The 57671-nt window shown below is 50.5% G+C and carries 49 protein-coding genes (2 of these 49 only partly in view); 30 read left to right on the top strand and 19 right to left on the bottom strand.

Annotated features, from left to right (window positions below; genetic code table 11):
* Both ACAW75_RS04665 and ACAW75_RS04660 read left to right on the top strand, forming a co-directional pair.
* Positions 1-392: the 3' portion of a heparinase II/III domain-containing protein gene (locus tag ACAW75_RS04665; RefSeq protein WP_370727513.1), read on the top strand. It extends 1489 nt beyond the left edge of the window; 392 of the gene's 1881 nt are visible here — the last part of the coding sequence; the start codon falls outside the window, past its left edge; it ends in the stop codon at positions 390-392.
* A gap of 146 nt (positions 393-538) precedes the next feature.
* Complete coding sequence (locus ACAW75_RS04660) at positions 539-1312, top strand: SDR family NAD(P)-dependent oxidoreductase (protein ID WP_370727512.1); 774 nt, start codon at positions 539-541, stop codon at positions 1310-1312.
* A 91-nt stretch (positions 1313-1403) separates the two neighbouring features.
* Here ACAW75_RS04660 and ACAW75_RS04655 read toward each other — a convergent pair whose 3' ends face one another.
* Positions 1404-2384: a DUF1028 domain-containing protein gene (locus ACAW75_RS04655; RefSeq protein WP_370727511.1), complete on the bottom strand. Its 981-nt coding sequence runs from the start codon at positions 2382-2384 to the stop codon at positions 1404-1406.
* 136 nt (positions 2385-2520) lie between these two features.
* Between ACAW75_RS04655 and ACAW75_RS04650 the strand changes: the two genes are divergently transcribed.
* The 8 genes from ACAW75_RS04650 (at position 2521) to ACAW75_RS04615 (ending at position 8609) form a co-directional block, all read left to right on the top strand.
* The gene (locus tag ACAW75_RS04650) at positions 2521-3480 is read left to right on the top strand and encodes a nitrilase family protein (RefSeq protein WP_370727510.1); all 960 of its coding nucleotides are present in this window, start codon (positions 2521-2523) and stop codon (positions 3478-3480) included.
* A gap of 40 nt (positions 3481-3520) precedes the next feature.
* Positions 3521-4378 carry a dienelactone hydrolase family protein gene (locus ACAW75_RS04645; RefSeq protein ID WP_370727509.1) on the top strand — a complete coding sequence of 286 codons (858 nt, stop codon included), beginning with the start codon at positions 3521-3523 and terminating at the stop codon, positions 4376-4378.
* 352 nt (positions 4379-4730) lie between these two features.
* Entirely contained in the window at positions 4731-5258 is a 528-nt protein-coding gene (locus ACAW75_RS04640; protein ID WP_370727508.1) for an RICIN domain-containing protein, read from the top strand.
* Positions 5259-5332: 74 nt separating this feature from the next.
* Complete coding sequence (locus ACAW75_RS04635; RefSeq protein WP_370727507.1) at positions 5333-6334, top strand: family 43 glycosylhydrolase; 1002 nt, start codon at positions 5333-5335, stop codon at positions 6332-6334.
* Positions 6335-6444: 110 nt separating this feature from the next.
* Complete coding sequence (locus ACAW75_RS04630; protein WP_370727506.1) at positions 6445-6849, top strand: MarR family winged helix-turn-helix transcriptional regulator; 405 nt, start codon at positions 6445-6447, stop codon at positions 6847-6849.
* Between the two features lie 20 nt (positions 6850-6869).
* The gene (locus ACAW75_RS04625; RefSeq protein ID WP_370727505.1) at positions 6870-7325 is read left to right on the top strand and encodes a DinB family protein; all 456 of its coding nucleotides are present in this window, start codon (positions 6870-6872) and stop codon (positions 7323-7325) included.
* A gap of 37 nt (positions 7326-7362) precedes the next feature.
* On the top strand, positions 7363-7899 hold the full coding sequence (locus ACAW75_RS04620) for a DUF4442 domain-containing protein (protein ID WP_370727504.1): 537 nt from the start codon (positions 7363-7365) through the stop codon (positions 7897-7899).
* A complete protein-coding gene (locus ACAW75_RS04615) occupies positions 7896-8609 on the top strand; it encodes an alpha/beta hydrolase (protein ID WP_370727503.1) in 714 nt (237 codons plus the stop codon). Before ACAW75_RS04620 ends, ACAW75_RS04615 begins: the two co-directional genes overlap by 4 nt.
* Here the strand turns inward: ACAW75_RS04615 and ACAW75_RS04610 are convergent.
* Positions 8568-9056, bottom strand: a complete 489-nt coding sequence (locus ACAW75_RS04610) for an FKBP-type peptidyl-prolyl cis-trans isomerase (protein ID WP_370727502.1) — start codon at positions 9054-9056, stop codon at positions 8568-8570. The genes ACAW75_RS04615 and ACAW75_RS04610 overlap by 42 nt on opposite strands.
* A gap of 24 nt (positions 9057-9080) precedes the next feature.
* The gene (locus tag ACAW75_RS04605) at positions 9081-9323 is read right to left on the bottom strand and encodes a hypothetical protein (protein WP_370727501.1); all 243 of its coding nucleotides are present in this window, start codon (positions 9321-9323) and stop codon (positions 9081-9083) included.
* A 164-nt stretch (positions 9324-9487) separates the two neighbouring features.
* On the opposite strand from ACAW75_RS04605, the gene ACAW75_RS04600 reads away from it, so the two are divergent.
* On the top strand, positions 9488-11599 hold the full coding sequence (locus ACAW75_RS04600; RefSeq protein ID WP_370727500.1) for a PAS domain-containing sensor histidine kinase: 2112 nt from the start codon (positions 9488-9490) through the stop codon (positions 11597-11599).
* 103 nt (positions 11600-11702) lie between these two features.
* On the opposite strand, the gene ACAW75_RS04595 is transcribed toward ACAW75_RS04600, so the two are convergent.
* From ACAW75_RS04595 to ACAW75_RS04585, 3 genes are all read right to left on the bottom strand, one after another.
* Positions 11703-15008 carry a cellulose binding domain-containing protein gene (locus tag ACAW75_RS04595; RefSeq protein WP_370727499.1) on the bottom strand — a complete coding sequence of 1102 codons (3306 nt, stop codon included), beginning with the start codon at positions 15006-15008 and terminating at the stop codon, positions 11703-11705.
* Positions 15009-15416: 408 nt separating this feature from the next.
* On the bottom strand, positions 15417-16580 hold the full coding sequence (dnaJ, locus tag ACAW75_RS04590) for a molecular chaperone DnaJ (RefSeq protein WP_370727498.1): 1164 nt from the start codon (positions 16578-16580) through the stop codon (positions 15417-15419).
* Positions 16581-16669: 89 nt separating this feature from the next.
* On the bottom strand, positions 16670-17254 hold the full coding sequence (locus tag ACAW75_RS04585) for a nucleotide exchange factor GrpE (protein WP_370727497.1): 585 nt from the start codon (positions 17252-17254) through the stop codon (positions 16670-16672).
* Positions 17255-17689: 435 nt separating this feature from the next.
* Between ACAW75_RS04585 and ACAW75_RS04580 the strand changes: the two genes are divergently transcribed.
* The 5 genes from ACAW75_RS04580 (at position 17690) to ACAW75_RS04560 (ending at position 23169) form a co-directional block, all read left to right on the top strand.
* Positions 17690-18802 (top strand): tyrosine-type recombinase/integrase, encoded by a 1113-nt coding sequence (locus tag ACAW75_RS04580; protein WP_370727496.1) that lies wholly within the window; start codon positions 17690-17692, stop codon positions 18800-18802.
* 12 nt (positions 18803-18814) lie between these two features.
* A complete protein-coding gene (locus ACAW75_RS04575; RefSeq protein ID WP_370727495.1) occupies positions 18815-19909 on the top strand; it encodes a hypothetical protein in 1095 nt (364 codons plus the stop codon).
* 100 nt (positions 19910-20009) lie between these two features.
* Positions 20010-20363 (top strand): helix-turn-helix domain-containing protein, encoded by a 354-nt coding sequence (locus tag ACAW75_RS04570; protein ID WP_370727494.1) that lies wholly within the window; start codon positions 20010-20012, stop codon positions 20361-20363.
* A gap of 167 nt (positions 20364-20530) precedes the next feature.
* Positions 20531-22162 (top strand): YfjI family protein, encoded by a 1632-nt coding sequence (locus ACAW75_RS04565; RefSeq protein WP_370727493.1) that lies wholly within the window; start codon positions 20531-20533, stop codon positions 22160-22162.
* A gap of 92 nt (positions 22163-22254) precedes the next feature.
* Positions 22255-23169 carry a BT4734/BF3469 family protein gene (locus tag ACAW75_RS04560; RefSeq protein ID WP_370727492.1) on the top strand — a complete coding sequence of 305 codons (915 nt, stop codon included), beginning with the start codon at positions 22255-22257 and terminating at the stop codon, positions 23167-23169.
* A gap of 65 nt (positions 23170-23234) precedes the next feature.
* Here ACAW75_RS04560 and ACAW75_RS04555 read toward each other — a convergent pair whose 3' ends face one another.
* Both ACAW75_RS04555 and ACAW75_RS04550 read right to left on the bottom strand, forming a co-directional pair.
* Complete coding sequence (locus ACAW75_RS04555) at positions 23235-24920, bottom strand: caspase family protein (RefSeq protein WP_370727491.1); 1686 nt, start codon at positions 24918-24920, stop codon at positions 23235-23237.
* 61 nt (positions 24921-24981) lie between these two features.
* Complete coding sequence (locus tag ACAW75_RS04550) at positions 24982-28635, bottom strand: type IIG restriction enzyme/methyltransferase (protein ID WP_370727490.1); 3654 nt, start codon at positions 28633-28635, stop codon at positions 24982-24984.
* A gap of 116 nt (positions 28636-28751) precedes the next feature.
* Between ACAW75_RS04550 and ACAW75_RS04545 the strand changes: the two genes are divergently transcribed.
* From ACAW75_RS04545 to ACAW75_RS04535, 3 genes are all read left to right on the top strand, one after another.
* Complete coding sequence (locus ACAW75_RS04545; RefSeq protein ID WP_370727489.1) at positions 28752-29036, top strand: hypothetical protein; 285 nt, start codon at positions 28752-28754, stop codon at positions 29034-29036.
* Between the two features lie 310 nt (positions 29037-29346).
* Positions 29347-29751, top strand: coding sequence for a hypothetical protein (locus ACAW75_RS04540; protein WP_370727488.1), 405 nt, complete (start codon positions 29347-29349; stop codon positions 29749-29751).
* 25 nt (positions 29752-29776) lie between these two features.
* Positions 29777-30763 carry a hypothetical protein gene (locus tag ACAW75_RS04535; protein ID WP_370727487.1) on the top strand — a complete coding sequence of 329 codons (987 nt, stop codon included), beginning with the start codon at positions 29777-29779 and terminating at the stop codon, positions 30761-30763.
* A gap of 66 nt (positions 30764-30829) precedes the next feature.
* Here the strand turns inward: ACAW75_RS04535 and ACAW75_RS04530 are convergent, their stop codons facing one another.
* A complete protein-coding gene (locus ACAW75_RS04530) occupies positions 30830-32110 on the bottom strand; it encodes an AlbA family DNA-binding domain-containing protein (protein WP_370727486.1) in 1281 nt (426 codons plus the stop codon).
* Between the two features lie 935 nt (positions 32111-33045).
* On the opposite strand from ACAW75_RS04530, the gene ACAW75_RS04525 reads away from it, so the two are divergent.
* The 3 genes from ACAW75_RS04525 to ACAW75_RS04515 all read left to right on the top strand — a co-directional run bounded on the left by ACAW75_RS04525 (position 33046) and on the right by ACAW75_RS04515 (position 35411).
* Complete coding sequence (locus tag ACAW75_RS04525) at positions 33046-33378, top strand: helix-turn-helix domain-containing protein (RefSeq protein WP_370727485.1); 333 nt, start codon at positions 33046-33048, stop codon at positions 33376-33378.
* Between the two features lie 95 nt (positions 33379-33473).
* Entirely contained in the window at positions 33474-34331 is an 858-nt protein-coding gene (locus ACAW75_RS04520; protein ID WP_370727484.1) for a hypothetical protein, read from the top strand.
* A gap of 78 nt (positions 34332-34409) precedes the next feature.
* Positions 34410-35411, top strand: a complete 1002-nt coding sequence (locus tag ACAW75_RS04515) for an AlbA family DNA-binding domain-containing protein (protein WP_370727483.1) — start codon at positions 34410-34412, stop codon at positions 35409-35411.
* A 220-nt stretch (positions 35412-35631) separates the two neighbouring features.
* Here the strand turns inward: ACAW75_RS04515 and ACAW75_RS04510 are convergent, their stop codons facing one another.
* Positions 35632-38091: a TonB-dependent receptor domain-containing protein gene (locus ACAW75_RS04510; RefSeq protein WP_370727482.1), complete on the bottom strand. Its 2460-nt coding sequence runs from the start codon at positions 38089-38091 to the stop codon at positions 35632-35634.
* Between the two features lie 387 nt (positions 38092-38478).
* Positions 38479-39357 carry an SMP-30/gluconolactonase/LRE family protein gene (locus ACAW75_RS04505; protein WP_370727481.1) on the bottom strand — a complete coding sequence of 293 codons (879 nt, stop codon included), beginning with the start codon at positions 39355-39357 and terminating at the stop codon, positions 38479-38481.
* A 230-nt stretch (positions 39358-39587) separates the two neighbouring features.
* Between ACAW75_RS04505 and ACAW75_RS04500 the strand changes: the two genes are divergently transcribed.
* From ACAW75_RS04500 to ACAW75_RS04480, 5 genes are all read left to right on the top strand, one after another.
* Positions 39588-39812, top strand: a complete 225-nt coding sequence (locus ACAW75_RS04500; protein ID WP_370727480.1) for a hypothetical protein — start codon at positions 39588-39590, stop codon at positions 39810-39812.
* A 79-nt stretch (positions 39813-39891) separates the two neighbouring features.
* Positions 39892-40788, top strand: a complete 897-nt coding sequence (gene gnd, locus ACAW75_RS04495) for a phosphogluconate dehydrogenase (NAD(+)-dependent, decarboxylating) (RefSeq protein ID WP_370727479.1) — start codon at positions 39892-39894, stop codon at positions 40786-40788.
* Between the two features lie 147 nt (positions 40789-40935).
* Complete coding sequence (locus ACAW75_RS04490) at positions 40936-42288, top strand: OmpA family protein (protein WP_370727478.1); 1353 nt, start codon at positions 40936-40938, stop codon at positions 42286-42288.
* A 73-nt stretch (positions 42289-42361) separates the two neighbouring features.
* The gene (locus ACAW75_RS04485; protein ID WP_370727477.1) at positions 42362-43249 is read left to right on the top strand and encodes a S1 family peptidase; all 888 of its coding nucleotides are present in this window, start codon (positions 42362-42364) and stop codon (positions 43247-43249) included.
* A gap of 59 nt (positions 43250-43308) precedes the next feature.
* Positions 43309-43557: a hypothetical protein gene (locus ACAW75_RS04480; protein WP_370727476.1), complete on the top strand. Its 249-nt coding sequence runs from the start codon at positions 43309-43311 to the stop codon at positions 43555-43557.
* A 122-nt stretch (positions 43558-43679) separates the two neighbouring features.
* Here ACAW75_RS04480 and ACAW75_RS04475 read toward each other — a convergent pair whose 3' ends face one another.
* From ACAW75_RS04475 to ACAW75_RS04465, 3 genes are all read right to left on the bottom strand, one after another.
* The gene (locus tag ACAW75_RS04475) at positions 43680-44951 is read right to left on the bottom strand and encodes an MFS transporter (RefSeq protein WP_370727475.1); all 1272 of its coding nucleotides are present in this window, start codon (positions 44949-44951) and stop codon (positions 43680-43682) included.
* Positions 44952-45127: 176 nt separating this feature from the next.
* Positions 45128-45973 carry a M12 family metallopeptidase gene (locus ACAW75_RS04470; RefSeq protein WP_370727474.1) on the bottom strand — a complete coding sequence of 282 codons (846 nt, stop codon included), beginning with the start codon at positions 45971-45973 and terminating at the stop codon, positions 45128-45130.
* 410 nt (positions 45974-46383) lie between these two features.
* A complete protein-coding gene (locus tag ACAW75_RS04465) occupies positions 46384-46770 on the bottom strand; it encodes a M12 family metallopeptidase (RefSeq protein ID WP_370727616.1) in 387 nt (128 codons plus the stop codon).
* Between the two features lie 252 nt (positions 46771-47022).
* Between ACAW75_RS04465 and ACAW75_RS04460 the strand changes: the two genes are divergently transcribed.
* The 3 genes from ACAW75_RS04460 to ACAW75_RS04450 all read left to right on the top strand — a co-directional run bounded on the left by ACAW75_RS04460 (position 47023) and on the right by ACAW75_RS04450 (position 50008).
* Positions 47023-48720 carry a fatty acid--CoA ligase gene (locus tag ACAW75_RS04460; RefSeq protein ID WP_370727473.1) on the top strand — a complete coding sequence of 566 codons (1698 nt, stop codon included), beginning with the start codon at positions 47023-47025 and terminating at the stop codon, positions 48718-48720.
* A 115-nt stretch (positions 48721-48835) separates the two neighbouring features.
* Positions 48836-49324: a metallophosphoesterase family protein gene (locus ACAW75_RS04455; protein WP_370727472.1), complete on the top strand. Its 489-nt coding sequence runs from the start codon at positions 48836-48838 to the stop codon at positions 49322-49324.
* A 72-nt stretch (positions 49325-49396) separates the two neighbouring features.
* On the top strand, positions 49397-50008 hold the full coding sequence (locus tag ACAW75_RS04450; protein ID WP_370727471.1) for a methyltransferase domain-containing protein: 612 nt from the start codon (positions 49397-49399) through the stop codon (positions 50006-50008).
* Between the two features lie 18 nt (positions 50009-50026).
* Here ACAW75_RS04450 and ACAW75_RS04445 read toward each other — a convergent pair whose 3' ends face one another.
* The 5 genes from ACAW75_RS04445 to ACAW75_RS04425 all read right to left on the bottom strand — a co-directional run.
* Entirely contained in the window at positions 50027-50773 is a 747-nt protein-coding gene (locus ACAW75_RS04445; protein ID WP_370727470.1) for a hypothetical protein, read from the bottom strand.
* 12 nt (positions 50774-50785) lie between these two features.
* Complete coding sequence (locus ACAW75_RS04440; protein WP_370727469.1) at positions 50786-51358, bottom strand: phosphatase PAP2 family protein; 573 nt, start codon at positions 51356-51358, stop codon at positions 50786-50788.
* Positions 51359-51404: 46 nt separating this feature from the next.
* Positions 51405-52277 carry an FHA domain-containing protein gene (locus ACAW75_RS04435; RefSeq protein WP_370727468.1) on the bottom strand — a complete coding sequence of 291 codons (873 nt, stop codon included), beginning with the start codon at positions 52275-52277 and terminating at the stop codon, positions 51405-51407.
* 111 nt (positions 52278-52388) lie between these two features.
* Positions 52389-56363 (bottom strand): FtsW/RodA/SpoVE family cell cycle protein, encoded by a 3975-nt coding sequence (locus ACAW75_RS04430; RefSeq protein ID WP_370727467.1) that lies wholly within the window; start codon positions 56361-56363, stop codon positions 52389-52391.
* 74 nt (positions 56364-56437) lie between these two features.
* Positions 56438-57671, bottom strand: partial view of a serine/threonine-protein kinase gene (locus ACAW75_RS04425; protein WP_370727466.1) — the 3' portion only. Its footprint extends 65 nt past the window's final position; the window shows 1234 of its 1299 coding nt (coding positions 66-1299); its start codon lies off the right edge, out of view — the gene reads right to left on this strand; its stop codon occupies positions 56438-56440.

The following is a 57671-nucleotide window of genomic DNA, read 5'->3' as shown; positions in this document are numbered from 1 at the left end:
TCGCCAAAGCGAATCGGGGCGTTGCCATCGTGAACAAGTCGTACGTGCTGGTGCGCGACGAGCTGGAAACGTTACCGAAAGAAACCACTGTACGCTGGACAATGGCCACACCCGCCACGGTAACCATCACCGGCGACAACCGGGCTGAACTGACAAAGAATGGCAAGAAGCTTACACTACAGGTACAGGCACCGGCTAAGGTGGTCATGAAAACCTGGCCAACGACGCCCTCGCGTAGTTTTGAAAATCCGAACACGGGCACCACGTTAGTTGGCTTTGAGGTCACGTTGCCAGCTGGGTCAACATCAGCGCTTACCGTGCTATTACTTCCCGAAAAAGCGGGCAATTCGGGCTCGTTACCTGTTTTACCGTTAGCGCAATGGCCAAAGTAAGCGGTGTGTCTGTTAATTGCTTCGCGAGCTAGGCTTCGCGCTGTAGGCCCTTCGACCGCAGCGCGGAGCAACAAGCCTTAACGCAGTAAACACACCCTCAAACAGTACTGATCTAAACTCTTTATACAAAATCTCTTTCCTCCACAATGCCCAACGTACTTCACTCATTTTCATTAGCCGGTAAGGTTGCTTTAGTAACAGGTTGCAATCGGGGTATCGGCAAAGCCATGGCCGAGGCGCTGGCCGAAGCAGGAGCCGACATCATTGGCGTGTCTGCCAATTTGCCCGCCGAAGGAAGCGCCGTGGGACAGGCCGTTAACGCACTGGGCCGTCGCTTTTACGCGTACCAGGCTAATTTCGGGCAGCGTGCGTCGCTATACGCCTTTATCGAAAAAGTAAAAGCCGCCCATCCCGTCATCGACATTCTGGTGAACAATGCAGGCACAATACTGCGTCAGCCCGCCGCCGAACATACCGATGCCTACTGGGACGAGGTAATTGAGGTGAACCAGAATGCCCAGTTCATTCTGACGCGCGAAATCGGCAAACGGATGATTGAGCAGGGGAGCGGCAAAGTCATTTTCACAGCGTCTCTTCTGACCTTTCAGGGTGGGATCAACGTACCTGGCTATGCCGCCAGCAAAGGCGCAATCGGTAGCCTGGTGAAAGCATTCGCCAACGAATGGGCAAGTAAAGGCCTCAACGTGAACGCCATTGCACCCGGCTACATTTCGACCGATAATACCGAAGCCCTCCGCGCCGACGCCGACCGGAGTGCATCGATCCTTGGTCGTATTCCGGCAGCCCGTTGGGGTGAGCCCGAGGATTTCAAAGGTCCGGTGGTATTCCTGGCATCAGAAGCCGCCAGCTACGTTCACGGCACCATCCTCACCGTCGACGGTGGCTGGATGGGGCGGTAGGTTTTTAGTTTACCGTTTTCTGTTGCGCTGCAAAGGCTAAATTACCTTCCCAGGCAGCGCAACAGAAAACGGTAAACAGCAAACGGTAAACTTATTTAATCAATTGCGCCAGCTCCGATTCCGAAACCGTCAGTAAACCAACCTTGGGTAATCGGCGGGTGAGTTCGCGCCAGTTCTGGTCCTGTGCGTAAATGCCGCGTAGCATACTGGCGGCTTTGGGGACCTGTTTGGTGTTGGCGAGCGCAATGGCGGTCCAGTATTGCATTTCCAGATTTTTCGGGAAGAGCTTCATGGCTGCACCGTAGGCTTCCATCGCGGCTTTCATATCGTTTTTCTCTGTGGCCAGATCGCCATTGTTCATGAACTCATACGCACGGTGAGTACGTAGCAGACGCCCCATCTCCGTCAGCGGCTGTTCCGCGTCGTCTACCCGCAAGTCTACGAGGTGATTGTCGTTCCAGGGTTCGTCCGTTGCCTTACCCTTCACCACCAGGAGCACTGCCGATTGCCGACCACGAATGTCGCCGCCGGCAGCCTGGGCTGCGTTCAACGCGCTCAATGCCCGTTCGGGAAGGGGCAGAGCACTGTTTTTTTCAAACGCCGTTGCCATCGCATCAGGTACGGTATTGGTAAGCATCATGTTGGCCTGCACCGAAAAGTTCTTGCCTTTTTTATGCCCGGCAAAATCGATGCATTTATTGCCGGTATGTACGGCCACGTTGCCTTTGGCGTCGGCAATGGCTACCTGCCGTACCTCGCGGCCTTCGTCGGTACGGAGTAATTCATCCAGGGCTTCCTGGGCTGTCTTGCCCGATTTGAGCAGTTGAAGGCCTCGAATGCCAAACGATTTATTGGTGAACGACTGGGTCGCCACTACGCCAACGCCTGCCTCGCCCCACGAAACCGACGTACCTACCGAAAACCAGTGGCTTTGAACCCCAACGGCCAGATCGCCCGTCTTTTCGTCGCGGGCAACAATGGAAAAAGTGTGCGCAAACGGATCGCCCTTCAACGTGTGTTGGGCGGTGGCGAATAAAGGCAGGCTGATGAAGAGAAAAAAGAATTTACGCATCGTTCTGGTTGATTGCTTTGGTCAAAAATAAGCGAAACAGACTGGTAAACCGGCTTTTTTGTCCCCCTGCACGGTAACCTGCTCTTGTTTCTCTCTTTTGCGTTCGAGTGCTAAACCGCCTACGTTAGACCAGCTTATGCAGAACCTGAAAATTGCGACTGCCCAGTTTGAAAATGCCAGTGGCGATAAGGCCGCGAATCTGGCCATCATCAGGCAACTGGCGGGAGAGGCCGCCCGGCAGGGAGCGGAGGTCGTTGCCTTTCACGAATGCTCCATCACGGGTTATACCTTTGCCCGGCACCTGTCGAAAGAGCAGATGCTGGCGGTGGCCGAGTTTATCCCGGAGGGGGAAAGTATCGAATCGCTTCGGCAGATCGCCCGGGAGCATAATATTGTCGTACTGGCTGGCCTGTTTGAAAAAGACCAGGACGATCAGCTCTTTAAAGCCTACGTCTGCGTTGATAAGAATGGGCTGGTGGCCAAGTACCGCAAGCTGCATCCGTTCATCAATCCGCATATTCTACCTGGCAACGAATACGTCATCTTCGAGCTGTTTGGCTGGACATGCGGCATTCTTATCTGCTACGACAACAATATCGTGGAGAACGTACGGGCCACGGCCTTGCTCGGTGCCGACATTATTTTTATGCCACACGTGACCATGATGACGCCCTCTACCCGGCCCGGCGCTGGCTTTGCCGATCCAGCCTTGTGGGCAAACCGGGAGGCCGATCCAACCTCCCTCCGGCTGGAGTTCGACGGGCTGAAAGGACGTACCTGGCTCATGAAATGGTTGCCCGCCCGCGCCTATGACAATGGTATCTACGTGGTTTTCTCGAATCCAATCGGCATGGACGAAGACCAGCTCAAAAATGGGTGCTCCATGATTCTGGATCCGTTCGGGGATATTCTGGCCGAGTGCCGCCAGTTGGGTAATGAGGTCGTAACGGCCACCTGTACGCCCGAAAAACTACAGCAGGCGGGTGGTTATCGCTACCGCAAGGCCCGCCGCCCCGATCTGTATGCCGACGTGCTGGGACAATCCCATCAATCAGAGCAAAAAGTAGTCTGGCTTACCAACGACGAAACTGCGTAATCGATCTTTCCAATCAACACTAACTAGCTAAAAACCAAGCATGGATCAGCGCATTATTAACCTGTTCGACGAATACACGCACAAGCCACTCAAACGCGACGATTTCCTGAAGCGACTGGCCAAATTAACGGGGAGCATGGCTGCTGCCATGAGCGTTTTGCCACTACTGGAAGTCAACTATGCACACGCCGCCACCGTAGCCCATACCGACGACCGGATCAAAACAGAGTCGATCACCTACCCGGGCGACGGCACAACCATGAAAGGCTATCTGGCTCGTCCGGCGGCGGCTGGAAAATACCCTGCCGTGGTGGTGATTCACGAAAACCGGGGGCTGAACCCGCACATCGAAGACATTACCCGGCGGATGGCGCTGGCCGGCTTCGTGGCCATGGCCCCCGATGCGCTGTCAGCGGCTGGCGGTACGCCAACCGACGAAACTCAGATGCGCGACTTGTTCGGCAAGCTCGATGCAACGGTGACGCGTAACAACTTCGTGAAAGGAGTCGAGTACATGAAGAATCGCCCCGATAGCACCGGCAAGGTGGGCTGTGTTGGCTTCTGTTGGGGCGGTGCTATGGCCAACCAACTAGCCATCCATTCGCCGGACCTGAAGGCGGCCGTGCCGTTCTATGGCCGCCAGCCCGAAGCCGCCGACGTACCCAAGATCAAGGCGGCCGTGCAACTCCATTACGGTGGCCTCGACGAGCGCATCAATGCCGGTATTCCGGCTTACGAAGCCGCCTTGAAAGCGGCCAAGGTGCCCTACGAATTGTATGTATACGAAGGAGCACAGCACGCCTTCAACAACGATACGGCCCCAACCCGCTACAACGAAGCCGCTGCTAAACTGGCCTGGGAACGCACCACAAAATTCCTGAAAGAAAAACTGGTGTAGCTTTTCGACTGGATGAACAGGATTTCAGGATTTATTCTGCGCTGGTCCTTTTGTGCGGGTAAAGTAGCCATCCTGAAAATTCTGTTCATCGTGCCGGAGAAACTCTCCTAACTACGCCTGCGTACTTGCCTGAAAAGGAGTGCCGGGCTGCTGTAGGAATAGTTAGCTCCAAAACCGGATTTGTCAACTTGAATCCTGTCACTTCTATGAACTGACAGGGCTTTCTCATAAAACAAAATCCTTCTAGCATTGCTTCGCGCTGGTTTATGGCTGACGCATGGCCCGCCGCTGCGGTCGACGGGCCATGCGTCAGCTATTTTCACCTATTTCCCTGCTAGACACTTTCCCTGTTATGAAAAAGCACTTGCTCGTTGGTCTTTGGTTGATTTATGCACTGCTAAATCAAACGGTTTTGTTTGCTCAGTCACTTAAAGGGACATATGCCATTAAAAATGTGCAGACGGGCATGTTGCTCCGGGTAGAAGACGCCAACCGGAAAGACGGGACGCCCCTTGTGCTCTACAACCCGGTAAACTGGAAGTGCATGACCTGGGATTTTCAGCCGACATCCGTTGGCGATGGCAATGGCAGCTATAAACTGAAAAACCTTTTTACCCGCAAAACACTTCAACCCGTCGAGGCTGATCCGAAAGCAGGTGTGGCCCTGGAACAGCGACCACTATCAACTACGGCACCCAATCAGGAGTGGGAGTTTATTTCCGTTGCGGCCAATACGTACCTGATCCGGCTGAAGGGCTCGCAACTCTATATCACGCCGGCCAACGAAAAAGGATCGACCAATTCGCGGGTCATCCTGATGGGTAAACAGACTGGCCAGCTTCAACACTGGACCATCTACGAACAGCATCCAACCTCGTGAACAGCCTTCATGCTTCATCAGGCTCAGCATAAGGCTAGATCTTGTACGTATGTCGATTTAGTAAGTAGTTGATTATGAGAAAACTAGTTGAGGGTCTTATCGTTGCTTTAGTGTTGGTTGGTGCATTGATCAAGCCAGCTCAGGCTCAGTCTACAAAGCCGACAATGATGTTTGGTGATACAGATCACCGGCCGGGAGGCTACGCTAAAGATCCGCACGTGGTCTGGTTCAAAAACCGATACCTCCTTTATTATTCCGTGCCGGTGAGCAAAGATTCGTCTGGAGCCGATCGTTGGGGGATTGGCATTGCTGAAAGCCGGGACTTAACAACCTGGCAGAAAATCGCCGAAATAGCCCCCGCTGCCGACTACGAACGGAAAGGATTATGCGCGCCGGGCGCTCTGGTCCGGGATGAAAAGGTACATCTGTTCTACCAGACCTACGGCAACGGCCGCAACGACGCGATCTGCCATGCCGTGTCGAGCGACGGTGTTCATTTCGACCGTAATCCGACTAACCCGATTGTCAAGCCCGCCCTCAGCGACTGGTCGTGTGGGCGGGCCATTGACGCAGAGGTGATTCAGTTCAGGGATCGCTACTTTCTGTATTTCGCCACGCGTGACCCTGCCTTCAAAATTCAGCAGCTAGGCGTTGCCGTGGCGCCCGCAACGACCAATTTTGACCGTAAAGACTGGACGTTGCTGTCGACAGATGGGCCAATCCTGAAGCCGGAATTGCCCTGGGAAGGCGAGTGCATTGAAGGCGCATCGGTGATTCAACGCGGAAATGAACTGGTCATGTTTTATGCCGGTGCCTACAACAACTGGCCGCAGCAGATCGGCGTGGCCCGCAGTAACGATGGCCTGCATTGGGAACGTACCCAGACCGAGCCTTTTCTGCACAACGGGGCCCCCGGAAGCTGGAACAGCAGCGAGTCGGGTCATCCGCATATTTTTACGGCCCCCACCGGTAAGACGTACCTGTTTTATCAGGGCAACAACGATAAAGGCAAAACCTGGTTTCTGTCGAATCGGGAGGTCAAGTGGAAAAAGAGTAACCCCGAGCTGATCAACTGACCAGCGGATCGGTTGCTGGCAGGTGACACAGAGAAGCCACGGTAGACGAGCGTGGCTTTTTTATTGTGCTGGAGAGTTGCATATGCAACTTTGGTACTTATTTTTGCCACATGACAGATATAAACGCTTGTGTGGCAGGGCAGGTACGTCGGCTGGCGCGGGTAGTCACCAACCTCTACAATGATGCCTTTGTGGGGGAGGGGGTCACGTTTGCGCAGGCTAGCCTGCTCATGTATATGTTTGCGCAGCCCGGTGTGCGGCAAACCGTTTTGTCGCAGCAACTCCAGATCGAAAAGTCGGCGCTGAGTCGGGATCTACAGTTGCTTCAGCGCAACGGCTGGCTGACCGATAACATTCGACAGGGCCTGTACCTTACTGAAGATGGTCGCCTGCTGGCAAAACGCTGTCACAAGATCTGGAAAGCGTTGAACACCCAGGTACGTGAGCAGCTCGGTCCCGAAGCACTTACCGGCCTATCTGCGCTGTCGGAAGCTATTCGTCAATTACCTCACTAAACTTACCAACTCTTTTTTCGATGACTATTCAGGAAGTTTTAGCCCGTCAGTGGAGCGTCAATCAGCTCACGATCATGGGGCCGATCAACAAAATGACCGACGAAACGGCTCGGTTTCGTCTAACGCCCGACACGGCGTCGGCGGCATTTATCACCCTTCACACCGGCGAAGCGATACACCGGTTCGCCAAATTATTATTCAACCATGACACTGACCTGGAAACCCAGGCAACGGGTGGCATGTCTGACGATGGCCGGGTACTTGATCTGTCAATGGTGAGGCAGGTGCTCAACAGTGGATTTGCGCTCATTGCCGAACGCATCAAGCAAACGTCAGATGAGCAGTGGACAGAGATCGTGACCACACCCTTTGGCGAGATTCCACGGATGGGCGTTCTGCAGTTCCTGATGCACCATAACTCGTATCACTGCGGGCAGATTTCGCAGGCAATCAAAAAAGGAAAGCGCTACGCGTAACCGGCTGTTTTACTTCCTACTCAACGTTTCTACCCGTATGAAACCGACAGTGCTGCAAACTACCCGGACCGAATCGGGCAAAAGCTGGCGATTCAGAACGTTTATGAACTGGTATCCGATGTATTTCGGCACCGGCGGAAAAATCCTGTTCTGGTCGGGCGACTGGCGGGAAGTACACATACGCCTCCGCCGGAACATCTGGACCTACAATTATGTCGGGACAATTTTTGGCGGGAGTCTGTTCTCCGCATCCGACCCGTTTTACATGCTGATGCTGTATCATGTACTTGGGCGCGATTTTGTGGTGTGGGATAAAGCGGCCAGTATCCGCTTTCGAAAGCCGGGCCGCACCACGCTCTACGCCAGGTACGTGCTGACGGATGAACTGATCGACGGCATCCGGGCCGATGTAGCCGCCAATGGACAAACGGAACGCGTATTGCCACTCGAATGGGTTGATACGGACGGGGTCGTGTACGCCCAGCTTGAACGAACGCTTTACGTGGCAGACAAAGCCCATTACGAACACAAAAAACAGGATCGCCAGTCGTCGCGGTTCGATCGGAAGGCATGATCACAGAACACCACGTAACGGTTCAACGGACCGCCCGCTACTACACACTGGGCGGGTCTGCCGAAGCGGCGCACCGGCCAGGTACGTTGCCGGCGACGATCCGCCGGATCTGGTTTGTGCTCCACGGGTATGGCCAGCTGGCGCAGTATTTTATCCGTCGGTTCGATGTGGTGGCCGATGACGAAACCCTGATCGTTGCGCCTGAGGGGCTGTCGAGGTTTTATACTGACCAACAGTACGGAAAAGTGGGTGCGTCCTGGCTTACCCGCGAAGACCGCGACAACGAAGTGATCGATTACGTGGCTTACCTTGATCAGGTACTGGCTGAGGTTCTGGGAGACCGGACGCTTGACGATCTAGACGTTACACTGATGGGCTTCTCGCAGGGAGCGTCAACAGCCTGCCGGTGGGTCGACAAAAGCAGACAACTACGTGCTGACCGGCTACTGCTTTGGGCGGGCTATTTCCCCAACGGACTCAGTGATGTGCTGAGTCCCGAAACGATCATCGACCTCCCGGTTTCTTACGTGTATGGTGAGCAGGACGAGTACATCAGCCAGTTGAGCGACATCGATTTGTACCTGAACCGCCTCAAGACCGATGTGCCTCAGTTGGAACTGGTTCCTTTCGAAGGGAAGCACGTAGTAGATCGGCAGGTGTTGGTAAAGCTAATCGACCGTCAGCAGATCGATTTGGAAGATCAGGATTGACTTGGCCGGAATACCCGACTGCTCCTGCTCGCCGTAAGCCAGACTTGGGGGAAGATACAGGGTGATGCGTCCACCGGGGGCAATCAGCGGAATGCCTTCCTGCCAACCCAGAATCAATTGGTTCAGACCAAAGCGCACGTCGTCGCCGCTATCGAAGGAAGTTCCATTGGTTAATTTCCCAGCGTAATTGACCGATACGCGCGAACAAACGGTAGGTTTAGTGCCTTTGCCCGGATTCTGAATCGAATAATAAAAACCCCGTTCATCGGCCACAGCCTCAATCTTGTTGGCATCGATATAGGCTTTCAGGTCGGCTTGCTCAGCCTTGGGCGCGGTGGTAGTAACGGGTGTGGCCTCGCAGGGCGTCTGATCGCCAGGCTGGCAGGCCGTTAGGAGCGAAACGATGGCCAGGCAATAGATCGTTGTTGACTTCAGGTAGTCTATCATAGCGGCAAGTTAGCCGTAAAATGACTAGCGGCCATTGACCACCGTCTGATCAGTGCCACGCGTCAATCGACTAAAGGCGTCTCGCCGCCCCTTCACATCCGCCTCATCGAACCGCCGAAAGGTGACCCAGTCGACATACGCGTAATTGGTCTCCGTATCCAGAAAACCGCCTGATTCCAGTTGCCTGGTGTCCAGTTCAGGTACGTAGACCACCGTCAGTGTTACCGATACACGCGGCTGAGGGTAGAAAGTCCAGGTGAGTTTCATGCTATTCCGTATCGGATCAATAAGATTGACTGAGTTGACTCAGGTTAATGACCACCATCAGGCCGGCATAGTTCATTCCTGATTGCCACTACCTGAAAACCAGTGTCGACTTTTTCACGGCTGTCTTCTTATTTTGCACGATCATATTCTATTTAATCAGCCACATGATTGGTCCTGATAAGCCGACGCCAGCTAATACAGTACCGCAGCAACCCGATCCTGGCTTTGCACTACAGGCGGCAGGGCTCGGAATATGGGAGTTGGATCCCACCACAAGACTGATAAACTGGGACGATCAGTGCCGCCGTTTTTATGGCTTCCCGACTGGTGGGCCAATCCACTACGCGCAAACGCTGACGGCCATTCATGCCGATGACGTTAGCCGGGTCAATCAGGCTGTTGAGTGGGCCATGAACCCGCAGTCTGAAGGTCTACTGGACATCACCTACCGACTGGTTGATTTTGCCGACGGCAGGCAGCGCCGGGTACGGTCAACCGGACGGTGCTTTTTTTCGGACAAACATCAAGGGCTGCGCTTTGCGGGTGTATTGCAGGAGGTTACCCCAACCACATTGGATTGCCAGCAACGGGAGCTGGCAGAGAACGCGCTCAATTTTCGGTCACTTATTGAGGAAGCCCCCGTTTCTACCTGTCTGTTTGTGGGTCGCGAGCTTCGGATCGAGGTGGTGAATGAGGTCATGCTTGGGTACTGGGGGCGAGACAAGAGCGTGGTTGGCAAAACGCTGATCGAGGCTTTGCCTGAACTAAAAGGGCAGCCTCATCTTCAGATTCTGGATGAAGTGTTCACGACGGGAAAAACCTATTCGGCCCGTAACGTGAAGGCCGAGCTGTTTGTTGATGGCCAACTGCGAACGTATTACTTCGACCTGATTCATAAACCTATCCGGAATGCGAATGGCGAGGTGTACGCCATCATGGATATGTCGACGGATGTGACACAGCAAGTGATAGCGCAGCAGCAACTGGAGGAAAGCGAAGCGAAGTTTCGTACCCTGATCGAAGAGGCGCCAGTGGCCACTTGTCTGTTTGTGGGCCGCGAAATGCGGATTGAGATTGCCAATGATAAAATGCTTGGTTTCTGGGGGAAAGACCATACTGCGCTGGGCCTGCCCCTGGCAGAGGGTGTTCCTGAGTTGAGGGGCCAATCCTTTCTGACTATACTCGACACCGTATTTACGACAGGCGAGGCCTACGAGGCACGGGATGCCCGCGCCGAGCTAAAAGTAGGTGGTGTGCTGGGTACGTTCTATTTCGACTTCACCTACAAACCTTTACGTAACGCCGCCGGTGAGGTATACGCCATCATGGATATGGCTGTTGATGTAACAGAGCAGGTACTTGCCCGCCAGAAACTGGAAGAGAGTGAGGCGCGCTATCGTTCGTTGTCTGTTCAGCTGGAACAGCAGGTGCATCAGCGCACTGAAGAACTGGCGGCTATGAACGAGGAGTTGATGGCTTCCAATGAAGAACTGCTCGCCAACTATGATGAGATGGCGGCCACCAATGATCAACTAAATGAACTGAACCACCTGCTCAGCCGCTCGAACGAGAATCTGCAACAGTTTGCCTACGTGGCCAGTCACGATCTGCAGGAGCCACTTCGTAAGATCCAGTCATTCGGCGCCTTATTGCACGATCAGTTTGCCGACACCCTGGGCGGTGGCATCGATTACCTGGATCGGATGCAGGGAGCCGCTGGCCGAATGTCGACCCTGATTCAGGATCTACTGACTTTCTCCCGCATTGCTACCCATCAGGAAACCAAAGCACTCGTCGATCTCAATCAGGTAGTGACCCTGGTGCTCGGCGATCTGGAAATGATTATTGCCGAGACAGGCGCTAGTGTGTCTGTCGATACACTACCAACCGTGTTGGGCGATCAGTCGCAGTTAGGACAGCTCTTTCAGAATTTGATTAACAATGCCCTTAAATTCCGGCGACCTGACGTACCGCCTCAGGTTTCAATAAAGGCCGACGTGTTGCGCAATTCACAGCTTCCGGCAACAGCCAGACCTAACCGACAGGCCAAATCTTATTACCGGATTGACGTGGCAGACAACGGAATTGGGTTTGAACAGAAATATGTAGACCGAATTTTTCAGGTTTTCCAGCGGCTGCACGGAAAGAGTAAATATGCGGGCACGGGTATTGGCCTGGCCATCTGCGAGAAAGTAGTGGCCAATCATGGGGGAACGATCACCGCTACCAGCCAGCCAGATGCTGGCGCTACGTTTAGTATCTACCTGCCAGCGTAGTTAGTCCTTGCCGGAGCAGTTTGTCGGTATTCATCAGAAGCCAAAGGGCCCACTCCCAATTGAGCGGGCCCTTTGGCGTATAAAAGGTACTACTGAGTACAGGCTATTCGGCTTTAAGTACCCTCACCGTCCGGCTCTGAGTGGGGGTGCTTACCTGCAGCATAAGAACACCAACACCCTGGTTCCCTACCGATAGGTCATGCTGTTCCACGTCTTGCGGACTAGCCACCAGCTTCCGGGCAACAACCTGACCCTGAGCCGTGACAAGCTGAACTTGCAAAGGTTCAGCGCGGGCTCCCGTGACCTGAAAGGAGACGACATCGTTCCGTACCGGATTGCCCATCAGCGTTACCGCCAGCTCCGTACCGGGCTCAGCCGAGGCTATACGGGCCGAGGCCGTGCTTGCTGGCTCAGTGCCCCACGCACGCTCACCGGCTACGTAAACCACTACGCGGTTATTCTGGCTGCGGTCGGCGGGTTGCTCCTGGTAAGAATAGTCGTTTGTCTGGTTGAAACGACCACCCTGGGGTTTGCTGATGCGGTAGCGAATGGTTCCGGTGCTGCTTTGCGGGGCTAGCTGACCACTTTGGTTAAAGCTGATCTCCACGTACCGATCTGCGTTGGTGGCGGCGGGAGACAACGTGTAGAGCTGCGCGCGCACATTGCCCTCATCTACTTCCACCTGCAGGTTTTCCGGGCCATCGGCGGTGAAGTAATACCGCACCTTCAGATCGCTGTAGTTAACCGCTGTGTTTCCCTCGTTACGTACCTCCAGGTACGTGTTGATCTGCGTGGCCGACGGGCCATTCTTGCTTTCTGTCAGTGCGCGCAGGGTCCGGCCCGAAGCAGTCGGTGGCGGGCTGCTTGTGCCTGGTTCCTGACCCGCAATCAACACGCCGTTATAATAAGCTGTGATACGTGAATTGGCGATTAGCTGGTTGCGCACAGTGGCATACGAGTAATCATCCAGTTCGTTGAGGGAACCGTAGTCGCCTTTGGCGAAATACGCCTGAATCGACCCTGAGTTGGCTCCCGGTGCCAGATTTCCTGCTCCCGACGTAAAGCTGAACTCTACGTACCCCTGAGCACCCTGTTGCGCAGGTGAAAGGGGTACGTAACGAAGCCGCACATTCTGATTGCCTAGCTGCGCGTAGTTGATAAACAGGTTGCTTAGCGTGGCGGCATTTTCAACCGTCACGTAGTAGCGTAAGGTCAGGGCTGAATAAGGCAGAGACAGGCTGCTGTTGTTTTGAATCTGCAAGACGGGTTGGATGGCATTATTGTCGGCGTAGTTATCCACGTCCCGATGCAGTATTGTCAGCAACGGCGAAACGGGTGGCTGGATCGTCAGCAAAAATGTAGTAGACCCTGACAGGCCGCCTGGATCGGTCGCTGTTACTGTAATGGAAAAAGGAGAGCCAATGGCTGTCAACGGCGTGCCGCTGATGGTAGCCGGTGCAGTGAATGACAATCCCGCTGGCAGGCCAGTAACCGATAGCGTCAGTGAAGTAGGGGTTTGCAGGTCGGTGAACGTGTTGGTCGGAATGACGTAAGAAAAAGCTTCGCCTACCCGCCCAGACTGTGCCGGAATGGCGTTGGCAACCGTTGGAGCGGTGTTACTCGCCTCCAGGGCTCTGTCTGCCTGAATAAACCCATAACCGGTTCCTGTATCGAAACCGGTATCGAAACCCGTTGTCGCCGGGTCGTCCATATCCAGTGCCGTTTGCTCCAGCAGGGTCAGGATTCGGTCTGGCGACAATTGGTTTCTGTTAAACTGCTGCAACAGTGCGGCAACGGCGGCGGCATGCGGAGCGGCGGCCGACGTACCAAAGAAGTTAGGAAAACCATCGCCTTCGACGTCACTGCCGAAGAACGTTGTGTTACCGCCATCCACTGAGGTGATCTCTGGTTTCTGACGGATCACCGTAGCAATGCGTTGCCCGGCGGTGTTGAACAGGATAGGAGTTCCACCAGCCGACGAGAAGCCTTCGAGTACGGCAGTCGTCAGCGATGGGTTGAACACTGGTGTCCGGCGGTAATCAGCTGCACCGGTAGCAATAGCACCAGCGGCATTGGCGTGGCCCACACAGGTAGAACTCCGGGTAGGGTATTCAAAGGTGATGCCCAGCCCGTTGGTGAAAGCTACCCACTTAACCAGCGTTGGAGCAGGGCCAGCATAATGGGCTATGATCAAATCATACGTTATAGCCGCGTTCGTAGTATTGGTTAACGTAACCAGCTCAAGGGGATCGCCACCCAGGTTATTCGTATAGCCGATGATATTTGACTGGAACGTGGTGCCTCGATAAACCAGAAGGTCCATGTCTGTTTGGGCACCAGCGCCGCCGCTAACCGAAGCGAACGGATTGTCCCACTGGAAACCCATTCGAATTGAGCTCCGGGCCGGTACGGTCACCGAATGACGAATGTCGCCGCCGCCAAAATTATGCGCCCCAATGTACGGGTCATTCGCGAATGGGCCGGCAAAGGGAGTAAGTTCCGAATACGCACTTTGGTAGGAGTTCCGGGCATTGTTACCTGCCGATGAGAAATACGTTACGTTCCGGGTCGACTTCACTTCATCGACCGCCTGGGCAATAATGCCGTCCTGGAAGAAAGGCTCCGCGAAGTAGATCACGTCGTCGACGATCACATTACAGCCTGCTGCTGCCAGATCCCGGATGCCTTTGGCAAACCCGGCCTGCCCTCTGTTTGCCGTATTAAAAGCAACGGCCGCGTCTGGGGCTACGTCGTGAACCAATTCAACCATCGCCCGCCCTTCGTCGGTTGCCGACGCAACGAGATAATCGTCGATCACCTGTACATTGGGTAAATCGCCGGAAGCTACCCCGGCAGCTGCGCCTCCTTTGGCGTTATACGAGTCCGAGATGACACCGATTTTAGTGCCGCTCCCCGTCACACTATTTACCTGCCGGGCCACATCGGCTTTCATCGCCCGGTCACCCTGCGACGTTACGTTCCCAATGTTGTGAATGGGCTCGTAAGAAGGACGGGCAAACCGAAGCGCACTCAGGTTTTTCAGCTCATCGATTTTGTCGATGGGTAGCAGTCCCGACACGATCCGCTTTTCGAAAATCCCTTCGGTTAAGCCCAGCGACTGTAGTTGAGCCAGTAACGTGGAGGCATCCTGCCCATCAACGACTACCGCCTCAATAGCAACCCTGTTATCCTCGACTCTGAGAAACTGATTCTGCTTGCCAAGCCCCTTTGTTTTCGACGATGAGTTAGACGAGGTGCCTGTGATTTCCTGCTGGATCCGCAGCAGATCAACCGTAATTTTCGCTTCGGACGCCTGCACTTTGTCCGATTTCTGCGCGTATGTTGCCGTAGTCAGTAGCAATAGTAAGCCAACTAACCAGCTATGCGCTAGTCTGGTAGAATGTTTCATTCGCATTTATGAGTTGAAAAAGTGAAAATAAATTTTCCAGAGACTGGAAGTGACAAGGCCTATCTGGTAGCTGGTGGTGCTCTCAGTAGGTAATAATCGGCGGTAAAAGGCATAATACTACTCATGATGGTATGATCAAGCCTTAATATTACTCTTACTCTGCCAACAAGCAAGAGTATTCAACTGATTATTAGTAGACGGTAGGACAGCAGGCCCTCCCGGAACAAAACAGGCTAGTATCCCTTGTCCAGGGCGAGTGCATGGCGTAGTCACCGCCAAACGTTGTCTTCGCCTTTTTGCGGGTCAGTTTTAATTGAAACAGCAGGGTACCAAACAGAAAAAGCCCCAAATGAGGGGCTTTCTCCAGACTTTATATCGCGGGATGGTGTTGCTTAAAATGCCTAAGACTTATCCGTGGAAGAAATCTTTCATCTTCTCGAAGAAGCCTTTATCGCTCTTATTCGGCTTGGGGTGGAAATTTGGCGATAAGCGAAGCTTTTCCAGGATGCCCCGTTCTTCAGCACTGAGTACCTTGGGCGTCCAGACATTGACATGAATCAGCTGGTCGCCCCGGCCATAGCCGTTCAGGTCTTTGATTCCTTTTCCTTTTAGTCGAAGGATTTTACCACTTTGTGTGCCGGCTTCGAGCGAGATGCGGGCCCGACCGTCAATGGTGGGCACTTCAACGCTGGTTCCCAGCGCGGCATCGACGAAATTGACGTACAGATCAAACACCACGTTGGTACCATCGCGTTTCAGATCGTCGTCTTCTTCCTCTTCGACTACGATCAGCAGATCGCCGGCAACGCCACCACGCGGGGGTACGTTGCCTTTGCCACCCACCGATAGCTGAATACCTTCAGCAACACCGGCTGGTATTTTGATTGGGATGACATCCTCCTGCAACACCCGACCTTCGCCATGACAGACGTCGCAGCGGTCTGTTACGATTTTACCCTCGCCATTGCAGGTACCACAGGTAGCCGTTGAGACCATCTGCCCCAGCATCGTGTTCACCACTTTGCGGGTCTGGCCCGTTCCCTGGCAGGTCTGGCAGGTTTGAACGGCAGTGCCATTTTTTGAGCCATTGCCGCCGCAGGTCTGGCAGGCTACATGGCGCTTCACTTTAATTTTTTTCTCGACGCCATTGGCGATCTCCTGCAGATCGAGCTTCAGCTTGATGCGCAAATCAGAGCCACGACGAACGCGCTGTCGTTGCTGACCACCGCTACGCCCTCCACCGAAAAACGATCCAAACGGAGATTCGTCGCCGAAAATATCGCCGAACTGGCTAAAGATATCGTCCATCGATGGACCGCCGCCACCGTACCCACCGGCTGCTCCGCCCAAACCAGCATGACCAAACTGATCGTACCGCGCCCGTTTGTTGTCGTCGCTCAGTACGTCGTATGCTTCCGCTGCTTCCTTGAATTTCTCTTCGGCGGTGGGGTCGTCGGGGTTTTTATCCGGGTGATGCTTGATCGCCATCTTGCGGTACGCCTTTTTAATATCGTCCGCCGAGGCTTTCTTGTCAACCCCCAATATTTCGTAATAATCGCGTTTCGTTGCCATCTGAATTAATGCGTGAATGAGCGAATAAGTGAAAGAGCAATTAGGCTGGGCTCGCTCATGCACTCATTCGCTCATTCACGCATTCTTTTTTATGCTCCTACAATCACTTTAGCGTAGCGGATTACCTTGTCGTTCAGCAGGTAGCCTTTTTCAATTTCGTCGATCACCTTCCCTTTCAGGTCTGCGGTAGGGGCGGGGAACTGCGTGACGGATTCGTGCAGATCGGCATTGAACGACTCACCTTTGCTGGCCATCGGCTTCAGCCCTTTCCCCTCCAGTATTTTTGTGAGCTTGCTATAAATCAGATTGATGCCTTCCTGGGCTGCTGCTACGTCGGTAGTGGAGTCCAGCGCCTGAATGGCCCGCTCGAAATCATCAACGACCGGCAACAGAGTGACCATTAATCCCTCGCTGGCGGTTGATATCAGGTCTAATTTCTCTTTGGCCGTGCGCCGCCGGAAGTTTTCAAAATCGGCATACAGGCGCAGGTATTTATCTTTCATCACGGCCAGTTCAGAGCCAATGGGTTCGGTTGCGACATCAGCATTATCGCCATCTGCCGTACCTCCATTTATCACGTCAGCCTCCGCGACCTCACGGTCTTCGGCCGAAATGGGTTCGGTTGAGTTGTCAGGTTGTGGCACAGACTCGTCCACTATGTCTTTATTTTCCATACAAACAGGTCGTATTTCATGCTAAATCGGGTTGCAAAGGTAGTTGCAAATCAACTGCCAAATCCACACAGGCTGACAAGATGACACACAGAGCCGCGAGCTGATCGGGCCTGGGTACGTTCCTGCCAAGCGTCGGCGTTGTGCAGGAACGTACCCAGGCTATTGTGAACAATAAAAAAGCCAGTCCTCATAGCGGGACTGGCTTTTTGGTTTACTTAACCTAAACTGAACTTACAAAACAACCCATGTCTAAAGACGGTTATATTTTAAAGATCATTGACTATCAGTTGTTTAGCTTATATGGTTTACCTGTTTAGTTTGGGTTCTTATGGGTTATTTTGGTCTTTTTTGTTCCTTATTTGTATCTTTGCGTAAGGAACAAAAACAAGAAAAAACTGCCTGTGCTGCTTGTATAGGCCGATTTTATCAACGTGTATGAAGGTTACTATACGTGAAAAGGCACTCGCAGACGGGCGTAAAAGTTTGTATCTTGATTTTTACCCACCAATACCGCACCCCCAGACCGGTAAAGACACTCGTAGAGAATACCTGAATCTATACGTTTTCGACAAACCCCGAACCCCTTTAGATCGCACACATAATAAGGAGACGTTAGAACTGGCAGAGAACACCAGAGCCAAACGGCAAATAGACGCGCAAAATGGACAGTATGGGTTCCTTGTGAAACGACCGGTGAAAACCGACTTCGTGGAGTACTTCACAGAGCAGGTAGAAGCCTATAGCGGGCGAAGCAAAGGCGCAAAGTGGGGATACCGCAAAACAGCCAGACTACTTACCGACTACTGCAACAATAAACCTCTACGCCCTAAAGAGGTGACCCGACAATTTTGTGAGGGGTTTCGTGGCCATCTGGAGACTCTACCGGAAATCTCTCATAATACAGCCGCGCTCTATTTTACCTATTTCAAAACTATACTTAAACGTGCCGTAGTTGATGGGTTTCTTGATGCGGAACCACAAGTGAAGCCAATAAAAGAGCAGGATGCACACCGGGAGTTCCTCACTATGGAAGAGTTGATAAGGTTGTCAGAGACTGGCACCCAGCGTCCTGATCTGAAGCAGGGGGCATTGTTTTCGGCCCTTACCGGCTTACGCTTTTCGGATGTAGCCGCGCTAACCTGGCAACAGATACACAAGACCGCCGAGGGATATTCTATCCGGTTAAGGATTCAAAAAACGCAACGGAGCGAAACTATACCCATAAGTGATGAGGCGAGAGCCCTACTAGGCGAAGAAGGAGTAGCGGCCGACAGGATATTTCCAAGACTTAACTATACCGTATACCTGAACAACCTGCTCAAGATGTGGGTGAAGGAGGCTGGTATTGATCGTAAGATCACGTTCCACTGTTTCCGGCATACGTTCGCCACGCTACAACTATTAGCCGGTACAGATATATACACCGTCTCAAAGCTACTTTCTCACAAGAACTTGAGCACTACACAGATTTATGCCAAGGTAGTTGATCAGACAAAACGGGATGCCGTTAACCGGCTTTCGTTAGCCGTTAAAGTAAATAATGGCTAGACAGAATAGTATATGAATGGTAACGAAGATTTCCAAAAGTTCTTTTATTCTAAGATCGAAAGTTCGGTTGCACAGTGTATTCTCGGTCTGTTACCTCCTATCGTGTTTCAAGATGAGGAAGTGAACGTAAATGGTTTAAGGTGGACTGTTTTTAACAGGTTAAATAATCACTTCAAGCGAATTGTCAAAGTCGCTGATGATTTTAACTCAATGGCTGGAGATTATAAAGCAGTTTTCAAAATTAGGGGGTATAGGAAAGCGGAGAATGATAATGTTCCAATACGATGGGGTGATGTTAGTCACTATTTACATGAAATAAAAAGGGACATAAAAAAGCTCACTGAAGCAGATCTGCGTTTAGAGATTCGGGATAACATTTTACAATTATCACTAGAAAATAGAATAACTTATTTGAATGAGTGGATTGGATTGATTGATCGGGTATATTTTTATAGTAAAGGAGCGTTTGAAAATCAATTGAAAAATATAGAGAAGCTATCAGGTACATTCATAGATGAGGAGACTTTCAAACATTTTTATGTAGCATTACTATTCGTCCTTGCTCCATACGATGACATTGCTAGAATAATTATTGAGCTTTTAAGTAAAGATGTTGCTTATAAGAAGTACCCCGATTTGATGACTATTAGGTGGGAGCCAAGTTATGAGTCCGGTTCATTTGATGATTATATCGAATATCTGAAGCATTCAGATTACCAGCCTCTACCGTCTCCGACTGAGAAAGACCTCTTACCCCCACCGGTGTCTAACCTGCCTGTCTTATTCATCGTGCCTGAAGTACGGCAAACTTTATACGATGCTCTTAAACCGTATGTTAATGAAGAGGAACGCCCCGCTCTCTTGGCTCTATTAGTTGATAGCGAGACTCCTGCTACTCTGATAAATTATCACTGCAAGCAGAACAGCTTTGCTTATGTATTTCACGTATTGTACAAGGATAATAAGATAACTAATCTACCAAAAGATATAGCTAATTGGATTTGTGCCAATTTTAGCCCGGCTAATTATGACACCATTTACGATATAGTTAGAGGAAAAAGCGGAACAGCACCTACGAAAAGTAAGCGAATCCCGATTAACCCATAAAAAACAATACCCTTTCTGTACCCCTATCACACCCTGTGGGCTTGATAGGGGTATATTTTTGTTATGTCCTTGCCATCGGCTTTGATAAACCAGCCGATATATGATAGTCGATTTTAACAAGATTGCAGATGAGGTGAGCGAGACGCGCCAACTTGTGCAATCGTTACTTGACCGGCTTAACCAGCCGATAGCCGACCCCGCCCCGGTTGAAGAAACACCTCTCAATGTTCAGCAAGCTGCTGAGTTGCTGGACGTGACACCTGCCACTGTGTATGACCTTGTACACAAACGGCGTATCCCAAGCCACCGCCCTGGCAAGCGGCTATATTTCCTTCGCTCTGAGTTAATGCAATGGATTAAGAACGGACGCCGTAACACAGCGGATGAACTTGTTGCTACCGCTACCCGTCGCCCAACCCGTCAACAAAGTAAGGGAGGGCGTAATGCATTGTAAGAACTCAATCGTATGCACAACGCTCCTGATCTACTAGCTTCTATAGCTCTGTTTTGTCTATTCATGGCCACCAACACGTGGCTTTGCTGCCGAAAGAATCGCCGTTAAACTGCATCCACACAAAAGGGTCGATGCCCCCGCACCGACCCTTTGCATGCCTTCCAGTTATGGAAACTAATCAAGGTAAAGATACGCCTAAACCAACTGAGGATAAATCCTACCGTCCGCCTCTGTTCGATCTAGCTGATGAGACATTAGCCGCAACTGCTGATTATAGGTTCGATGCCGACGTAGCGGAATCCCCTGAACCCAAATGGAATAAACCTCAACCAATAGAAAAGCATTTAATCCCCGTTTCGCCACTCGAGCCGGATATGATACCTAAACCATTACGCCCCTGGCTGTGTGATGTTGCTCAGCGAATGAAATGCCCATTAGATTTTGTAGCGGCAACCGCGGTAGTGATGATATCCTCCTTGATTGGCACAAGGTTAACCATAAAGCCAAAGACTCGCGATGATTGGACCGTAGTACCTAACCTTTGGGGAGCTGTTATTGGTGAGCCGTCTACTATGAAAACTCCCTCAATCAGTGAAGTGCTAAAGCCCCTTAGCCGTTTGGTTGCTGTAGCACGTGCTGACTTTGAGGAAGCTTTAGCCCAGTATGAGCGGACATTAGTTGAGTACGAGGCACAGAAGAAAGCGTATGCTGCACAGGCACAGGACCGGCACAAGGGGAAGAAAATAGACAATCCAACTCCTTACCCAGAAGCTCCAACAAAGCCCAAAGAACGGCGATATATGGTCAATGATACGACTGTTGAAAAACTAGCCGACCTGTTGAATGAAAACCCCGTCGGACTTTTACAATTGAGAGACGAATTAACTGGCCTGTTAGCTAGCTGGGACCGAGCAGGGCATGAACAGGATAGAGCGTTTCATCTGGAAGCCTGGAATGGCAGTGGGTCAATGACTATTGATCGGATTGGGCGCGGTACAACCCATGTAAACGTTATATGCGAATCACTTTTTGGAGGCATCCAGCCTGCTAAGCTTTTACCCTATTTGCACGCGGCTACTGGGTATGAAAACGATGGATTTGTCCAACGTTTACAGATTGCCGTTTTTCCTGACCGCGCTCAATGGGAGTACGTCGATGACTACCCCGACAAAGCAGCTCGAGACAAAGCGTATAATCTTGTTCAACAGATCGCTGACGCTGATTTTAAGGCAATTGGCTTTGATACCAGTGAATTTGAGAAATTCCCCTTCACCCGGTTTGACATCACTGCCCAGGATCTTTTCAAGCAATGGCTTACCGATTGGGAAACCAATGTGCTACCAAACGAAAGGGGCCTGTTACAGGAACACTTCACTAAATACCGCTCGTTGATGCCTGCTCTTGCTCTCATCTTTCATGTAATCAACTGCGTTGCCAATCCAGCAGTAACCTCGTCAAATATTGAAAAGCAGCTTGTGACAATAGAGGCCGCACAAATGGCTGTAAAATGGTGTGACTATTTAATGAGCCATGCCCGGCGTATATACGGACTTCTGATTACGGCTAATATTGAATCAGCGAAGGAGCTTATCTACCACCTGAAAAAAGGAGATCTGAAAGACGGGTTCAAAGCCAGAGACGTATACCGCAAACAATGGATGTACCTGACAACAAGTGAGCAGGCTGAAGCAGCACTAAGCCAGTTGGTAACTCATCACTATATAGTGGAAGTTCAGTCACCACAGACAGCGAACGGCCGCCCCCCTGCTCCCTATTACCTCATCAACCCAAAAATCTAATTCAAAGCGTAAGGTGAGGTACTGACTAAACTGACAAAAGGGGTTTGGTCAGTTTAGTCAGTACCTCACCTTACGCTTGAAGGTAAAGCAGTATGGACAACCAGCAGCACCGCCCAACCCTATTAGATGTACCGATCAGCTTCTTTGAGTTCGATTATCAACGGGGCAACTTTGCCAACGTACCCAGCCAGCAAACAACCTTAAGACGGGTTGCCAGAACGAAGTACTATCAGACCAATATCGAGAGAATACGGGCCGAAATAGATAAAGCCGCGCAAGAGCAACTCAAGAAGCAATTACCGGCAATTAGCCCGGTAGCGCTGATGTACCACCGTCGACGGGACACCAGCTTTGCCCAAAAGATTAAACAGCAGTGGCCGCTATTGATGGGCGACATTGACCGGAAAGAAAACCCCGGCGTTGATATGGCCGAACTCAAAACACATCTTGCCCGCCTGTCTTATGTTCTGCTTTGCGGGTATTCAGTACGTGGTGGAATATGGTTTGTGGTTCGACTACCAGACCACCAAACCCCCGACACTTTAGCGGCTCATTTCCGATACATACAAAAGCTGTTCAGCAAAGTTTTTGGCATCTATTTGGATAAGACAAAAGGTGGTAACCCCACCGACTTACGGTTTGTCTCTTATGATGCTAACCCATACATCAACGAAGTAGCTACAGTAATGAAGGGAACATGCACCCCGCCGCCACCAAAGCCCCTCCCGGTTGAATGTAGCCAATTCAATGGCCAGGATGAGGAACAACTACTAACCCGGCTTGTTCGCTTTGCTGAGGCCACAACAGAGGGCAACCGGCATGACATTCTATTGAAAGCTGCAATAGTGGCTGGTGGGTACGTGGCCGCCCAACGGATAGAAGAGCAAAACGCCGTGTATGCTTTAGAGACCGTAGCAAGCAATTGGCCTAACTACACCAAATCGCAAAAGACTATCCGGGATGGTATCAGATATGGTCTAGCGAAGCCGCTGTCTGTATACAGATGAGAAGACTTATCACACTGCACATATAAGACGAATTACTAAAGTTTAAAAACGAAATAACTCAATAATCAACTATATCTGTTCTTTACAACAAAGCTGTTCATAATTAAATCGAAGTATTTATTATAATATAATCTATCCATTTTCATTGAGGCAATATTTACTTGGAAGTTAACAGTGGTAATATAATTAGAGTACACTGCTAAATATACTCTACAATAGTATTTGATAGTGGTATCTAATTGATTAAACGTTCCATCGAAATCTGCCACAGCACCAAAACAGCCGTCTATGACTACACGTTTAAAATTCACATTTTCTGGACTTTGTGCACTAAAAGAACTAATAACGTTTTCTTCTTCTAGTATAGCATCAGCAACCTCTTCTGCTTGAGTTGATTCAACTGAGTCTATATCTATGTCATAGATGTCGGAAATCAACTGGACAGTCGAGGTCGATATTATATTTTTAAAGTAATTTTTTGCTAGCCATAATACATTTGGACGTTTTCCGTCTCTGATTGTCCAGCTTCTTGGATACTCTATAATAAAATTTAATCCCTTAGATTTTTTCCAATTGCTTGAGCCTATGCTTTGTTTGAAGTTTTTTATATATTCCATAATTGGATTGTCTGCAATTTCGGGAATATTGTTGATAAAAGCTGCGCAATATGGTTGAGGCATAATTCCTTGTGCTCTCAAATTTAAATCACCTATAACACTTAACGTTTCATCGAAACTAATGTCTAAGCCATCTATTTGTTTTTTTATGCCTTCTTCTAACTCAATGTTAAATTGTTCCCACGCTTCATTTGGTACTATTTTCTTCATATTTTCAATGATTCTATTTACAGAAACTAAGAAAGAGTTTTTCCATTTTGCCTCTGCTATAATAAGATCAAATCTTAGTATGGGAAATTTATCTGATAACGTCTTGATCGAGTAACTTTGACTTAAATAGTAGCTATATGTATCTGCCAATTGAAAAAATTCATCTTCACTAATATTGTCTTCAGCAATTTTAGTTTTGGTAAAAACCATCTGTCCGAGTTGATGGCCTATTCCATCAATATGACCCCCTACAGGTTGTTGAGTAGTATTGGTACCTGTTAACTTTGTGACGTAATTAATTATTTCAAAAACAGACATGAATTCAGAGTCATTCTCATTAAAAAGCTTCAATAATGCTTTTGAAAAAGGGCTACCGTCTCCCTGTTTACCGTCAGATACAGTTTCTTCTTTCCCAGAGGCTAAGTACCATCTTGATTTATCAATATCCAACTTGGCATAATGATTTCCTACACTAGATGCCGCTCTAGTTTGCGAAAGAAAAGTGCCAGAAAAGCATGAATCAGAAATAAGAAAAATGTGCTTTGCATTAATATCTTCTAATTTATCTTTAATAGTAGAGTTTGATATATAGTCACTTTCAGAATTTGACGCATCATTTGGAACCCAGTAACCTTTCTTAGTACTAGGATTCATCGAACCATGCCCAGCATAATAAATAACTAGATTATCTTCTGCACTGATTATATGGCTCAAATGACTCAATTTTTCTATTATCTCTCTCCGCGTGGCAGCAGAATCAAGTATTGGATCAAAAGCCAGTTCAAAGCTATAATGCTCTGTGAGAACTTTTACTAAATTTAAACTATCATTAACAGAATTGGGTAAGTCAGAATACATATCATTTTGATACTTACTAATTCCAATTACAAGCAAATAGTTGATTCTCTTCTTTGGGCGCTGCATTTTATTGATATTTAAAAGTGTTTATGAAGCTTTATAAAAAGAACTTTAAAAGCAACACATATTACCGCCCCTCTACAATCGCTATCTCTTCATCCGTCAACCCATAAAGCCCATAAACCAGTTGGTCTATCTCTGATTCTAACACCGACGTGTCAGCGGTTGGATTGGTAGCTTTGACTGTCAGAATTTGATTAATAAGATTTACAAACGGTTGTTGCTCGTTCTGACTAGTAACTTTTATTGGCAGTTGACGAAACTCTTCAACTCTAATTTTAGGGAACAAGTCGTCAAATTCATTTTTTTCTAAACGGAAAGACCAAGCTAGTAGTTTGGACGAAACAACTGCCAAGACGTACTTAACATTTAAAGATGAGTTGCGAGGCTTTGCGATATATAAACTACGGTCAATAATAATATCTTCATCAATATAAGCGGCAACCAATCTCTTCTTTCCGAGGATTTCCCTAATTATAAGTCTCTCTCCGGTGAAATAGCGTTCTTCACGAGGTCTGGATAGCCAAGAGCCATAGCTTATGTAATTATTAAAGTCTTGCTGATAGTTAAACTCTTTTACGTGTTTACCGCGAATCTCTGGTTTGTATGTATCATCTTTCTTATACGAAGCATGATAAAGCCTTTTATTGATAATATCTTTTGTTTGTATTGACGAAATTTCGTAAGGTTTGACCCCCGGAGATGTGTCATAATAATCTTCGAGTTTCTTAGACTGATTTCGTATCTTTTGCAATAGCTGTTTACTAGCATTATTAGCTTCTACATCAAATACATACCCTTCGTTGTCAGAAAACCTTGATTGTGGCATTTGATTTCTATCGACTATTATATTAGAATCAAAGTTCCAGATTTGAACATTCCCACTATAGGTACTTTTAATAGCTATCAGGATTGATGTATCTACCTGTGCTTCTTCAAAAGCCTTAGCTATGTTTGGATTTATTGATAGTATATTAAGATTGTCTAAGATGAATTTCCTACAACTTGACATCATAAGATTTTTGAGCCATGAATTTGGGGTTATGAGTCCAATTAGTGCATTTTGAGAAACTAACGTTACAGACTTCTCAATGAACAATACATATAAATCTAACTGATATTGGGATGTAAAGTAGTGGCGTTTATAATACTGCTTTTCACTCTTGTTAAGAGCAAATGAACCTGTTACATACGGTGGATTGCCAATAATTGCATTGAAGCCAATAAAGTCGCCTTTGTCGTCCAATACTTCAGGAAACTCAAACCGCCATTCAAACGAACCACGATACAGGGCGTTATCTTCTATGTCTGCAATCTCAGTTTCGATCTGTTCAATGTACTTGTCGAGCCGTTTCTTTTCGACTTCTACTAACTTAGGGTCTTTGATAGCATTGCCGAATACATCAATATTATTGTTGAGCAATACCCGTTGACCTCTTAGCGTGGCTAGCTTCTTACGGCGTGGGTCCCGGTTGTACACCGTTTCACGAAACTGGCTTTTGATCTCGTTTATGAATCGCAACAGATCAGCTTTAGCGTCTTTACTCTTTGCCTCTTTGTAGGCCGCTACCGCGTCTTTGTAGGTACGTAGCGAAAACTTCTGTTTTTTGAACACGTCGCTCAGATCTTCAGTGAGGCTAAACTTGCTCAGTAGGCTATTACCCTGCTTGATGTTGATGTCAATATTAGGCAGCGTTTCCAGTTCGGCAAAGCCTGATTCGTCCGTATAGTAGGCGTTCTTCAGCAACTCAATCCACAGCCGCAACCGGCAAATCTTTACAGAGTTGGGGTTAATGTCAACGCCAAACAGGCAGTTTTCAATAATGGTCTGTTTTTCGTGAAACAGCGTCTTTTGCACCCGTTGGCGTTCAGCTGTTGGTTTGTCCGTTGCTCCCAACACGTACTGAAACGGTACTTCGTCTTCATCCTGAACAATCAGTTCATCGTTCAGGATGCTTACCGTATAGTCTTTTATCCGTTTGCCGCTTTGGTCTACTAATACGCCCAAATCAGACTTCACGGCAATCAGTTCGTTCAGGGCTGATACCAGAAAATGACCGGACCCAACGGCTGGGTCACAGATACGTATTTCGTTAATGAGGCCGTTTGCTTCAGCCCGGTCAAAGTCTTTGTTTTCCAAAGCTGCAAAGTCGGCACAGTCCCAGCCTTTGGCCTCATTGAACTTTTGCACCACCGCCTTACGAATGGTTTCGCGGCACATATATTCGGTAATGAACCCCGGCGTATAGAATGACCCGTCTTTATATCCATTGATCTTCTCGAAGATCAGACCCAGAACAGAGGCGTTAATCAGCGTCCGGTTCTTTTCCTGTATGACCTCTCGGCTCTCGGAAGCAAAGTCATACGCCTCTAAGAAAGCAAACAGATAAGCCAGCGTAGGTAAGGCTTTGGCGGTTCGATAGGACGGGTTATCGTTTAGCACACTTTGGCGCAACAGCGGTAAGGTTTGGCCGTTGTCTAGCTGATTGATACCCAAAGTATCATTTTCTAAGTCAGTAACTTCAAACAGCGAACTGTTCAGGTAAGGAACCCGCCCAAATTTAGCCTGAATAGTGGCTTGGCGCTCGGATGGTTTGCGGGCCAACACCCGAAAGAACAGTTTATTCAGTTCGTCAAAGTCTGGTATCGTTTCCCGGTTTAGAAAGGCATAACCTTTATTGCCGTTGTGATAGGTCACTAACTGCGATTCCAGCAGCTTCAGGAACAACACCCGGTTAACCCACGTAATGCACAACTCCAACGCAACACTGAACAGTTGTTCATCAACGCTTGCCCCGTATTGGCCCCGGTCGTGTAGTTGGTAAAACTTGCCGGATGAATCCAGTTCAGCCAGGGCATTTTCTAGTAGTGACCCCTCATCCCGCTTACCCGCTTCTTTGCGCCGTATCACTTTCTTACCACCATCTTTGACCTCTTCCAAGCCGATCAGGTGTAGGAGTTCCCCGTAAAATTTAGGGTTCAACCGGTTACTGTCTGTAGCCGTTGGCAGCTTCAGCAGGTGAGTTGGGGAGAGTACCTTGTAAAGCGGTAGCAGGGCTTTATCATTGGCCGGGTCACTATCGGTAACAATGGTCTGAAAGTCCCGTAGATCGAAATGAGTAAAGGGTATTTCCTCATCAAGAGCCGCCAGGAAGGGTTTAGCAATCTCATTATAAAACAGGTCATTGTTGGTGCTGACTTTCCGACCACCTGCCCAGTCTCTGTAGTCTTTGGCTAACTGAGCGTCCCGAAAGAATATCCGATCAATAACCACTGCATCAAAGATGAACCACTCATATACGTTAGTCACTACGCAGTACCGAATATCGTTATTATGCGCGTCTATGCGTTCTCTGAAGTAGTAGAGTAGCAGTTCGTGAAAGGCTTTACCATTGAGGTTTTGGCTGGTAATCATTTCGCCCTTATTGGCGGGTCTTTTCACTTCAACCAGCACCCCGGCCGGTGTAGTCGCATCTTTCCCGGTATGAATGACAAAATCAGTTTTGCCTTTGGGTGCAACGATGTGAGTGTCTTTGTAATAGACCTCTTTTAGAAAGTCCATCAAATGCCCTTTTACGTTTTCCTCACTCTCCTTTTCATTGATAAGGCCCAACAGTTTTACAAAACTGACTTTGAAACGGTCAATGTGTTCACGGTTGCCTGATTGTAGCCGGTACGCTTTTTCAAGGGATTCAGTAGGGGTAAGGGACTTAAGCAGCATTTTTTGTATCTTTAAGTGAGGCGAATGTAGCGTAGGGCCAATAGACAAACAAGCCTACTTGCTAGCCACATGAGGGGAATTAATCAGGTTTTTCTAAACTCGTCTACTTTAGATAAATGGCACACGGAAAGAAAACGGGGGGGCGCAAAGCGGGAACTCCCAACAAAGTAACCGCCGATCTAAAAAGCCGTATCAACGCCCTAATCGAAGAGCAGTTTGATGCAATCACCGGTGATCTTGAGCACCTGGAGCCTAAAGACCGAATTGCGGCTTACCTCAAGTTTTTAGAGTACGTATTACCTAAGCAGAGGGAACAGAAGACAGATGTTAATGCTCGTCTGGACACGTTGAACGAAGACCAGCTTAACTCACTTATTGATAAAGTTTTAGCCAACGCCTAACCGTAGGAACCATGCCCTTTGTTATACTTGAGCCACAGGACCCCCGCTATAAGAAGCTAATCAGTGTAGCCCTCAAAAACCGGGATAGAGCGGTCTTAGCTGCCCTACGGGGAAACACAACCAAAACCATTCACTTTATCACTAACTGGTTCTACTACTGTTTAATGCAGAGTGAGCACGAGCCGCCCGACGTAGTAGAAATCTTTAGTCCGCAAACACGGTTAGATTGCGTTAATGTCCTTGATGAGGACGTAGAACTACAAGTCGTCCCTGAGGGCATCTACGACTTTCTGTTAAAATAATCTGATACATGGCCAGAGCAGTACAAAAGATAATCTTGTCGGTAGAGGTGCAACGTAGGCTCTTAATGGCTATACGTTCCGGCAAGATTGACTTAGTTGCTTTTCCTGAGATGAAGCCAGATCGGGATGAATCGATAGAAATACATATTGATGAATCTTCTTTCACCCAAGATGAGATTGAATACTTTCTTAATCTCTGTGTTAAAATGAAATCCTTTCCTCAAACGGCAACAGTGCTGCCGACCAGAGAAACTAAGATAGCATTATTGAAAGCCTGTAGTGCTGGAGTTTTGAACCTAGCAAGTGTGCCTCAGCTAAACGAAGCATACCAGAATAGCGCGGCTGATATTTCAGCTTTAAGTGAAGAAGACTGCAATCTATTAGTTAGAGTAGCACGAGCTCAGAGAAGCTAGAAGCCATCTTTTTAAAATACAAGTAATGACAGAAAAAGAGTTTAATTCATTTACCGAGGAAAAGTTGCTGGAAGGATGTCGAGCTTGTTTTACCAATGCGAAAGTTCACTTTGACTGTGCACAGCGAATAGCCGAATCAGACCACTACGGTATGGCCTCTTCTCATTTGATTTTGTCGGTGGAAGAAGCGATCAAAGGTTTTGTGTTCTGGGCAAAGATTTTTAATCTAACTATGCCTGAAAAAGTGGACCGTTACTTTTCTCAGCATGAACCACGACATACAGCAGCTCGTGAGCTTTATGGAATCTTCCGTGACTTAATGGAAGCTCAACAAGAGATGAAAGCTGTAGTTGCACGCCTTGGCACCTCAATGGTTCAAAAGCATATAATAGCAGGTACGACTTTAGATGAAGCCTTTGTTAAGTCAACGCTTATCAAAGACTTAGCCCAAGAAATTACACTTGAAATAGGAAGAATGCTTCTTGAGAAGCAAGCGAATGTTAATATCGAACAAGAACGTATTGACAGGAAATGGTGGAAAGCAGCTAATAACCTTAAAAATAGGGGCTTCTATGTTGATTATGATGTAAACAAGGGTTGGATTTTACCAGAGAATATAGCAGAAGGTGAATATATTGACAGTTTGCAACGAGTTAGCAATATTTTAGGCTCTCTTGAACGACTTGGTGAATTAAATATGGAATCGATCAATCAACTTAAAATGTACATTGCTATGAGTAAACCGACACCCATCGAATTATACGAGGTGTCCCCCAATGGTACCAAAATCGATATTATTTATCTGACTAAAGTGCCTCTGCCAGATGGTAGTGGTTTTGAGTATTTAGTTGAATTTAAGGAGATGGAATTTTTAGAGAAAATGGAAATTGGCCGTGTTGGACTGATTGACGGTAAGTTATGGCTTTTTGATGTTACCGCTCAAATTACGTACAAAGGAATGCTGCTTTTAGCAAACTGGATTGAGGCGAATTTGGAAGAGGATGAAGAGTAGTTGAAGGCTTAATATGTAAGATCATCCACTCTGTAAGAGGCTCTTGACCATAATATTACTTAGTATCTAAGTTCTGTCGATTACTTTGATTACCATTTTATGTTCAATCGGCCTTCGTAAGTTCTTTCCGTATATAGTTAAGAATATGCTTATTTCTTTTCCAATTAAAGTTGGAAATATGGCTAGACGTAGCGGCTTCTCGAAGACCTCATGTGGTCGTAAGTGTGGTAAATTTCCTATATGCTGATTATAGGTATAAAGCCCTGCATTCTTTTCTCGTAATTTAAAAGTTAATTTATCCCACTCTTTGACAGGATTTAAGACGCTGTAGTTGAATTGTTTTACGTATAATGCCTCAGCTATGCCGAAACTATCTGCTTCGGTTATATCTATTTTTACTAAGGTGTCTTCTAAATATTTCGTTCCTTCATTGTGGATAGTAAAATTTATTCTCTGTGATCTATTGTTAAAAATTTCAACAAGATCTTCATCCGCGTAAGTTTCAGTGATATTTTTTAGGTTCTCTTTAAGTGTATCTGTGGATCTCTGTTGATAGCTAGTAAACCCATGAAGCAAATCAGTTGTAGATATGTGCGGATTATCTATATCTCCAAAACCTTTACGGTAATCATTCATCCAAGATAAATCAATACCGCCTAATTTAGGCTGAGGTGTATTTTTGAGCCTTTCTTCATCTTCAGCTCTCTTTTGTTTTAATTGTTCACGTTCTTTAATTATACCTTGAATTATTTTTGTATTCTCTTGAGAAGGTAAAACAAGGTCAAAAATTGGAACTAATTCTATTGTGCTTTTGCCATTAGTTCCGGAGAAATATGCTTTAATCTGATGGTTAAATTGAGAGCTATCTAAACGTTGTTCAAAAATCACGTCAATATCTCTACGCATAAGTGGTAATGTTGTAGTCCCCTTACGTATAAAACTTTCTCCTTTTTTTCGAATTTTGTCGCCATTCCCAAAATCCTTCTTCATCATATAAGGCTTGTCATTGGTTGGCTCAATCTTGAATATACCAACGAGTTGGTCTCCCTTAAAGCGGTACGGGAGATAATCTATTTGTAGATCAGGCTCAATATTATCTGCAACTAGCTTTTGATAGGTGGCTGAGTCTACAAATTCACCCTCAGGAATTGGTAGTACTGTGAAAGTATTATCTGGTTTCTTTTTAACACCAGTTATTATAAGTCGCTCCTGGTCACTATTGGCGTTAGCCATGGCCAGTACGTCTTTCAGAAGCTCATGAAACTGTTCTTTTTTGTACTGAATTGCTTTGAAATCGAGCCGGGTGTTCTCTGACTCGAACTCAATTAGGTCTTCTACACTGTTCATGAGAGAATTGTAGAGTTAAATGATTTATCAACATTATGACTAATTTATCATTCTTAATAATTATGTGATCTAGTGTGAAGCGCTGTGTTATGCTATGTTTTGCTCCTTATTTATACCTTGATTTCTTATGAATCACAATTGATACACGTAATCTGTTGATTGCCAGTACATAAAAAGCCAGTCCTCATCATGGGGCTGACTTTTTGGTTTATTAGGTAAAAATAATTAAATCTACTAGCTGGTGAACAATCACGAAAAAGCCGCCCGATTACTCAGGCGGCTTCTTTTGATTGGTGTGATAGGGCGGCTATTAGCCAGCCCAACGTCCTTCTTAGTGGTTTGGAATCTCTTCTATAAAGCAAATGAATAAACAGGCATACGTATTACCACAAGTAGGACGCCACACACAAGCCATTCAACACAGTATTACTTTCCATTTTCTCGATCAGTTTAAAGGTTGGAACTATTTTGTCTTTCATCAAGTCAAGCAGCACTTTCTTACCCAGGTCTACGATAAAAAACGTAAATGGGCCTGAACAAACGGAATTAACACAGTCACTATCCCATAAGAAACCAATTGCCAATTTCTTTGAGCGATTTACGCTCACGGCAAATAAACAACTGTCCTTTTCATTTTGGTTCCCACAGCCGTTTCAGGCTTGTATACATGCGGCCTGTCTCCTGCACCACGGTATTGTTCAGGCTAGTACTCTAATAGTATTCGTACAGATTGTATCCAGTCATGGATACTTCATATAAAGCCATTGAACAGATAAGTAATTCTAAGAAAAGGTAGTGTATTATAAGGGATGACCAAACAGTAAGTACGGTTTGTGGGGACCTGTGCACGTTGCTTGATTAGAGCTTAGGCAAATACTTACACTTGGCATAGTGCAAATCAGGCATTAATCTTACGCTTATAGCACTAACAAAGCTTGTTTATACGCCATGTCCCCACAGAGCACTACACCCTCACAGTCGCTCGAAAAGCCAGGAAGATGACTCAGACTGAATTAGCTAGACGAGTTGGACTGCAAAGCTCATACATATCTCAAATTGAGAGTAATGACAAAGTACCAACCTTGCAGACGCTGGAAGCGATATGTTATGTACTTGATATTCCCTCAGGTGTAATCCTGTTGAAAGCAAAGATCCAAGAGAACGTTAGCGAAGAAGATCAGGACGCATTCGGCACGCTGATTAAAGCCCTTGACACGCTTTACTTTAAGCCTCAACAAAAGACCAAAGCTGATCTAGAAGCCGCATAATTAGTGCGGAACCTGATTTGATCGAATACAACGAAGCCCCTCGCGGTAAATTAAGGGGCTTCGTTGTATCTTACCACGCCCTAACTGCCACCTATATGCGATTAATTTATCTGTTGTTGCTTACCATCTCATTAGTCGTACCTACCACTGCGCAGACGTCGAAACGGCCATCCGTAGACTCTATTAAACTGCGTATATATCAACTTGAAAAAATATACCAGCACCGGACTGACTCGCTTCAACGTGAACTGGTCTACTTCCGTGCTAAGGAAGATTACTTTGCGAATGCCGTTTCAGACCAGGCCAATTTCTTTCTAGCTGTTTTCGGTAGTACGTTGACAATACTTGGAATTTTAGCTGTATTTGTCAATTTGGGCTACTTCCGTATACAGTTTAAAGCTCTCAAAACGGATTATACCGAACAGGTGAACGAAACCATCAGGCGATTAGAAGAAAGTAACAGTCTAAGTGTTGAGCGATTAGAGGAGTTGCAAAAAAGGGCAGCTAATGAGAGTGCAGAAATCAGAGTACATTCTGCTTCGACTCTACAACAACTATCCTTAATATTGACTACGTTGGGTAATCAGGCAGCTGCTGATAACCGCCTCTATAGTTCATTAACTCTATATGCTCTGGGAGCCTTGACACTCATAAAAGCTCATGAAGTTGACCCAACTTTTTCTACTTTGGAGGAGACCCAAGAGCGCGTTGAGAAGGCGCTTTCATTGCTCATGAGCCTAATGGAGATGTTAGAAGAGTCACCTGTTGATACCACAACACTCAACGGAAAAGTTGCCTTCGCCTCGTTTACTGCGTTTTTTGACAATAACATCTTTAAAGACTTAATACTGAGTCTTAATAGTCAAGCTGTAAATGAGTCACTGTATGAACTAACACGAACAATTAATACTCATATTTCCACCGAACTTGAGAAACAAGCCCAATCTGCATAAACACGGCCTAAAGCACTAAGCTAATCAGTTAATCAATGAGCCGTTTTTATATACTTTCGACTGAATTAAACCAGCGTTATGGCATCCAATTATTGTGAAACCCATTTAGGTAAATCAATTTATAAGATTAGCAATCAAGAAATCACTGATTTCTTCTTAGCCGAAGAACGCAATGAGATGCTTACTCTTGAATTCAAATCATATGTTCAACATGATAATAACCACAACATTAGATCCAAAGAACAGGCAATTCTCAAAACGATTTGCGCTTTTCTAAATTCTAATGGTGGATTGTTGATTTGGGGCGCTCCTGCAGAAAAAACTAATGCAAGCGGACAGAAAGTATGCATAGGCCCTCTTTCATTAGTTGAGAAACGATACAGCCGAGATGAGTTTGTTAATAAGATCTCAACCAGAATCGATCCTTTAGCGGTTGGAGTTCTTTTCGAATCTTTTGAGATAGAGCCAGGCAAATTTGTTTACATCTTCGATGTGCCTGAGAGTCCAGGCAAGCCCCATCAAGTAGAAGGTTGCTATTACGTTCGCCTTGATGGGCAGACCCGTACAGCGCCCAATTATTTTGTAGAAGCACTTTTCAAGCAAATAAAAAGACCAGCACTAGATTGTGAGTTGATTTGTGACAAGTCTTTCCCAAGTACCAAAGCTCCAGCTGGTGATGCATATCGTCATCAGGATACTCTGCGGATTGACTTTCTGGGAACCGTAAAGAACCTAAGTGACGGAACCGCTGAACAACAACTCTATTGTCTTCTAGAAACTGACTGTGGAGAACTGATTGGTAGGGATGGTATAATTGTGGGCTCAACTTACTTTGCTGAGGACGTTCGCGGCATTCTACCCATGAAATTGGATTTCACGTTTGTGCAACAACTGATAGTACCAGCTCACAGAATACAAGCACAACCCGTCATAACTTTAACTCTAACTGTTGGTGGTTTGCTGTCGAAACCAGTAAGAAAGAAGTTTACTTTTTCAATTCACGTTACTGAGTTGGACAAATATGAAAGGCCTGACAAAATCGAAGTGTCCCTACTTACAGCAACCATTGATACCCTATAAGCTTTGGGCCAAGGCTGTGCTACGAGTACGTCAAGCGTAGCATCGAGGTAGACTGTTTACGTTGAGTTTTGCTCCTTATTTGTATCTTACAATATCCTTGTTTTATTTATATTTGGTTAATCTATTGATTATCAATGTATAAAAAAGCCAGTCCTCATAGCGGGACTGGCTTTTTGGTTTACTTAACCTAAACTAATCAAAAAAATCTTCAGCCATGCGCTTAACTACCCGACTGCATACGGTTTTTGAGGTCGTCGGCACCGGTGTTGCGCTGGCGGGCGGCTTTCACGTTCTGGTTGCCAAAACGGTAGGTAAACGACGCCCGGACCACACGGCTTTGCCAGAACGATTTCACCGAGAAATCGATATCCTGGAATTTGGCTACGCCAATAAATCGGTTTGTCCAGAAGAGGTCATTCAGGTTGAGGCTAAACCGACCTTTCTTTTCCCAAACCTGTTTCTGTATACCGATGGAGAGGGCCCCCTGCGGCTGGAATTTATAAAAACCGTATACCCCCGCGCCATTGTAAAAGCCGCTTACTTCGACCGATAGCGTTTTGCTAACCGTCAGGTTCTGGCTGCTATACATGTTCCAGGACGTTTGCTGGAGTGTAACCAGCTGATCGTTGTAGAACGTTTTGTAGTTGTTATAGAAGGCCGACAGGTTGGTCTGCATCTGCCACCACTTGGTCACTTTCACGGGGAAGCTGATCGTCAGGTTTATGTTGTCCTGATGATCGATGTTCTCGCTGGTGACGTATGTTTTGTTTTCGGCCGGCAGCTGGTGCGGTACTTCGCTGATAATGGCGTCGCTGATGCGGCTGTAGGCCAGTGTGGTGATGAAAGCCTGTTTGAAGGTGTGCGTCAGCTGGAAGGAATGCGTAAACTGCGGCTTCAGGTTCGGATTGCCCTGCTGGTACGTATACGGATCCAGGAAGAAAATGAACGGGTTCAGCGTCTGATAGTTGGGGCGGTCGATGCGGCGGCTGTAATTCAGCGAGATGGCGTTGTTGGTATCTAATTGCTGAGTCAGAAATACACTGGGAAACAGATTGGTATAGGTACGTTCCCTGACATCATTCAGCGTGACCGAATTGCCGACCGAATGCGTATGCTCAAGGCGAAGGCCCGTCTGCAACTGCGTTTTCTTGCTCAATTTGGTGCTATAGTTGACGTAAGCAGCCGAGATGTTTTCCGTGTATATGAACCGGTTGGAGCGGGTAGGGTCAACTAACCAGTTATCCGATTTGGTTTCAAAGGTCAGGTCGTTGTCTGACTGAACCCGGCTGCTTTTTAGGCCCGCTTCTACTTTTCCATGTTTGAGCGGATGGGCATAATCTATTTTTCCAACCAGGATCTGGATGGCCGATGGCATGGCGTTGCGCACTGAATCGGGGCGGCCGCTGAGCGTTCCGTCGGGGGTGAAATACTGCGTACCGAGCACATTGCGCGACCGGCCATTGTAGGTGACGTAATCAATATCAGCGCTCAATTCCCGGCCTTTATCGTCAAACTGGTGTTTGGCGTTCAGGTTGTAGTTACCGTTGTTCAGTCTGTTGCCCACCATACCGACGGTGGTGAAGCGGCGGGTCACGGCAAACTGCTCGTTCAAAATATTGGTGTTGCTCTCTGAACTGGGCTGCTCCCAGGATTCGGCAAAACCGCTGAAGAGTGCGCCTACCGTGGTTTTCTTCGACACCGACCAATCGACCCCTGCCTTGAAATTGTGGTTTTGACTGCTGCTGAACCGGCTGGTGTGCTGATCGAAGTACGTGACATTACCCTGGTAGGGAATCCGGCGGTAGATGTCGTTCCGGTTGAAATTATTGTACTGACCGAAACTATAGGTGCCGAATAAATTGATTTTCCCTTCCCGGTGGTTCAGGTTGAGTGAGGTCGATGCGCGCCCCCGTCCGTTGGGTTGTAGCGTCTGCCCGGCGCCAACCGTGAAGGTGCCGTTGGTGCCAAAATTCTTGTTCTTTTTGAAACGGATATTGATGATGCCCGAGTTGCCCGCCGCATCATATTTGGCGGATGGATTGGTAATCACTTCCAGCTTTTCCACATTATCGCTGGGGGTGTTGCGCAACAGGTTCATCAGCTCCTGGGTGGATAAGTACGAACGTTTACCGTCTATTTCCACGATCACGCCACTTTTACCCCGCACCTTGATTTCCTCATTTTGCTGATCGACCGTCACACCGGGAGCTTTCTCGAGAACTTCGAGCAGGGTGTTACCCGCCGCCACGGCACTGTTTTCCACGTTCACCACCATCCGATCGACCTGCTGCTCGATGAATGGGCGTTTGGCGACAACGGTTACTTCGGCCAGTTTACGTTGTTGTTCAGCCAGTTTCAAGGCTGGCAGTTTTATGGTGGTGTGCTCGGCATCTACAGCGAATGGCTCACTATAGGTTTTAGCGTAGCCGACCTGCTGAGCGGATAGTCGATACTGACCGGCGACAATATGCTCGAACAGGTACGTTCCTTCTGCGTCGGCAATGGCGCCTTTTACCAATGTTGAATCGCTCGCCTTGACAAGCAGCATAGTAGAGAAAGGAAGCGGCTTGTCGGTCTGATCGATGCACTGGCCGGTAATAGTAGCCTTAACAGCCTGCTGAGCCTGGCTGTTGGTAGTTGCGAACCAGTAGAAAACGGAGAGTAAAATGAGTAGTCGCATACAGAAGGTGGCGTGTGGCCGTTAATGATGTTGTAAAACAAAGGTACTATGCACTACATAGTACCTGATCTTACACGAACGGTGTGTTGCCCTGTTCAATGGCTTAAGATGAGAGCCAACCGATAGCTACAGTCAATCAGAACGGGATTACTCAATAGATGAGGAAGGGGGTCTGATCGTTGCATGGAAGCACCAGAAAAATTTAATCGGCTGTTGGCGAGTGGTACTGGTAGGGGTATCGGCCATAAAAAACCCGCTCAGGAGTAGCCGAACGGGTTTAGTCAGGAAATCGGGCGAGTAGGGTCAGCTAGTCTGGTCGCTACCAATTAGCGGGACGTACCCAAACAGGTTGTCGGACCATAGACGAGGTTGACAGACACAGCGGGGTTATTCGACGCGGTAGGCGACTACCGTATTTCTGGAGAAGGTTGGTACCAGCAGCAAGTTGCCCTGTTTAATATAAGTTATATCGGCCGAGTTTATCTTATCGCCACGGGTATCGAGCAGGCTTTGTTTTTCGCCGTTTTTAGGAATATAGAATAGCTGACCGTTCCAGTCTGAAACGAAATAGCCCGCTTTGCCATCGGTCACGATGCCATCCGTATTGCCCATGCCGTCGGCCAGTGTGGTCATTGCCCTGGTGGCCAGGTCTAAACGACGTAAGGCGCCGGTCTTCGTACTACCCAGCAGGAGAGACGATTTTCCCTCGGCGAGCACACCGTTTGGCCTGTTGAGCTGTTCTCCCGCCATGAAGATTTCCCAGTTGCCATCCTTCAGCCGATACAATTTATCGAAGCGGTTATCGGTAACGTACACCGTGCCATCGTTGGCGACAGTCACGTCGTTTAAAAACGAATTTTTGGGATCAACGGCGTCGTACGTTTTTTCAACCTGTCCGGTGGCCGTATTGATTTCGACCAGCCTGTACACGTCCGTCACATACAGTTTGTCCCGATACAGCCCCATGCCCTTGGGGGCATTCAGGCCGGTAGCCCAGTGGAGGTTGGTAATTTTGCCGTCGGTAGTCATTTGGCTGATGAAGCCGTTGCCATCGAGGGCATCGGGTTTGCCATCAATATTGGTCACGTATACGATGTTGGCCGCCCGATCATAAAGCACCGATTCGGGCACCCGGAGCGTGGAGTCTGATTCCCAGATTTTTACCAGCTTTTTTGGCTTGGGTTTTGCTGCAACGTTCTGGCCGAGCCCAGCCAGCAGACTGGTGGTCAGCAGCAGGCAGGCAAAGATGCCGGATAGAGTAGACATAGCGAATTGGTTTTAAGAACAAAAAAAGTACAGTTTCCGGCCACCGCCAACTGCACAGCCAGAATTCCATCCATTGGTGATCCATTCCGACCCGTCCACTAACTGCGCCTCACCACCCACGGGTACCCGTATTGGCTAAGCCCAGATTAAAATTGACTGGCAGGCATTTTTTAATAAACCTTCTCACTATGACCCGGTTAAAGACCTGCTACCTTCTAAATCAAACGCCCATGTTTACCCAACAAAACCAATCGAGTGTGGCCTCTTCGCTGAAGGCAAGTATTCAGGACCTGGCCCGGCTGAATCAGGTGTATAATCCTTCTGATGAACTGCTCTGGGCTTTTTTCAACGCCCGTGTACTACTCGATCAGCCGATTGAAGTAGATGATTTTGTGGTACAAACCATGCTGGCCGGCGAGCCTTACGGACAGATTCCGACGGTTGCCGTGGGATAAATGCCGGGCTATGCGTAACATTACGCGGCTTTCCGGGGCTTTTCCGGCATTTAGTTTCATTCCACTCTCCGTCTGTTTTATGCAAATTGGATTTGTTGGCCTTGGTAAAATGGGCTTTAATATGGTGCTGAACTTACTGCGCCATAAGCACGAAGTAATTGGTTACGACATCAACGAAGCGTTGGTGAATGACATAAAGGGAGAGGGCGCCCAGGGCGTTTTAACCCTGCCCGATCTCTGTAAGGCGCTCGAGGGGCGGCGTGTGCTCTGGCTAATGATTCCGGCCGGTCCGCTGATTGACCGGGTTATTGACCAGCTGTTGCCCCTGATCAGCGAAGGCGATATCATTATTGATGGCGGTAATTCACATTATCAGGACACACTCCGGCGCTACGGGATGCTGAAAGAAAAAGGCATTAACTACGTCGACTGTGGTACAAGTGGTGGTATGGATGGCGCCTTGAACGGGGCGTGTACGATGGTTGGTGGCGACCCGGAAGTGGTGGCGTACATCGATCAGGTATTTAAAGATATGTCGGTTGAAGACGGTTATCTTTATACCGGTCCGGCGGGGAGTGGCCACTTCACCAAAATGGTTCATAATGGCATCGAGTATGGTATGATGCAGTCGATTGCTGAAGGATTTGAAGTGCTGGAAAAGAGCCCGTTCCCCTACGATTTCAAAGCCGTGGCTAAGATGTGGAACAATGGTTCAGTCATTCGGAGCTGGCTCATGGAGCTGACCGAAAACGCGTTCACGAAAGACGCCAGGTTAGACGGTATCCTGGGCCGGATGCACTCATCGGGTGAAGGAAAGTGGACGCTCGAAACAGCACTGGATATGGGTGTTCCAACGCCCGTCATTGCCCTGTCGGTACTCATGCGCTACCGGTCGCTACAGGAAGATACCTTCTCCGGTAAAGTTGTGGCCGCCCTGCGTAACGAATTTGGTGGCCACGCAGTAGATAAGAAGTAAGACTCGAGTTTCAGGTGTCAAGTTTCAGGTGTCAAGTTTCAGGTATGCCGCCGCGGTTGCCGTCTGAATCTTGACACCTGAAACTCGAAACGTATAACTATTTCCGATAGCACCGGTTGATAGCCTATTCACTCTTCGTAATGAACTATGGCTGTCAATCTGCTAGCTTACCTCTCCGACCAGTTCACGCCCTCGGTCATTGACCAGCTGGGCCAGCGAATTGGCGAAACCCCCGCCCATACCGGCATTGCTGTCAAGGCGATCATTCCAACCCTGCTCGGCGGCCTGGCGCAACGTACCCACAACCTCGCCGATGCCGACGAAATTGTCGATTTCCTTCGGCATACCACCTACACAAAAACAGCAACTCCACTCGATATCGCCCAGGTGAGCGATACCGATGCCGAACTACACGATGCCGTTTCGTCGGGAAGCACTTTTGTTGAGCGGATACTGCCTACGCAGGTTGAGCGGGTAGCCCGCGAAATAGCCCATCACAGCCAGATCAACAGAACATCGGCGCTGAGCCTGATGGACCTGGTAGCGGCCACGCTCGAAGGTGTTCTTGGGCGGCAGTCGCTCGAAAACGGGATGACTGGCTTGAACCTTAGTACATTGATAGGCGGGCAGATCGCCGATATTCGGGCGGGAATGCCTGCCGGTCTGGCGAGTTTGGCGACCTCACTTGGCTTTGATAAACTAGGGGTGCCCGATACCGGCGAAGCGCAGAGCGTGACCACATTCATGAGCACACCCGTTAACCCGGATATTCCAAAAAGTCCGCTGGTTGAACGGGAACGTGAGAATATCAACTGGTTGCGCTGGGCCATGATTGCCGTGGGTGCCCTGATCCTGTTCCTGATCATTCAGAAATGTCGACAACCACAAACGGGGGCAGACGGTGTTTATACCGATACCACGGCCAGAACAGAGCCCGACAGTCGTGAGGACACTTCAGTGGTGACGCGGGCTAATGTGGCCGAATCAAACGGTACGCCGGCAGGTACGTTGCCGGGCGGACCTGCCGGCGCGGCGGCGGCCGCTGCCGAAGAAAAACGGCAGATGGACCTTCCTGGCGGACGCCGGATCAACGTGGCGGCGAATACATTCAACGCCAATCTGGCGCAGTTTCTGGCGGGTAAAGCCAGACCGTTACCGCGTACATTTACCTTTGAAAACCTGACGTTTGACACCAATTCGACCAGGATCACCACCCAGTCGCGGCCCAATCTGACTGATCTGATCGAGATCATGAACGCGTATCCGTCCCTTCAGATCAACATTCAGGGCCATACGGATAATACCGGCGATGCTATTGCCAACAAAAAGCTATCGCTCGATCGGGCCGATGCTGTTCGTTCGGTGCTCACATCGGCCGGCGTTGCCGCCAGTCGCGTCACGACGCAGGGCTTCGGAGCCGAAAAACCGATAGCTACGAACGACACAGAAGCAGGTCGTCAGCAAAACCGGCGAATTGACGTTGTTGTGACGAAGATTTAATTGCCTGTTCCGTGTATCAACGCAGACGCTCGCGTTGATACACGGATTATTTTTGCGACTTAGACTACTACCTATGTTCGCAGACGCGATTGACATCGTCGATCCATTTACCCGCCCCATTCATTCCATTATTCGTCTCTACGGCCACAACGAAGTTATTCCGGGTTCGGCCACCCTCTTTTTTGTCAACAACGAGGCTTGCGCCATTACCTGTAAGCACGTGGCGGAGCTGATCGTCCAGTCTGACTCGATCTTTGGTCAGTTCAATGCATTCCGGGCCGAGCTGCGGCAGTTTCAGCGCGATAAGAACTATGCGCATCTGCTTCAGAAGCTGGAGACGAAGTATGGCTTCAAGGGCGAGACTGTGATCCGGGTACGTAACATGTTCATGAACTGCGTCGATAAGTTCACCGAACTAAAGGTCGATCTGCACCCCACACAGGATCTGGCGATCATCCGGTTCAAAGGGTATGACCGTATTCTGTACAGTAGCCATGCTACCTTCCTGCGCGATAGTAGCCGTGCCCGGCCCGGACGGTCACTTTGCCGGTTGGGGTATCCATTCCCGGAGTTTACTAACTACCATTACAATCCCCAACAGGATGATATAGAGTGGATTACTGAAGGAAGGGATACTACGCCTAAATTTCCCATCGACGGAATTATTACCCGGTTGCTGTCAGATAATGGCACCAACGTGACAGGTATCGAGCTCAGTACACCGGGGCTCCGTGGGCAAAGTGGAGGCCCTCTCTTCGATGTAAACGGGCTCGTTTATGGCATGCAGGCTGAAACGCGACACCTTCATTTAGGCTTCGACATTGAAGGGCGCGACGTGATGGTGAACGGCCGTAAGGCGCGGGTGTCTAACTATCCATTCCTGAACGTAGGAGCCTGTATCCATGTCGACGTGATCAAACGGTTCCTGAGCGAGCATAATGTGGCGTATACAGAAGCCTGAGATAGGGGGGCTTACTAACCAGCGGCTGCAGCACTACCTGTATTGGGTGTGCCGCTCTGGTGCTCACCCTGCTGTTTTACCGCTTCGTTGCTACGGCTACTAGCCTGCTTTTCACCCACCTGCCGGTTGCACAGGCAATCCCCAATTCGTCAGGTACGTATACGTCTGTCGCCATCTACAATCCCGGCCAGGCCGGGTACAGCACCAGCAGTGGCTCGCCGTATGTTCCGGAAAAAGGAGTTGCACAAGGCCTGGTTACGGTAGCCGGAGGAGGCCGGTCAAAAAAGAAGCTACCCCATGAGCCATGATCATGGCAAGCAGCGCTTCGTGGGGCGGGAGCAGTACTACCTGGTTAAAGCTCAAAACAGGGGCTGATGTGAAGCAGATGCTGATGACCTGCAACCAGAGCTAGACAGGTACGTTGCCTGATTTAACTAAGCCTTACCTTGAAGAGATCTTTAGAGCGGGTGTAGATATAGCTCACCACCAGCACCGTAACGGCGCCGCCCGCCAATACCGACCGAACGGTGCCCAGTATACGGGCAGCAACGCCCGATTCGAACGCGCCAATTTCGTTTGATGAACTAACGAAAATGCCATTCACCGCTGCCACCCGTCCGCGCAGATGGTCGGGCGGAAAAATCTGCATGATTGTTTGTCGGATAATCACGCTGACACTGTCAAAAGCCCCGGTCAGCGCCAGCATGACCAGCGAAAGGTAAAAGTTGGTCGACAGGGCAAAGATGATCGTGGCCACGCCAAACCCGGCAACGGCCAGCAGCATATTACGCCAGGCGTTGTGCGTGGGCGGATACTTGGCCATGGTCAGCATGGTTACCACCGCGCCAATAGATGGGGCTGCCCGCAAGGCTCCCAGCCCTTCGGCACCGACCTTCAGAATATCTTCAGCGAAGATGGGCAGAATAGCCACTACGCCACCAAACAGAACCGAAAACAGATCCAGCGAGATGGCATACAACACGATGCGATTGGAAAACACAAAGGCAAACCCTTCGCGCAGGCTGCTCCAGAACCCCACGTCGGTCACCGAATGCGTGGGGACAACGGGATGCCTACTGATGAGCGACAGGAAGATAAAACAGAGTACATACAGGAAAATAGCCGCCAGTAACGTGTTCTCAAAACCGATAGCTGCATAGAGAAGCCCCGCAACGCCTGGTCCCACGATGGCCCCGGCCTGCCAGAACGAACTACTCCAGGTAGATGAATTCGCGTATAGTTCGCGAGGAACCAGAAAAGGTTTCAGCGATGAACTGGCGGGCGAATAGAATCCACGGGCGGTACCGATCAACATGAGCACGCCATAAATCACGGCTAAACGAACGGTCTGCGAAAACTGACTGACTACCGCTGGGCGAAAGGCCGCATACAGGATGACCGATCCCAGCATAATGACGATCAGACTAACCTGAAGAATACGCTTCTTGTCACGTCGGTCGGCCAGATGGCCACCAAAAAGCGAGAGCAGGATGAACGGAATGGCCTCGGCTAAACCGACCAGGCCCAGCGCCAGTGGATCGCGGGTGATTTTGTAGAGTTCATAGCCCAGAATCACTTCCTGAATCAACAGCGTCACCGTGATGAAAAATGAATTCAGGATATAGTAAAGAAAATCGGGAATACGCAGCGAAGCATAGGGGTCGTGCGCGGGGGCAGAAGAAACAGGGTCAGTCGACGACATACAGTAGGGCGTACCACTCCGGAGTGGTACAAAGCAAACGGCCCACAGTATCAGGCCTACAGGTTAAAACCCAAAGTAACGCGTCAGGTTCATTCCTGGTTGCGCAACGTTGACTTTTAGCGGTAAACCAACTACTGTGGACCGGTTAACTACCTAAACGTATCTAAACGAGTCGCCTACGGATACATCGTCTGAACAGTGGCGATGTCCAGCGGGGAGAGGGCCGTGCGGTTGACATCGAAGGTGGAGCCGTCCTTCTTCACCAGCGTGGGCTGGCCGTTGACCGAGAAGCTCCAGGAGTGATACAGCATCACCGAGTTGAAGTCGAAGCCCCCGGGCTGGTCGAAGCCGTCTTTGTTTTGCTGGCCGTAGGTCTGGAAATCCGTCTCGTAGCCGGGCTGAATATTCTGGGTCAGCACCGTGACGGCATTGTCGCGGTCGGCCCGGCTCTGCTCGTGGTAGAGTCCCACCGTATGCCCAATTTCGTGGATAGTGTTTCCCGTTGTGCACCAGTCGGCCAGGGTTACAAACTGCTGGCCACCGATTCGACCGATGTACGATGAGCAGCCCCCGCCGGGTTTGAAGGTGACATAACTGAGTTGAGAAGTGCGTTGGATAAAGCGAATGGCAGTGTTAGCCTCCCAATGGGCCATAGCATCGGTGACGCGCTGTGGATTTGGCAGTGTAGGATCGATGGTGTAATAAACAATTTTGCTGGGCCAGCGCAGGCTCTTGAGGGTGCGCCCCGCTCCCTGCGTGGCATGGTCGGCATCGCCTAATTCATCGGCTGGCAGCATGATGTCGCCCTGCATAAAGGCTTGCCCATTGATGACATGGTAGGAGATGGGCTGTCCCCGGAAAGTAGCTGCCTGAATAGTGCCCGGCTGGTTGGGGAAGGCCACTTCCAGGGGGTGGGCAACAGCCGTAGGAGCAGGCTGGTTGAGTGGCTGGTCGGTTGAGCAACCAATGAGACAAAGAACGGCTAGCGCAGCGCCAGCATGAGTGAGTGAAATGTTGTTCATGGATGTTTGGATAAATGCAGTTGGAAACAAGTGTTATTGCTCAAATTTTAGACCAGAGTTTGGCACGGGTGCCTGTTGACAAACAGATGATATAGCTATTCTGCGCGTATTTATTTACGCGCAAATCGTTTTTTATGCCAATAATAGCACTAACTGAGGCCAAGTAAGAATACTTAATTTGTCTAATATATAGATATAGTAGATATATGCTTTTATGGGTCACTATTTTAACTTAGTGTTTGCTTGAATCAGACTATTGTAACTTTAAAGAGGTGTGTGTTTTAGTCCTCCCGGGTAGAGCTGCTTACCTGAGTTCAGACAGCATCAGGCGCCCCAATTTATTGCCAGCATACGGGCATCCCTCAACGCGAAAAATAACTATATTTTACATCAACTATCTGTTAGTCAGCTTATTGACTTAATCGGTAGGAACGGCTCGATCGTCGCTGAGAAACGTATGTAGCAATCCTTGCGTACCCTTTCAGCGGCGGTCTTGACGACATCGTCTGAACGGTGGCGATGTCCAGCGGGGAGAGGGCCGTGCGGTTGACATCGAAGGTGGAGCCGTCCTTCTTCACCAGCGTGGGCTGGCCGTTGACCGAGAAGCTCCAGGAGTGATACAGCATCACCGAGTTGAAGTCGAAGCCCCCGGGCTGGTCGAAGCCGTCTTTGTTTTGCTGGCCGTAGGTCTGGAAATCCGTCTCGTAGCCGGGCTGAATATTCTGGGTCAGCACCGTGACGGCGTTGTCGCGGTCGGCCCGGCTCTGCTCGTGATAGAGTCCCACCGTATGCCCAATTTCGTGGATAGTATTCCACGCTGTGGACGTGCCTGGTCACGGTACAAACCACTTGCCAACGCGCGGGCCACTCGATAAGATACATGGGTTGACGCCGGCGATCCTGGCTTTTATTAATCAGGCGGTCGATATTGGAATTGTGTTACTTAATCGTTATTAAGTGATAGGGCGTTTGTGATTAGAAAAATCGGTTACTTTCGCCATACATACAGGAACAAGCCTTGTGCTTATTCTCTCTAAACCTTTCACTATATGTCTGTTCGTCTGATTCCCAGGGTATCTACGGCCCATGAGCCTCCGATGCTGATCAAAAACCTGCTGCGACAATCCAATCGCTATGAACCAGATCGGGAGATTGTATACCGTAATCTGTTCAGAATGACTTATCGGACATTCAATGAGCGAGTGCAACGATTAGCCAATGTGTTAACTCAATTAGGGGTTGACGCCGGCGATACAGTAGCTGTGATGGATTGGGACAGCCATCGCTACCTCGAAGCCTTTTTTGCCGTTCCCTGTCTTGGGGCGGTACTCCACACCATCAATGTGCGGCTGTCGCCTTTTCAGATCCTCTACACCATGAACCATGCGGCCGATAAGGTAGTGCTGGTCCATGAAGACTTTCTACCGCTCCTCGACGGTATCCGTTCGCAGCTGACCACCGTTGATACCATCGTTGTCATCAGCGATTCGGTATATGATGCCCGTACGAAAGAGGTAAACCTGACGGGGTATACGGCACCGGCCAATACTACCGGTGAGTATGAGGCCTTGCTGGCGGCGGCATCCGCTACATTCGATTTTCCTGACTTCGACGAGAACGCGCTGGCTACGACCTTTTATACAACCGGAACAACGGGCCACCCCAAGGGCGTATATTTCTCACACCGGCAATTGTTCATGCATACCATGGGGCTTTGTACCTACGTCTGCGGCTATCAGGCGGTGTCGTTCCAGTCGAACACAGATGTATATATGCCTATCACCCCCATGTTTCACGTTCACGCATGGGGTTTTCCGTATCTGGCCACGATGTTGTCGGCGCGGCAGGTTTACCCGGGTAAATATGAACCGGAGCTGCTGTTGAAGCTGATTCTGACAGAAGGGGTGACCTTTTCGCATTGCGTACCGACTATCCTGAACATGCTGGTGAGCAGCCCGGCTGCCAGTCAATTCCGCGAGCAGTTGAGCCGCTGGAAGGTGATCATTGGTGGTTCCGCGCTGACCAGGGGGCTGGCGTCTGCTGCCATGAAAATGGGCATTCGGGTCTATCAGGGGTATGGCATGTCAGAAACGGCGCCAATTATGTCGGTAACGTACCTGAATGATACCGAACGGACCTTGTCCATCGACGAGCAGGTTCCCCTCCTGACGCAGGCTGGGCGTATTGCCCCCTTCATTGAGATGCGGCTGATGGATGAGCTGGGCAATTTTATGCCCCACGATGGCGAAGCGGTTGGGGAAGTGGTGGCGCGTGGCCCCTGGCTGACCCAGGGCTACTGGCAGGAGCCAGAACGCGGCAACGAGCTATGGCGGTACGGCTGGCTACACACCGGCGACGTAGCGAGCATTACCCCCGATAATTGGGTACACATTGCCGACCGGACTAAAGATGTGATCAAAACGGGTGGGGAGTGGGTGTCTTCGCTTGACATTGAGGATTTACTGTCGCAGCTGGAAGGCGTTGCCGAAGTGGCCGTCATCGGCTTGCCTGACGAAAAATGGGGGGAACGCCCTCATGCGATCATTGTCCCTAAACCTGACTATCGGGATAAGCTGCAACCCGAGGCGATCAAAGCCGCCCTGCAGGCACGCGTCGACCGGGGCGAACTGAACAAGTGGTACGTACCCGACCGTATCCTGTTCGTGACCGACATACCGAAAACCAGCGTTGGTAAACTGGACAAAAAACGGATGCGCTCAGACATGAAGGAGGCGATATTGAAATAAAGAAAGTGGGTTTGCTGTTTTTCCTTTACTGGCTTCTGCTGTTCTGCCAATTTGCGTGCCATTGCTGGGGGGAGGAACAGAGGACAGTAAAGGAAAAACGACAGACTACGTTTCTATGACCCGAATTGGACTCATATCCGACACCCACAGCTACCTTGACCCGGCGGTGTTTACTCATTTCGCTGATTGCGATGAAATCTGGCACGCGGGCGACGTCGGAGCGGCTGAGGTAGTTCGTCAGCTGGCCGATTTCAGGCCCTTGCGGGTTGTGAGTGGTAACATCGATTCAGAACGGGATTATCCGGCCAATCTGCGGTTCGAACTGGAAGGGTTCGCTGTCTGGATAACGCACATTGGGGGGGCACCTCCCCGGTATAACCCACTGGTTCGGCCCGAACTGCTGGCCAATACGCCCAATCTGTTCGTTTGTGGGCATTCGCACATACTGAAAGTGGTGCGTGACCCTAAGCTGGCCAATATGCTTTACCTGAATCCAGGTGCAGCCGGGAAAACGGGCTTTCATGTGCAACGTACCTGTATACGATTCACCCTTGATGCCGGCCGGATCAGTGATATGCAGGTTATTGAATTGGGCAAACGCTGAGCCTCCCCGTAGTCGTTTCACCAACTGGTTGCCCTGGTCGGGCTTCTCTGTTTTTGCGTACGTTCTCAGGCTATGACGTTCGATCGGGTCGCTCCCTTTTATGATTTATTGGCCCGATTGGCGTTTGGCCAATCGTTAAGACGGGCGCAACTGTGGGGAATTGACCACATCAGGCCGGGCAGCCGGGTGCTTGTGCTGGGGGGCGGCACCGGTGGCACCTTAGCCCATCTGCTGGCCCGCCAGCCCAGCTATGTTTTGTACGTCGAGGCATCGGCCGTGATGCTGAAAATGGCGAAGCAACGTACCCAGCCCCACGCGCCAGTCGCGTTTGTGCTGGGTACCGAGCGGGATGTACCGGCCATGGAGCTGTTCGAGTATATACTGCTTCCGTTTGTGCTGGACGTGCACCTGATCGACACCCTGACGACGCACATGCTCCCCCGCTTGCTTGCGCATTTGCCCGCCGGTGGTCAGCTGATCGTGACCGACTTCGACCGGCCGCAACGGTACTGGCAACGGGCTTATATGTGGGTGATGCTGCGTTTTTTCAGGCTAACGGCCGGTATTCCGGTGAAAACGTGGACAAACTGGCCCCAGACCTTGTGGCAGGCTGGCCTTGTTGAGCAGGACGTCTGCCTGTTCAGAGCGGGTCAGGTGCGCTCCGGCTGCTGGGTACGTGCCTGATTAGCAATGGCCGTCAGCTTACTCTAAAAACCGCGCCATGGCGTCGCTAATGTCGTCGAGCGTGCTGATGTCGTACCATTCATCTGTGCCAATGTTCAGGTAACGGCCATCCCGTTTGGGCGGCTTTGCGGTGCCTTCGCCGGGAATAAAATCGTGCGCAAAGACAATGCTCATCAGGCTGCGCAGTTGTTCCCAGGGCATGGTCGAACGGCTTTGCTGCTGCTGCCTGATGGTTACCAGCTTAACCGTTCGGGTGGCAAACTGTGCCTGGAGATGCACTTCATCGTCGCCGCTACGCTGGTAACTGAGGTAGCTGAGTTCAAACGGTTTTTCCTTGCCGCCCGCCTCATAAATTGCCTGAATCAACTCCTGAATAGCATACAAAAATGTATTGGCGTCGGTGGGTGTCCCCACGTTGGAACGCCCATTCTGGCCTTTATCGATCGTTACTTCCAGGAAATCATCGTCCTCATCCAGCGCTGTTTCATCGAAAGGGGCCATTTGCGTGGTCGCTACCAGCTTGTCGATAACCGGCAACCAGGCGGCGCCAAGTTGACCCGACCAGGAGAAATCATCGGTGAGCGTGAACCCTTCTCCCACGATATCTTCTTCGTCAAGCTCTTCCCGGTCGGTATAGGTAATGGCGAATTCGATTTGTAACCCACCTTTAGGGTCAGGCCTGGCTGTAAGTTCGTAGAAATGCGTGTAGGGTGCCGGGATCATACCGGCCGATTGAAAGCGAATGTGAAGCGAAGCAAACGACATAGGTCGGTGAGATTATTGGCGAAATGAGTAGGCAGCCCCCGCCAGCGAATGATACAAAGATACAGCGACGGTGGCAGCCAACGTACCCACGCCAGCTCCCGCCAGTATATCGAGCGGATAATGGGCACCCACGTAGATACGGCTGTAGGAGACAACGAATGCCCACAAAAACAGCCATCGAAGGCCTGGGTAACGCCGACCGAACAATAGCCAGAGGCACATAGCCAGGGTAAATGTGTTGGCCGCGTGCGACGAGGCGAAACCATACAGCCCGCCACAGGGCAACACCGGGTGCATCAGCGGTTGCAGGGCCGCTTCATGGCAGGGCCGAAGCCGAAGCGTGATTGGCTTCAGAATGGATGTACAGGCCTGATCACTGGCCGCAACCGCAATAGCCAATGTGAGCACGATACCTACGGCCCGCCCGCCAAAGCGCCAGCCGAGCCAGACAACCAGCAGTATATAGAATGGAATCCAGGTGTTGCGCTCCGTGAACAGGACCATCACCGGGTCGAGCCAGGGCGTGTGAAGACCATGTAGGAAAAGGAAAAAGGTGGTGTCGGCTTGATTCAGGGCATCACGCATGGTGGCGCAAAGATAGCGGATGCGGCACGGTATCGAACAGGCAGCCCTACATGGCTTCCAGCAGGAGCTTGGCCTCTCCGCCCAATTCGATCTGGTCACCGGGTGAGACGGTGTACCCAACGCCGGGGAGATCGGCCCGTTCAACGGTATCGTCGGCCCGAAGAATTTTGGTTTTGTTGCCGTTGGCAGGTAGGCCACCCGCGTCGGCCATCAGTCGGTAGCGGCGGGTAGCGGCATCGTAGCGGAGGGTGGCGTGTTGCCGGCTTACACTCCCGTTTGGCTCGCCCCGTGAGGCATCGTAACCCACTTCGTTCGAATCCAGAAAGGCGATATCGTTCGTACGAACACGCCCGGAGGCGGTTTCAACCGTTCGGCCCCGGCCGATCCGAAAGTCGGTTTGCTGGGCTGGATCGAGAATATAAAATGTTTGGGTCGTTTGGCCTGTCAGGGTTCTCACGCGCATCTTGAGTGGTTTACCCGACGATGGCCGGGTAACCTCCAACCCGATATTTCCCTGTTGATAGGTACAGTCGGCTGGTAGGTCGTCGCGCACAAATTGCCAGCTGAATGTCCAGTCGGGCGCGAGTTTGATGTACTGATCGGCCAGGTGACGGCTTAACTCATTCCGAAAATGACCCGGTTGTGTGGCGTAGAGGGCTACCGCCATGTGGTCTTCCTCGGCCGTATCGAGGCAACGTACCCAGAGTTTTAACCCGGTAGGCAACCCATCCGTTTCGCTGGAGTAGGCCCCCAGTTTTTCGACGATGAACCGATACAGATTTTCGCGCTGCCGGGGCGTTGTTGGCATACCCGACGAAGGGGGCGCGGGTACGTTGAGCGCCGATTCGGCGGCCGCCGTAGTGTCGGCTGGGTACGTTCCTAAACCAAACAACTGCTTTAACGAATCGATGAAGGCCATGGGTATTGGTGAGTGATCGTGTAATTGAGAAATAAAGGTAAACGGGAAGGGATTGGGGAAATAGGTAGCCTCAGGCACCCGCTTCCGTCAACTACCTGTTTACCCTACCCCCTAAAACGAACCAAGATAGCCTCGTTCTTTCAAAATAGGGGCAATAGCGGTGTTGGCTAATTTAACCGCATCGGCTGATGATTCGCCCAGTTCGATGCGCACACAGGTGACCGTGTGGGACCGGCCGTCGGGGGTAGGCGCAAAGAAAACGTACCACCCGTCATTCCGTTTTTCGCCCATAACGATCCGTTCGGGCGTTCCCGTTTTCCCGGCTACTTTGCTGATACTGATTTTTGCCCGCCCGCCGGGGTTCGATTGCTCGATCATGAAGTCACGAATCAGGTTGGCGGCAGGCTGCTGGGTGAGTGGTATACCCTTCGCCATAGGGACAGATCTGCCTCCCCGTTTCAGCACGTAGCGTGAGGGTTGCATGACACCACCGTTCGCTACAGCCCCAGCCATACGGGCCAGCCCCGCCGGTGTGGTGGTTAACTGACCCTGCCCCCAGGCCAGACCCGAAAACTCGCTTCGATACCGACGTGGATACATCAGGCTTTTATACAAATTCCGACGAACCACGAAGGAAGAGTCGTGCCAGTGCTTCAGAATCCGGGCCTCGTCAGTGGCGGTGCGCGTATCGGCAAAGGAGTAGCCACCCACATAATCGATGTTCATGCCCGTTGCCAGATACAGTTTCGCCAGGTCATTGTCGAGTGTATACTCGTTGGCAATCCGGATAAAGTACACGTTGCTCGACCGAACGATGGCCTGTCGCATATCGACCCGACCGCCGCAGGGCTCGCTTTCCGTTTTGCCCCGCCGGATGATCTCGCCGCAACTGATCGGGAAGGTTACCTCGGCGGCTTCCAGACCCAGCTTGTTCAGCGCGGCCGTCGCCGTCATGATCTTGGCTGTTGAACCCGGCGCGGTCGGGTACGTCAGGGCCGGGTCGCGCTCGGTGGTCAGGTAAGGTAATTTCATCCGGTCGCGGTCGGGCATGGCCAGTTCGTCGGGACGTTGCAGGTTCGGCAGGGGATGCATCGCTGAGGCCAGCACCTCGCCGGTGGCTGCGTCGAGCACGGCTACTGACAGTCGTTTGTCGTTGTATTCCGATTGGGCCAGCGCGTTTTGGAGATCAACCTGTAGGGCGGCGTCGATGCTCAGTTGCAGGTTTCGGTTGCGGTTTTTGTGCGCCTCAACCACCCGGCCGTCGATGCCCGACCGTATGGCCGGCGCCAGTTCGCGGTAGTCGTAGAGTGGCAATGTCAGCGCCCGGTCAATGGCTGGCGTAAATCGATCGGAGCGATACCGGGTGGTTAGCAACGTGTTCTGACGCGGGTGGTTATCGAAACCCCGTAGGTCGCTCAGGTGAGCGGCTTCGGCGAAATAGCCATTTTGTTGGCCCCAGAAGAGCCGTGTGTTGGCATCGCCAACCATGTAGAACAACTGCTCGCCGAAGGGGTAAAATCGCTTCAGTCGCTTGCCGGTCAGTTGGTTGAGGCGGGGGGCGTCGAGGCCCGCCTGTGTAAGCTGCGGGAGGTTCCGACGAACCGAATCGGGCGAGCTGGTGGCCAGAATCCGGCCGCCCCGGTCATACAATGTACCGGCAGCGAGGGCATCGGTGATCCGGTTTATGCGTGGATTGTAGCTGTAAACGGGTAACCCGTCGCGGCTGAGTACCCGGCTTGGGCGCACAATATAATCGGCCCAATGCAGGAGCGATACGTCGCCTGCCCGCCCAACGAGCACCAGCGCACCAAGCAGAAAACCCGCAATGCCGGTGGCTAAAACAGGGTCGTAATGTTTGTCCAGGTACGTATGCTGGATGGCTTCGCCGGGGCGACTGGCGATAGCGAATACCACCCCCATAGCGGTCAGGTTGATGATCAGCGATACATTGCCGTAGCTGAGAAACGGTACGGATATACCCGTCAGGGGCACCAGACCGAGTGATCCGCAGGCGATCAACAGAAACTGAACACCCGTTGCCAGCGCAATGCCCGCACATAAATAAAAACTAAATGGCTGGCCTGACCGCCGTGCGTGAAGTAAAGTCCGGTGAAGCAGCATGAATAGCAACAGACAGACTGAAACCAGCCCCACCCAGCCAAGTTCTTCGGCCAGACTGGGCAAAATCATGTCGGTATGGGCAGCGGGCATGGCGGTGGCAAACCCGTTGCCCAAACCCTGACCGGTCCAGCCGCCGGTAGCCAATGTCCAGAAGCTATGGGCCAGGTGGTCACCACCATACACATCGTTGTTCCAGGGGCTGAGCCACATGGCTTTGCGGTCGGCCAGCCGGTCGCCAACAACGGGTAGCTGATCACCAAAGGCAAACGCCGCCAGCACCAGCACCAGTAGGACGGGCCCTTCGGCCAGTAAGGCCAGCCAGCCAGTGGCCGTTGTGGTTCGGGCGTGCCCTTTCCAGATGAGCAGACCAATAGCCGCCACCAGGCCGATCAGCGTAGCCGTCAGGCCGGGAAGTAACCAGAGGGCAACGCCGTAGATGAACCCCGCCAGAAGCGTGATACCCAGCGTCTGGCGGGCAATGGTGTAGAAAAGCAGGAAGGTGAAGCCAATCACCAGGGCCGGCCCCATATCGCCCAGCAGCAGGTAAAGCCCCATCAGCAGGCCCGTACTGATGAACACGCCGATACTGACGCGCCACCGCCAGCGGAGATCGGGCAGGGTGCGGAGTTGTTCTTCATTGGCTGCAAAAAAGCCCGCCAGAAACAGCAGCGTCAGGTATTTGGTCAGCTCGCTCGGTTGAAACAGCAGACCACCAATCCGTAGGTTTACCCGCACACCACTGCCCTCGGGTCCCGTACCAATGGCCAGCGTCAGCCCTGCCAGCCCGAAAGCGAGCAGCAACCAGGTCCAGCCCGTCAGGCGGAAGGTGGCTCGTTTCGCGATATTGGGGATGGGATCGAACCACCAGCGGGTATAGAACTTGCCGATGTTGAGCTGAGAGACGACCGTTAGGCCCAACAGCCCCAGTCCCACGCCCCACACGGCCTGACTACCGTAAAAAGTATCCTGCAACGGGTCCTGAATGGCCAGCAGCGTGAGTACAGACAGTCCTGTCAGCAGCATCAGGATGGGTAATAGCAAGGGATCGGGCTGAAAACGACGGATGGTCCAGATCAGGTGAACGGCCCAGAACGCGGCCAGGAATAAGACCACCTGGAGCCAGAAGAGCAGCCTGAACGCAGTGGGGGTACGTACGGTAAAGGCATGATCAGCTTTCAACTGACCATAGGCCAGCGGGCCTATCAGCCGGAGGGTGTGCGGGCGGGCGGTGAACGTGTAGTCGGCAGAGCGGGCTAGTGTTGCCGTGCCTCGTCGACTGCCAAATTCGAATCCGGGTTTCAGGGGCAATACGCTGTAGGCCCCTTCGGGTTGTAAACCAGCAAAGGTGAAGCGGCCGTCGGTATCGGTGCGGGCGTAGGTAAGCTCACCAGGCAGATCAACGGCCGGATCCCGGTTTGGTACGTGATGTTTTAACTGTACCAGCACAGCGGCCAGGGGCCTGGCGTCGGGCGATGCGTCGACTACCCGGCCTGTCAGTTGAACGCCGCCTGAACCAACCACCGCTGGGTACGTTGCCGGCCGGTTCAGCTCCCGGTTATACAGGACGGAATCGAAGCCAATTTGCTGCCGTGACACGCGCAGGCGGCTCTGGAAGTCATTACCGCCAATCTTACTTTGCCAGGCAAGTGGCGTGCGGATGGCGAACGCCCGTTTGTTAATGGCGCCCAGGTTATCGGGCGTACCGTTCTGCGTAAGTTTGGTCTGTAGTGAATCGCTGATCAGATCCGTGTCGCGGGGGTCGGTCAGGTAGTTCCCCTGCCGAAGGAGCCGTTGAATGGCCGAGGCACGCAGACCCGGTTCCAGGTTCAGTTTGAGTCCGGTATCATAATCAATGGTGGCCGCAGTGAGCATCGGTTGCCGATTGAAAAAAAGCCGGGTAAACAGCACCAGCAGCAACACTGTTGCGATGAGTAAATAGCCGCGTTCCGAAGAAAGGAGTTTCATGAAGATAGTGGGTACGTTGAGAAACGAAAGGGGTGGGTCGCTATTGCCCCGCTGAGTGGCTGCCAGGAACCTGTTTACTCCGTACTATCCGGTGGGGCCGTTGCCAGGGTGTCGGCGGGCGGGCGAGACACTGAGTCGGTCGGTGTTGGCTGTATGGGCTCACTCTCGGGCTGATCATCGGTCGATTCCTCCGCCTGGGTGTTGCTCAATGGAGCCCTACCCTCCAGGGTATCGCCGCCGACCGATGGGCTCACTGGCGGCATCAGCATGGTGGAATCGATGGATGACTGCGAGGTGCCCGGCGTTTCCCGATCCGAATAGATGTAGAGACCAGCTGCCAGGCCAATAGCCATGACAATACCACCGATGCCCCACCAGGTGCTACTACTCAGGCCCGTTTCGTCGTCGGCAGTCTCGTCGCTGTAGCCAACCGGCTCGTCGGCAGCTGCGGTGGCCATTACCGGCCCGGCCATTGTCTGGTTTCGGACAACGGGCACCGGCTGTCCCAGTCGACTGGCTTTCAGGTATTCGACCCGGCTTTGTTCGAGCAGGAGCTCCAACTGATCGGGATTGCGGAGGCGGTCGTTTGGGTTGCGTGTCAGCAGGCTCAGCAGCAACGTACCCAGGCTGGGTGGCAGAGGCTGTCCGCCGGGTAGCATGGGCGTGGGGATTGGCGCCGTAAGGACCTGATTCATGAAGCCGCCCAGTCCGTTCTCGTGGTGCAGTACAAACGGCACGTGACCCGTCAGACACTCGTACAGCACCGCACCAAGGGCATAATAATCGGCCGCCTCATCGACCTGGCGCGGGTTATCGAACTGCTCAGGAGCCGCATACTCGTAGGTCATCAACGACTGCCCGGTGCGGGTCCGGGTGCTGTCGTCGGCGCGTAGTTTGGCAATACCGAAATCGGTGAGCAGGAAATGGAGTTCGCCGCTAACCAGCCGTCGGAAGAGCACGTTTTCCGGTTTCACGTCCCGGTGGATCACGTGCAATGGGTGCATCGCCCTAAACGCCTCCGTCAGCTGAAGACCCAGGCGGAGCGTAGTCGGTATGTCCAGATGCCCAGCCTGTTGCAGCAGGCCACGCAGGTCGCCACCTTCCACAAAATCCATGACCACATAAGGCATTGCCGCGCCCAGTTGTACATCACGCACCCGCACCACATTGGGATGGTTGATCTGGGTCATGATCTGCGATTCGCGCTCGAAGCGTTGCAGCGTGTCGGCATCTGTAGCAAAGGCATATTGCTTAATGGCAACAATATCGCCTGTGAGCAGATGCCGCGCCTTCAGCACGCGGGTGTTA

Source organism: Fibrella arboris, from assembly GCF_041321095.1.
Classification (GTDB): Bacteria; Bacteroidota; Bacteroidia; order Cytophagales; family Spirosomataceae; genus Fibrella; species Fibrella arboris.
This window is presented reverse-complemented; position numbering and strand designations above follow the sequence as displayed.

Coding starts and splice junctions, on each gene's coding strand:
- gnd (WP_370727479.1), top strand. CDS start 39,892: ATGCAAATTGGATTTGTTGGCCTTGGTAAAATGGGCTTTAATATGGTG.
- ACAW75_RS04620 (WP_370727504.1), top strand. CDS start 7,363: ATGAAACCGACAGTGCTGCAAACTACCCGGACCGAATCGGGCAAAAGC.
- ACAW75_RS04450 (WP_370727471.1), top strand. CDS start 49,397: ATGACGTTCGATCGGGTCGCTCCCTTTTATGATTTATTGGCCCGATTG.
- ACAW75_RS04455 (WP_370727472.1), top strand. CDS start 48,836: ATGACCCGAATTGGACTCATATCCGACACCCACAGCTACCTTGACCCG.
- ACAW75_RS04490 (WP_370727478.1), top strand. CDS start 40,936: ATGGCTGTCAATCTGCTAGCTTACCTCTCCGACCAGTTCACGCCCTCG.
- ACAW75_RS04570 (WP_370727494.1), top strand. CDS start 20,010: ATGATAGTCGATTTTAACAAGATTGCAGATGAGGTGAGCGAGACGCGC.
- ACAW75_RS04440 (WP_370727469.1), bottom strand. CDS start 51,358: ATGCGTGATGCCCTGAATCAAGCCGACACCACCTTTTTCCTTTTCCTA.
- ACAW75_RS04435 (WP_370727468.1), bottom strand. CDS start 52,277: ATGGCCTTCATCGATTCGTTAAAGCAGTTGTTTGGTTTAGGAACGTAC.
- ACAW75_RS04585 (WP_370727497.1), bottom strand. CDS start 17,254: ATGGAAAATAAAGACATAGTGGACGAGTCTGTGCCACAACCTGACAAC.
- ACAW75_RS04650 (WP_370727510.1), top strand. CDS start 2,521: ATGCAGAACCTGAAAATTGCGACTGCCCAGTTTGAAAATGCCAGTGGC.
- ACAW75_RS04615 (WP_370727503.1), top strand. CDS start 7,896: ATGATCACAGAACACCACGTAACGGTTCAACGGACCGCCCGCTACTAC.
- ACAW75_RS04540 (WP_370727488.1), top strand. CDS start 29,347: ATGGCCAGAGCAGTACAAAAGATAATCTTGTCGGTAGAGGTGCAACGT.
- ACAW75_RS04630 (WP_370727506.1), top strand. CDS start 6,445: ATGACAGATATAAACGCTTGTGTGGCAGGGCAGGTACGTCGGCTGGCG.
- ACAW75_RS04470 (WP_370727474.1), bottom strand. CDS start 45,973: ATGAACAACATTTCACTCACTCATGCTGGCGCTGCGCTAGCCGTTCTT.
- ACAW75_RS04640 (WP_370727508.1), top strand. CDS start 4,731: ATGAAAAAGCACTTGCTCGTTGGTCTTTGGTTGATTTATGCACTGCTA.
- ACAW75_RS04485 (WP_370727477.1), top strand. CDS start 42,362: ATGTTCGCAGACGCGATTGACATCGTCGATCCATTTACCCGCCCCATT.
- ACAW75_RS04645 (WP_370727509.1), top strand. CDS start 3,521: ATGGATCAGCGCATTATTAACCTGTTCGACGAATACACGCACAAGCCA.
- ACAW75_RS04515 (WP_370727483.1), top strand. CDS start 34,410: ATGGCATCCAATTATTGTGAAACCCATTTAGGTAAATCAATTTATAAG.
- ACAW75_RS04605 (WP_370727501.1), bottom strand. CDS start 9,323: ATGAAACTCACCTGGACTTTCTACCCTCAGCCGCGTGTATCGGTAACA.
- ACAW75_RS04600 (WP_370727500.1), top strand. CDS start 9,488: ATGATTGGTCCTGATAAGCCGACGCCAGCTAATACAGTACCGCAGCAA.
- ACAW75_RS04530 (WP_370727486.1), bottom strand. CDS start 32,110: ATGAACAGTGTAGAAGACCTAATTGAGTTCGAGTCAGAGAACACCCGG.
- ACAW75_RS04505 (WP_370727481.1), bottom strand. CDS start 39,357: ATGTCTACTCTATCCGGCATCTTTGCCTGCCTGCTGCTGACCACCAGT.
- ACAW75_RS04575 (WP_370727495.1), top strand. CDS start 18,815: ATGAATGGTAACGAAGATTTCCAAAAGTTCTTTTATTCTAAGATCGAA.
- ACAW75_RS04500 (WP_370727480.1), top strand. CDS start 39,588: ATGTTTACCCAACAAAACCAATCGAGTGTGGCCTCTTCGCTGAAGGCA.
- ACAW75_RS04460 (WP_370727473.1), top strand. CDS start 47,023: ATGTCTGTTCGTCTGATTCCCAGGGTATCTACGGCCCATGAGCCTCCG.
- ACAW75_RS04635 (WP_370727507.1), top strand. CDS start 5,333: ATGAGAAAACTAGTTGAGGGTCTTATCGTTGCTTTAGTGTTGGTTGGT.
- ACAW75_RS04655 (WP_370727511.1), bottom strand. CDS start 2,384: ATGCGTAAATTCTTTTTTCTCTTCATCAGCCTGCCTTTATTCGCCACC.
- ACAW75_RS04550 (WP_370727490.1), bottom strand. CDS start 28,635: ATGCTGCTTAAGTCCCTTACCCCTACTGAATCCCTTGAAAAAGCGTAC.
- ACAW75_RS04445 (WP_370727470.1), bottom strand. CDS start 50,773: ATGTCGTTTGCTTCGCTTCACATTCGCTTTCAATCGGCCGGTATGATC.
- ACAW75_RS04610 (WP_370727502.1), bottom strand. CDS start 9,056: ATGATAGACTACCTGAAGTCAACAACGATCTATTGCCTGGCCATCGTT.
- ACAW75_RS04475 (WP_370727475.1), bottom strand. CDS start 44,951: ATGTCGTCGACTGACCCTGTTTCTTCTGCCCCCGCGCACGACCCCTAT.
- ACAW75_RS04510 (WP_370727482.1), bottom strand. CDS start 38,091: ATGCGACTACTCATTTTACTCTCCGTTTTCTACTGGTTCGCAACTACC.
- dnaJ (WP_370727498.1), bottom strand. CDS start 16,580: ATGGCAACGAAACGCGATTATTACGAAATATTGGGGGTTGACAAGAAA.
- ACAW75_RS04430 (WP_370727467.1), bottom strand. CDS start 56,363: ATGAAACTCCTTTCTTCGGAACGCGGCTATTTACTCATCGCAACAGTG.
- ACAW75_RS04580 (WP_370727496.1), top strand. CDS start 17,690: ATGAAGGTTACTATACGTGAAAAGGCACTCGCAGACGGGCGTAAAAGT.
- ACAW75_RS04555 (WP_370727491.1), bottom strand. CDS start 24,920: ATGCAGCGCCCAAAGAAGAGAATCAACTATTTGCTTGTAATTGGAATT.
- ACAW75_RS04520 (WP_370727484.1), top strand. CDS start 33,474: ATGCGATTAATTTATCTGTTGTTGCTTACCATCTCATTAGTCGTACCT.
- ACAW75_RS04625 (WP_370727505.1), top strand. CDS start 6,870: ATGACTATTCAGGAAGTTTTAGCCCGTCAGTGGAGCGTCAATCAGCTC.
- ACAW75_RS04595 (WP_370727499.1), bottom strand. CDS start 15,008: ATGAAACATTCTACCAGACTAGCGCATAGCTGGTTAGTTGGCTTACTA.
- ACAW75_RS04560 (WP_370727492.1), top strand. CDS start 22,255: ATGGACAACCAGCAGCACCGCCCAACCCTATTAGATGTACCGATCAGC.
- ACAW75_RS04660 (WP_370727512.1), top strand. CDS start 539: ATGCCCAACGTACTTCACTCATTTTCATTAGCCGGTAAGGTTGCTTTA.
- ACAW75_RS04545 (WP_370727489.1), top strand. CDS start 28,752: ATGGCACACGGAAAGAAAACGGGGGGGCGCAAAGCGGGAACTCCCAAC.
- ACAW75_RS04565 (WP_370727493.1), top strand. CDS start 20,531: ATGGAAACTAATCAAGGTAAAGATACGCCTAAACCAACTGAGGATAAA.
- ACAW75_RS04535 (WP_370727487.1), top strand. CDS start 29,777: ATGACAGAAAAAGAGTTTAATTCATTTACCGAGGAAAAGTTGCTGGAA.